This is a genomic window from Nocardioides terrigena (assembly GCF_003047265.1).
Lineage (GTDB): Bacteria > Actinomycetota > Actinomycetes > Propionibacteriales > Nocardioidaceae > Nocardioides > Nocardioides terrigena.
In genome coordinates this window covers 281,389-338,773 of record NZ_PZYY01000002.1, presented here as the reverse complement: position 1 = coordinate 338,773, position 57,385 = coordinate 281,389, and the positions used below count along the sequence as shown (strand labels likewise).

General features: G+C 70.4%; 53 protein-coding genes (2 of these 53 running past the window's edge). 30 read left to right on the top strand and 23 right to left on the bottom strand.

Translation table 11 applies throughout. The features are described from left to right. Positions 1-142, bottom strand: the beginning of a protein-coding gene (locus DAE25_RS05585; protein WP_107765224.1) for an SHOCT domain-containing protein. It extends 236 nt beyond the left edge of the window; 142 of the gene's 378 nt are visible here — the first part of the coding sequence; the start codon lies at positions 140-142; its stop codon lies beyond the left edge, outside the window. A 178-nt stretch (positions 143-320) separates the two neighbouring features. On the opposite strand from DAE25_RS05585, the gene DAE25_RS05580 reads away from it, so the two are divergent. The 4 genes from DAE25_RS05580 to DAE25_RS05565 all read left to right on the top strand — a co-directional run bounded on the left by DAE25_RS05580 (position 321) and on the right by DAE25_RS05565 (position 3,015). After that, a complete protein-coding gene (locus DAE25_RS05580) occupies positions 321-1,640 on the top strand; it encodes a hypothetical protein (RefSeq protein WP_107765223.1) in 1,320 nt (439 codons plus the stop codon). A 134-nt stretch (positions 1,641-1,774) separates the two neighbouring features. Next, entirely contained in the window at positions 1,775-2,203 is a 429-nt protein-coding gene (locus tag DAE25_RS05575; RefSeq protein ID WP_107765222.1) for a DUF7144 family membrane protein, read from the top strand. Between the two features lie 40 nt (positions 2,204-2,243). Next, on the top strand, positions 2,244-2,687 hold the full coding sequence (locus tag DAE25_RS05570; RefSeq protein ID WP_107765221.1) for a DUF6325 family protein: 444 nt from the start codon (positions 2,244-2,246) through the stop codon (positions 2,685-2,687). Between the two features lie 13 nt (positions 2,688-2,700). After that, entirely contained in the window at positions 2,701-3,015 is a 315-nt protein-coding gene (locus DAE25_RS05565) for an SHOCT domain-containing protein (protein WP_107765220.1), read from the top strand. A gap of 82 nt (positions 3,016-3,097) precedes the next feature. Here DAE25_RS05565 and DAE25_RS05560 read toward each other — a convergent pair whose 3' ends face one another. Beyond that, positions 3,098-3,610, bottom strand: a complete 513-nt coding sequence (locus DAE25_RS05560; protein WP_159083599.1) for a potassium channel family protein — start codon at positions 3,608-3,610, stop codon at positions 3,098-3,100. A gap of 80 nt (positions 3,611-3,690) precedes the next feature. On the opposite strand from DAE25_RS05560, the gene DAE25_RS05555 reads away from it, so the two are divergent. Further along, positions 3,691-4,839 (top strand): AI-2E family transporter, encoded by a 1,149-nt coding sequence (locus DAE25_RS05555; protein ID WP_107765218.1) that lies wholly within the window; start codon positions 3,691-3,693, stop codon positions 4,837-4,839. Here DAE25_RS05555 and DAE25_RS05550 read toward each other — a convergent pair. The 4 genes from DAE25_RS05550 to DAE25_RS05535 form a co-directional block, all read right to left on the bottom strand. Then, on the bottom strand, positions 4,833-6,836 hold the full coding sequence (locus DAE25_RS05550) for a phage holin family protein (protein WP_159083598.1): 2,004 nt from the start codon (positions 6,834-6,836) through the stop codon (positions 4,833-4,835). The genes DAE25_RS05555 and DAE25_RS05550 overlap by 7 nt on opposite strands. Before the next feature lie 36 nt (positions 6,837-6,872). After that, on the bottom strand, positions 6,873-7,136 hold the full coding sequence (locus DAE25_RS05545; RefSeq protein ID WP_107765216.1) for an amphi-Trp domain-containing protein: 264 nt from the start codon (positions 7,134-7,136) through the stop codon (positions 6,873-6,875). Between the two features lie 165 nt (positions 7,137-7,301). Next, positions 7,302-7,850, bottom strand: a complete 549-nt coding sequence (locus DAE25_RS05540) for a hypothetical protein (protein ID WP_107765215.1) — start codon at positions 7,848-7,850, stop codon at positions 7,302-7,304. A 221-nt stretch (positions 7,851-8,071) separates the two neighbouring features. Next, positions 8,072-8,542: a DUF6325 family protein gene (locus DAE25_RS05535; RefSeq protein WP_107765214.1), complete on the bottom strand. Its 471-nt coding sequence runs from the start codon at positions 8,540-8,542 to the stop codon at positions 8,072-8,074. A gap of 143 nt (positions 8,543-8,685) precedes the next feature. On the opposite strand from DAE25_RS05535, the gene DAE25_RS05530 reads away from it, so the two are divergent. The 3 genes from DAE25_RS05530 (at position 8,686) to DAE25_RS05520 (ending at position 12,611) form a co-directional block, all read left to right on the top strand. Next, positions 8,686-10,956: a helix-turn-helix transcriptional regulator gene (locus tag DAE25_RS05530; protein ID WP_159083597.1), complete on the top strand. Its 2,271-nt coding sequence runs from the start codon at positions 8,686-8,688 to the stop codon at positions 10,954-10,956. A gap of 97 nt (positions 10,957-11,053) precedes the next feature. Continuing rightward, entirely contained in the window at positions 11,054-12,088 is a 1,035-nt protein-coding gene (locus DAE25_RS05525) for a pentapeptide repeat-containing protein (protein WP_107765212.1), read from the top strand. 1 nt (position 12,089) lies between these two features. Further along, positions 12,090-12,611, top strand: a complete 522-nt coding sequence (locus tag DAE25_RS05520) for an RDD family protein (RefSeq protein WP_107765211.1) — start codon at positions 12,090-12,092, stop codon at positions 12,609-12,611. A 6-nt stretch (positions 12,612-12,617) separates the two neighbouring features. Here the strand turns inward: DAE25_RS05520 and DAE25_RS05515 are convergent, their stop codons facing one another. From DAE25_RS05515 to DAE25_RS05505, 3 genes are all read right to left on the bottom strand, one after another. After that, positions 12,618-13,238, bottom strand: a complete 621-nt coding sequence (locus DAE25_RS05515; protein WP_199907448.1) for an HdeD family acid-resistance protein — start codon at positions 13,236-13,238, stop codon at positions 12,618-12,620. Between the two features lie 70 nt (positions 13,239-13,308). After that, complete coding sequence (gene cls / locus DAE25_RS05510; RefSeq protein ID WP_234410871.1) at positions 13,309-14,790, bottom strand: cardiolipin synthase; 1,482 nt, start codon at positions 14,788-14,790, stop codon at positions 13,309-13,311. 6 nt (positions 14,791-14,796) lie between these two features. Continuing rightward, on the bottom strand, positions 14,797-14,997 hold the full coding sequence (locus DAE25_RS05505) for a hypothetical protein (protein WP_107765210.1): 201 nt from the start codon (positions 14,995-14,997) through the stop codon (positions 14,797-14,799). Positions 14,998-15,235: 238 nt separating this feature from the next. Here DAE25_RS05505 and DAE25_RS05500 point away from each other — a divergent pair, with 238 nt between their 5' ends. Then, positions 15,236-17,941, top strand: coding sequence for a helix-turn-helix transcriptional regulator (locus DAE25_RS05500; protein WP_159083596.1), 2,706 nt, complete (start codon positions 15,236-15,238; stop codon positions 17,939-17,941). Positions 17,942-17,960: 19 nt separating this feature from the next. Here the strand turns inward: DAE25_RS05500 and DAE25_RS05495 are convergent, their stop codons facing one another. From DAE25_RS05495 to DAE25_RS05485, 3 genes are read right to left on the bottom strand one after another with little or no spacing between them, the layout of a single operon-like run. After that, on the bottom strand, positions 17,961-18,878 hold the full coding sequence (locus tag DAE25_RS05495) for an HAD family hydrolase (RefSeq protein WP_107765208.1): 918 nt from the start codon (positions 18,876-18,878) through the stop codon (positions 17,961-17,963). Further along, positions 18,875-19,825 carry a formylglycine-generating enzyme family protein gene (locus DAE25_RS05490; protein WP_199907447.1) on the bottom strand — a complete coding sequence of 317 codons (951 nt, stop codon included), beginning with the start codon at positions 19,823-19,825 and terminating at the stop codon, positions 18,875-18,877. Before DAE25_RS05490 ends, DAE25_RS05495 begins: the two co-directional genes overlap by 4 nt. 27 nt (positions 19,826-19,852) lie before the next feature. Further along, positions 19,853-21,352, bottom strand: coding sequence for an arylsulfatase (locus DAE25_RS05485; protein WP_107765207.1), 1,500 nt, complete (start codon positions 21,350-21,352; stop codon positions 19,853-19,855). Positions 21,353-21,483: 131 nt separating this feature from the next. Here DAE25_RS05485 and aqpZ point away from each other — a divergent pair, with 131 nt between their 5' ends. The 3 genes from aqpZ (at position 21,484) to DAE25_RS05470 (ending at position 25,851) form a co-directional block, all read left to right on the top strand. Beyond that, the gene (gene aqpZ, locus DAE25_RS05480; protein WP_107765206.1) at positions 21,484-22,230 is read left to right on the top strand and encodes an aquaporin Z; all 747 of its coding nucleotides are present in this window, start codon (positions 21,484-21,486) and stop codon (positions 22,228-22,230) included. A 71-nt stretch (positions 22,231-22,301) separates the two neighbouring features. Continuing rightward, on the top strand, positions 22,302-23,702 hold the full coding sequence (locus DAE25_RS05475; RefSeq protein ID WP_199907446.1) for a cation:proton antiporter: 1,401 nt from the start codon (positions 22,302-22,304) through the stop codon (positions 23,700-23,702). Then, on the top strand, positions 23,602-25,851 hold the full coding sequence (locus DAE25_RS05470; protein WP_159083595.1) for an aminotransferase class III-fold pyridoxal phosphate-dependent enzyme: 2,250 nt from the start codon (positions 23,602-23,604) through the stop codon (positions 25,849-25,851). Before DAE25_RS05475 ends, DAE25_RS05470 begins: the two co-directional genes overlap by 101 nt. 8 nt (positions 25,852-25,859) lie before the next feature. Here the strand turns inward: DAE25_RS05470 and DAE25_RS05465 are convergent, their stop codons facing one another. Next, positions 25,860-26,330 (bottom strand): DUF6328 family protein, encoded by a 471-nt coding sequence (locus DAE25_RS05465; RefSeq protein WP_107765204.1) that lies wholly within the window; start codon positions 26,328-26,330, stop codon positions 25,860-25,862. Between the two features lie 140 nt (positions 26,331-26,470). Between DAE25_RS05465 and DAE25_RS05460 the strand changes: the two genes are divergently transcribed. From DAE25_RS05460 to DAE25_RS05450, 3 genes are read left to right on the top strand one after another with little or no spacing between them, the layout of a single operon-like run. Then, positions 26,471-26,971 carry an LURP-one-related/scramblase family protein gene (locus DAE25_RS05460; RefSeq protein ID WP_107765203.1) on the top strand — a complete coding sequence of 167 codons (501 nt, stop codon included), beginning with the start codon at positions 26,471-26,473 and terminating at the stop codon, positions 26,969-26,971. 29 nt (positions 26,972-27,000) lie between these two features. Then, complete coding sequence (locus tag DAE25_RS05455; protein ID WP_107765202.1) at positions 27,001-27,726, top strand: hypothetical protein; 726 nt, start codon at positions 27,001-27,003, stop codon at positions 27,724-27,726. Beyond that, positions 27,723-29,099, top strand: a complete 1,377-nt coding sequence (locus DAE25_RS05450; protein WP_107765201.1) for a glutamate decarboxylase — start codon at positions 27,723-27,725, stop codon at positions 29,097-29,099. Before DAE25_RS05455 ends, DAE25_RS05450 begins: the two co-directional genes overlap by 4 nt. Positions 29,100-29,133: 34 nt before the next feature. Here DAE25_RS05450 and DAE25_RS05445 read toward each other — a convergent pair whose 3' ends face one another. The 3 genes from DAE25_RS05445 to DAE25_RS05435 form a co-directional block, all read right to left on the bottom strand. Beyond that, positions 29,134-29,778 (bottom strand): hypothetical protein, encoded by a 645-nt coding sequence (locus tag DAE25_RS05445; protein ID WP_107765200.1) that lies wholly within the window; start codon positions 29,776-29,778, stop codon positions 29,134-29,136. Next, positions 29,768-30,589: a bestrophin-like domain gene (locus tag DAE25_RS05440; RefSeq protein ID WP_107765199.1), complete on the bottom strand. Its 822-nt coding sequence runs from the start codon at positions 30,587-30,589 to the stop codon at positions 29,768-29,770. Before DAE25_RS05440 ends, DAE25_RS05445 begins: the two co-directional genes overlap by 11 nt. 114 nt (positions 30,590-30,703) lie before the next feature. Beyond that, positions 30,704-32,212 carry a tetratricopeptide repeat protein gene (locus tag DAE25_RS05435; RefSeq protein WP_159083594.1) on the bottom strand — a complete coding sequence of 503 codons (1,509 nt, stop codon included), beginning with the start codon at positions 32,210-32,212 and terminating at the stop codon, positions 30,704-30,706. A gap of 328 nt (positions 32,213-32,540) precedes the next feature. On the opposite strand from DAE25_RS05435, the gene DAE25_RS05430 reads away from it, so the two are divergent. After that, positions 32,541-33,539, top strand: coding sequence for a DUF389 domain-containing protein (locus tag DAE25_RS05430; protein ID WP_107765446.1), 999 nt, complete (start codon positions 32,541-32,543; stop codon positions 33,537-33,539). Between the two features lie 96 nt (positions 33,540-33,635). Here DAE25_RS05430 and DAE25_RS05425 read toward each other — a convergent pair whose 3' ends face one another. Together DAE25_RS05425 and DAE25_RS05420 are read right to left on the bottom strand one after the other, a co-directional pair. Beyond that, positions 33,636-34,475 carry a CPBP family intramembrane glutamic endopeptidase gene (locus DAE25_RS05425; RefSeq protein WP_107765197.1) on the bottom strand — a complete coding sequence of 280 codons (840 nt, stop codon included), beginning with the start codon at positions 34,473-34,475 and terminating at the stop codon, positions 33,636-33,638. 30 nt (positions 34,476-34,505) lie between these two features. Then, positions 34,506-35,291: a CPBP family intramembrane glutamic endopeptidase gene (locus DAE25_RS05420; RefSeq protein WP_107765196.1), complete on the bottom strand. Its 786-nt coding sequence runs from the start codon at positions 35,289-35,291 to the stop codon at positions 34,506-34,508. Between the two features lie 204 nt (positions 35,292-35,495). On the opposite strand from DAE25_RS05420, the gene DAE25_RS05410 reads away from it, so the two are divergent. After that, positions 35,496-37,073 (top strand): tetratricopeptide repeat protein, encoded by a 1,578-nt coding sequence (locus DAE25_RS05410; protein WP_159083593.1) that lies wholly within the window; start codon positions 35,496-35,498, stop codon positions 37,071-37,073. A 12-nt stretch (positions 37,074-37,085) separates the two neighbouring features. On the opposite strand, the gene DAE25_RS05405 is transcribed toward DAE25_RS05410, so the two are convergent. Next, positions 37,086-37,943, bottom strand: a complete 858-nt coding sequence (locus tag DAE25_RS05405; RefSeq protein WP_107765194.1) for a CPBP family intramembrane glutamic endopeptidase — start codon at positions 37,941-37,943, stop codon at positions 37,086-37,088. 200 nt (positions 37,944-38,143) lie between these two features. Here DAE25_RS05405 and DAE25_RS05400 point away from each other — a divergent pair, with 200 nt between their 5' ends. The 3 genes from DAE25_RS05400 to DAE25_RS05390 are packed head-to-tail and all read left to right on the top strand — an operon-like array spanning position 38,144 to position 40,637. Continuing rightward, the gene (locus tag DAE25_RS05400; protein ID WP_107765193.1) at positions 38,144-38,770 is read left to right on the top strand and encodes a TetR/AcrR family transcriptional regulator; all 627 of its coding nucleotides are present in this window, start codon (positions 38,144-38,146) and stop codon (positions 38,768-38,770) included. Further along, positions 38,767-39,759: an NADP-dependent oxidoreductase gene (locus tag DAE25_RS05395; protein ID WP_107765192.1), complete on the top strand. Its 993-nt coding sequence runs from the start codon at positions 38,767-38,769 to the stop codon at positions 39,757-39,759. Before DAE25_RS05400 ends, DAE25_RS05395 begins: the two co-directional genes overlap by 4 nt. Then, a complete protein-coding gene (locus DAE25_RS05390) occupies positions 39,756-40,637 on the top strand; it encodes an alpha/beta fold hydrolase (protein ID WP_107765191.1) in 882 nt (293 codons plus the stop codon). The genes DAE25_RS05395 and DAE25_RS05390 overlap by 4 nt, the downstream gene beginning before the upstream one ends. Before the next feature lie 27 nt (positions 40,638-40,664). Here DAE25_RS05390 and DAE25_RS05385 read toward each other — a convergent pair whose 3' ends face one another. Beyond that, positions 40,665-41,396 carry a B3/B4 domain-containing protein gene (locus DAE25_RS05385; RefSeq protein WP_107765190.1) on the bottom strand — a complete coding sequence of 244 codons (732 nt, stop codon included), beginning with the start codon at positions 41,394-41,396 and terminating at the stop codon, positions 40,665-40,667. Between the two features lie 34 nt (positions 41,397-41,430). After that, the gene (locus tag DAE25_RS05380) at positions 41,431-43,095 is read right to left on the bottom strand and encodes an MFS transporter (RefSeq protein WP_107765189.1); all 1,665 of its coding nucleotides are present in this window, start codon (positions 43,093-43,095) and stop codon (positions 41,431-41,433) included. 206 nt (positions 43,096-43,301) lie between these two features. Here DAE25_RS05380 and DAE25_RS05375 point away from each other — a divergent pair, with 206 nt between their 5' ends. Together DAE25_RS05375 and DAE25_RS05370 are read left to right on the top strand one after the other, a co-directional pair. Beyond that, positions 43,302-44,780 (top strand): DUF2252 domain-containing protein, encoded by a 1,479-nt coding sequence (locus tag DAE25_RS05375; RefSeq protein ID WP_234410869.1) that lies wholly within the window; start codon positions 43,302-43,304, stop codon positions 44,778-44,780. A gap of 239 nt (positions 44,781-45,019) precedes the next feature. Further along, on the top strand, positions 45,020-46,279 hold the full coding sequence (locus DAE25_RS05370; protein WP_159083592.1) for a tyrosine-type recombinase/integrase: 1,260 nt from the start codon (positions 45,020-45,022) through the stop codon (positions 46,277-46,279). A 176-nt stretch (positions 46,280-46,455) separates the two neighbouring features. On the opposite strand, the gene DAE25_RS05365 is transcribed toward DAE25_RS05370, so the two are convergent. Then, a complete protein-coding gene (locus DAE25_RS05365; protein ID WP_107765187.1) occupies positions 46,456-47,583 on the bottom strand; it encodes an alcohol dehydrogenase catalytic domain-containing protein in 1,128 nt (375 codons plus the stop codon). A gap of 106 nt (positions 47,584-47,689) precedes the next feature. Beyond that, positions 47,690-48,286 (bottom strand): isochorismatase family cysteine hydrolase, encoded by a 597-nt coding sequence (locus DAE25_RS05360; RefSeq protein ID WP_107765186.1) that lies wholly within the window; start codon positions 48,284-48,286, stop codon positions 47,690-47,692. Between the two features lie 355 nt (positions 48,287-48,641). Between DAE25_RS05360 and DAE25_RS05355 the strand changes: the two genes are divergently transcribed. The 8 genes from DAE25_RS05355 to DAE25_RS05320 form a co-directional block, all read left to right on the top strand. Then, the gene (locus tag DAE25_RS05355) at positions 48,642-50,573 is read left to right on the top strand and encodes an FAD-dependent monooxygenase (RefSeq protein WP_234410868.1); all 1,932 of its coding nucleotides are present in this window, start codon (positions 48,642-48,644) and stop codon (positions 50,571-50,573) included. Between the two features lie 31 nt (positions 50,574-50,604). Beyond that, positions 50,605-51,546 carry an alpha/beta fold hydrolase gene (locus DAE25_RS05350; RefSeq protein WP_107765184.1) on the top strand — a complete coding sequence of 314 codons (942 nt, stop codon included), beginning with the start codon at positions 50,605-50,607 and terminating at the stop codon, positions 51,544-51,546. Further along, positions 51,543-52,484, top strand: a complete 942-nt coding sequence (locus tag DAE25_RS05345) for a 3-carboxyethylcatechol 2,3-dioxygenase (protein WP_107765183.1) — start codon at positions 51,543-51,545, stop codon at positions 52,482-52,484. Before DAE25_RS05350 ends, DAE25_RS05345 begins: the two co-directional genes overlap by 4 nt. A 132-nt stretch (positions 52,485-52,616) precedes the next feature. Beyond that, positions 52,617-53,990, top strand: a complete 1,374-nt coding sequence (locus tag DAE25_RS05340; RefSeq protein ID WP_107765182.1) for an MFS transporter — start codon at positions 52,617-52,619, stop codon at positions 53,988-53,990. 151 nt (positions 53,991-54,141) lie between these two features. Further along, positions 54,142-54,831 (top strand): GntR family transcriptional regulator, encoded by a 690-nt coding sequence (locus tag DAE25_RS05335; RefSeq protein ID WP_199907445.1) that lies wholly within the window; start codon positions 54,142-54,144, stop codon positions 54,829-54,831. A 103-nt stretch (positions 54,832-54,934) separates the two neighbouring features. Then, positions 54,935-55,669: an IclR family transcriptional regulator gene (locus DAE25_RS05330; RefSeq protein WP_234410867.1), complete on the top strand. Its 735-nt coding sequence runs from the start codon at positions 54,935-54,937 to the stop codon at positions 55,667-55,669. 62 nt (positions 55,670-55,731) lie between these two features. Then, positions 55,732-56,994: an MFS transporter gene (locus DAE25_RS05325; RefSeq protein WP_267895242.1), complete on the top strand. Its 1,263-nt coding sequence runs from the start codon at positions 55,732-55,734 to the stop codon at positions 56,992-56,994. After that, positions 56,991-57,385, top strand: partial view of a 2-keto-4-pentenoate hydratase gene (locus DAE25_RS05320; protein ID WP_107765179.1) — the 5' portion only. The gene runs 436 nt beyond the window's last position; only the first 395 of its 831 coding nucleotides appear in the window; the start codon lies at positions 56,991-56,993; its stop codon lies beyond the right edge, outside the window. Before DAE25_RS05325 ends, DAE25_RS05320 begins: the two co-directional genes overlap by 4 nt.

Genomic DNA, 57,385 nt, shown 5'->3' with positions numbered 1-57,385 from the left:
GGGCGATGATCCAGACGGCCTTGACGATCCCGGAGGCGTCGGGGTCCCTGAAGAGGTCTGTGATCATCGCGAACATCACCATCAGGTACGCGATGAAGGCGAAGCTGATGAGGATGAACCAGACAATGTCCCAGAACGACATCCCGGGCTCCTTCCGCTCGTGGCAGCACGCGGCGCCTCTTGCGCCGTGCGGCTGAGGCCATCGTCGGGGTCCCCGCACCACGTCGCCTCACCCCGAACGGGTGATGCAGCCCACCGACCTGTCGCGGGAACGTGGGACGACGCATCGAGACCCCGCGCCCGGAGGACGGAGCCCCACCATGAGCGACGCCGAGGAGATCGACCGGCTCCGAGCACGGGTGGCCGAGCTGGAGGCGGAGCGGGCCGCCGGGGCCGGGACCGCACCCGGGGTGCCGCCGGCCGACCGACGCTCCGCGTGGCGGTCCACGGCTGCCGGGGTGATGATCACGCTCGCCTGCGTGCTGGCACCGCTGTCCGTCGCGTCCGTCTGGGCCAGCACCGTCATCTCCGACACCGACCGGTACGTCGAGACGGTGGCCCCCATCGCCGACGACCCGGACGTCCAGGCGGCCATCGCCGACGAGGTGACCGTCGCGATCGTGGAGAACCTCGACATCGACGCACTGACCCTCGAGGCGCTGGGGGTGCTGGCGGAGCAGGACAACATGCCGCCCCGCGTCGCCGACGCGCTCCCGGCGCTGGCGGTGCCCCTCAGCCAGGGGATCGAGAGCTTCACGCACTCCCAGGCCGAGCGCCTCCTGGCCAGCCCGGCGTTCGAGACGGTGTGGGACGAGGTCAACCGGGTCGCTCACACCCAGGTCGTCACGCTGCTGGAGGGCAACGAGGGGGGCGCCGTGAGCGCCCAGGACGACACCATCACCCTCAACCTCGCTCCCATCATCGAGCAGGTCAAGGAGCGCCTGGTCGACCAGGGCTTCGAGCTCGCCGCCCGGATCCCGGAGATCGACCGGACCTTCGTCCTCGTCGAGTCCGAGGCCATCACCTCGGCGCAGCGCGGGTACGTCGTGCTCAACGCCCTCGGCGCCTGGCTCCCCTTCGTCGCGGTCGGTCTCTTCGTGGGAGGGGTGTACGCCGCGCGCAACCGACGCCGGGCGCTGCTGAGGGGGTCGCTCGGTGTCGTGGCGGCGATGGTGGTGCTCGGTGCGGGGCTGGCCCTGGCCCGCACCTTCTACGTCGAGACCACGCCCGCGGGCATCCTGACCGCGGAGAGCGCGGGCAACACCTTCGAGACCCTCGTGCGCTTCCTCCGCAGCAGCCTGCGCGCGGTCGCCGTGCTCTTCCTCCTGCTGGCGGTCGCGGCCTTCGTGACCGGTCCCTCCACGGGGGCGGTCCGGACGCGGGGGTCGGTCCAGCGGGGCCTCGGCTCACTGCGGGGCAGCGCGGAGGCGGCCGGCTGGCAGACGGGCCCGGTCGGGGACTGGATCTACGCCCACCGGGGCGCCCTGCGGATCGCCACATTCCTCGCGGGAGGACTCGCACTCATGTTCTGGAGCCAGCCGACCGTCTGGGTGGTGGTCGGCGTTGCGGCGATCGTCGTGCTCGTGCTGCTGGTGATCGAGCTCCTGGGTCGTCCACCGGCGACGGCGCCCGCCGGCTGAGCGGCCGGGCCCCACCCCGCCCGGGTCATCCGTTAAGGGTGAGGCGGCGGGCCGGTCCGCCCCTCTATACACGTAGTCAAGACAACCAACCGTGCCGTCGGTACTGACCGACGCCCGGACGGAAGGAGCGCACGATGTCATCCACCAACAGCCGATCCGGGGCCCTGCCGAGCGACCCGGGCTACAGCCCCGGCGCCGTCGGCATCACCGTGTTCGCCGGCGTGCTCATGGTCCTGAGCGGCAGCCTCCAGGCCATCCAGGGCATCGTCGCCCTGTTCAACGACACGTTCTACGTCGTCGGCGAGGAGTACACGTTCCAGTTCGACGTGACCTCCTGGGGATGGATCCACCTGATCATGGGCGTGGTCGTCGCGCTCGCCGGCGTCGGGCTCTTCCAGGGTGCCGTCTGGGCACGGACCGTCGCGGTCATCGTGGCGTCCCTCAGCATCATCGCCAACTTCATGTGGATGCCCTACTACCCGTTCTGGAGCCTGACGGTGATCGTCTTCGACGTCTTCGTCATCTGGGCGGCGACCATGCACGGCCGCGACATCACCGAGTAGGCATCCCGCCCCACCCATTCCCATCCGAGGAGCAACCACAGTGACGTCCACCACCACCGAGGTCCACGGCCCCGTCGACTTCGTGCTCATCGAGTTCCCGGCCGACCGGCTCACCGGCGAGGCCGGGCCTGCCTTGGTCGACCTCGTCGAGCGCGGGCTGATCCGCCTCTTCGACCTCACGGTCATCAGCAAGGCGGACGACGGGTCCGTCGTCGTCCTCGAGCTGACCGACCCGCTGGTCGGGGACGGCGGGTTCTCGTACTTCGCCGGCGCCCAGACAGGACTGATCGGCGACGACGACATCCGCGAGTCCGCGGAGGCCATGACCCCCGGGACCGTGGCCGCCCTGATCGTCTACGAGAACACCTGGGCCGTGCCGTTCGTCGGCGCGGTCCGCAACAGCGGTGGCGAGCTCATCGCCAGCGCGCGCATCCCGGCACCGGACGTGATGGCGGCCCTGGACGCGCTCGAGTCGGAAGACTGAGGAGAGGAAGACCATGCCCGGACTACTAAGAGGAGTGGCGCGCACGGCGGTCGTCGCCGGCACGGCCACCGCAGTCAGCGGTCGCGTCCAGCGTCGACAGGCCGAGAAGTACGCCGGCCGCGACGCCCAGATCTACGCCGACCGACAGGCGGCGTACGACCAGCAGACGTACGACCAACAACCGCCACCGCCCGCCGCAGCACCGCCGGCCGCTGCACCGCAGGTGGACATCGTCTCCCAGCTCAAGTCCCTGGCCGAGCTCCGGGACCAGGGCATCCTCACCGAGGACGAGTTCACCGCCCAGAAGGCGAAGATCCTCGGCCCATGACCGCCGCGGACCCGTGGACCGGGCGCAGGTCGGCACACGGGTCCGCGAACGGGGCGACGACCTCGTGAGGAGCGCGGGCCGCTCAGCCGTCGCCGTTCGAGCGCTCGGCCCGGTCGTGCTGCAGCGCCGCTCGCCGCTCGGTCATCGCCTCCTTCGCGAGGTTGACCACCGCGGCGATGAACACGATGTTGAAGACCATGTGCGCCGTGACCACACCGCGGGCGAGCTGCCCCTCCGCGTGCACGTCGCCGAACCCCACCGTGGCGGTGGTGGTCGTGGCGAAGTACAGCGCATCGAGCCGGGTGACGAGACCCACGAACTGCTCCGGGTCCCTGTCAGCGAGCAGGTAGTAGACGAACGAGAAGACGACCAGCACGACCTCGAGCACGAGCACGAGGTGCCAGCCGGACATCCCGCTCCGGGCGCCGCGAGCCTCGCCGGCGACGATCCACACGACGGTGACGAGCGCCGCGACGCTGAGCAGGATCCCCGTGAGCACCCCGACCGGGGCGCGGTCCGCGTCGACCGGGAACACGAAGTAGAGGACGAGCACGGCGACGGGCATCAGGACGACCTTCAACCACGGGTGCTTCACGGTCGCAGCCTAGGGCAGTCACGGGTCGCCGCGCAGCGACGACCAACAGTCGCCCCCCGTCCCACGAACCGGGAGATGACATGAACCAGCAACTGCCCCGTATCGCCCTGGTGCTGCTGGTGGCGGCGAGCCTCACCATCACGCTCGGCGGTGCCCGGGCCATCTCCGACATCATCGGTCCCACCGTGCTGGCCCTCGTGCTCACCATCACGGTGCACCCGGTGCGACGTCGGCTCGTCCGGCGGGGGTTGCCCGAGTGGCTGGTCTCGCTGGTCACCGTCATCTCGGTCTACCTGCTGCTCCTCGGCGTGACCGTCGCGGTCATGTACTCGATCGGGCGCCTCGCAGCCCTCATCCCGCAGTACACCGAGGACCTCGACCAGTACGTCGCCGACGTGGGCGCCTGGCTGGAGGACCTCGGGCTGGGTGCCGACCAGATCCAGGCGATGGCCGACGCGTTCGACGCCGGCAGCCTCGTGGGTGTGGCCACCGACATCTTCGGGGCGGCGCTGGGGCTCGTCTCCAACCTCTTCTTCATCGTGACCGTCGCCCTCTTCATGGCCTTCGACACCGGGTCGCTCGGGCGCGGCCTCGAGCGGCTGCGAGAGCTGAAGCCGGACCTGGTCGCCGCGCTCGACAGCTTCGCCACGGGCACCCGGACCTACATGGGCGTCTCCGCCGTCTTCGGGTTCATCGTGGCGGTGATCGACGGGGTGGTGCTCTACCTCATGGGGGTGCCCGGAGCGTTCGTCTGGGCGGTGCTGGCCTTCGTCACCAACTTCATCCCCAACATCGGATTCGTCATCGGCGTGATCCCCCCGGCAGCGATCGCGCTGCTCGAGGGCGGACCGAGCCTGATGCTGGCCGTCATCGCGGTCTACTGCGTGATCAACTTCGTCATCCAGTCGATCATCCAGCCCCGGTACGTCGGCGACGCCGTCGGCCTCACCCCGACCATCACCATGCTCTCCCTGGTCTTCTGGGCCTGGCTCCTCGGAGCGCTGGGAGCCCTCCTGGCGGTGCCGCTCAGCCTGCTCGTGCGTGCCCTGCTGATCGAGGCGGACCCCGGCGCACGGTGGGCACTGCCCCTCGTCTCCGGCCGGCCGCCCGCCGACCCACCGCCCCCCGAGGACACGGGAGACGCCGGGGAGGCCGGGAAGGCCGAGGACACCGGGGACACCGTGGACACGATGGCCAGGCCCGCAGACCCCGCACCGCAGGGTCACTGAGCGCTCTCGGCCGTGCGGTGGCCCGAGGCCTCCAGCATGCCCACCAGCACCCGGTGGAGCTGGTCCGCGCCCTCGATGGACACCGGCAGCCCGGCCATCAGGTCCGCCGGTGCGAGCAGCACCCCTTGGTCCTGCCAGCCCCCGAGCCCGCCGTGCGATCCCACCAACCCCTCGAACGCGGCGACGTCGTGGGTGACCGGGTCCAGGACGCTGTTGACGTAGAGGTCGGGTGCCTCCGCCAGCAGCACGGCGCGGGCCAGCACCCGGGCCGCGTGGTCGCCGTAGGGGGCCAGCGGGTCGACCCCGAACACCTCCCCGGTCGCCAGGTTGTGCCGGCCCTCCTCGCCGACCGCCCACGGTGTGCCCGTGACGTCCAGGCCGGCGACGAACCCGACGCCCGGGTGCCGGGCGAGGCCAGGGACGAGCGACGGCCAGGCGAGGTCCAGCTCCTCCAGCGTCCGGCGTCGGGGCTCGCGCAGGTAGACGAGCCCGAGGTTGCCGGAGCCCAGCACGACCACGGGTTCCTCGCCCGTCTCCCCCGTCGTCGGCGTCCGCTGTGCCTTGCCCAGCTCGGCGCCGGCCCGGGTGGCGATCGTGCCGGACAGGCCGGCGGTACCGATGTCACCCACCATCGAGTCCACCCGACCGAGTCCCTCGACGGCCTCGTCCACGGACTGCACGTGCTCGTCCATCAGGCCGGCACACACGTCCGCCAGGGTCTCGCCGTAGCGGTCCGCGAACACCGCGCCCTGGGACTGGCCGTGGTCGGAGAGCACGACGATGCGGTAGCGGCGCGGCGCCACGGCGGCCAGGCGGGCGAGGTCGCGCAGGGTCCTGTCGAGGCCGTCCAGCGCCGCCAGCGACTCGGGTCGGAACAGCCCGGCGTGGTGGGCGATCTCGTCGTAGTCGACGTAGTCGACGTAGATGCTGCGCGTGCCACGACGCATCTCCTCGGCGACGAGGGCGGTGTTGAGGTCGCGCAGCAGGGCGTTGGTGATGGCCCGGAGCACGGCGAAGTCCCAGCCCCGGTGCACGCGCGGGTCGAGGTCGCGCTTGACCTGGCGTCGGGACTGCCAGCGCTCCTTGACGACCTCGGCGAGGGTGCGGGGAAAGCTGCGCACGAAGCCGCTCGGCGAGGTGAGGAACCACCCGAAGGCCCGCCGTGTCTGCGTGGTGCCGCGCTTGAGCTCCACCCGGCTCATCGTCATCAGGCAGCGGGGGGCGTCCCCGCTGAAGAGGTTGGAGATCGACACCCCGCCGTCGTACAGCAGGCCCCGCCCGGTGCTGGCCCGCTGCTCGATCACCCGGGCATCCGCCGGCTTGTTGGCGACCAGCACCCGGCCGAGCTCGCGGTCGTACCAGCGGAAGGCCGGGACGCGGTCGACGGTGCCGTGCAGGATGCCGAGCTGGCTGGCCGGGGTGGTGCAGGGCAGCTGGGCGGTCCAGGGCCGGGCCTCGTACTCCCCCGACGCCAGCCACCGTCGGATGTGCGGGACCGCCCCGGACTGCACCGCCCACTGGAGCACCGGGAACGGCACCCCGTCGAGCTGGACGAAGAGCACCCCGTCCACGTCGGGGTCGAGCACCTCCTCCGACCGGCGGGTGGCCCGCCGGGTCAACGACGTCACGAGGCCGTCGTCGGTCCCGGCCGTGGTCGCCCAGGAGATGAGGGTCCCGACGAACGCGCTGACCCAGGTGGCGACCAGCGCCGTCCACGGCGAGGACTCGATGCCCGGGACCGTCCGGATCGCGACGTACATGATGAGGGCCTGCCCGGCCAGCACGATCACGAGCACCGCGAGCCAACCGACCCGGGCGGAGACCTCCACCAGGACAGGACGCAGGCCGAGGCCGACGACCCCGGCGACGGCCGCGACGGCGGCGTACGCCCACCAGCTCGTGGCCGACAGCCCCGGGACGAGGGCGCCCGTGACGATCAGTGCCGCGGTGGAGGAGGCCCAGGCGGCGAGCAGCCGGGCCACGTCGCCGGACCGCACCCCACGACGGGGGGCACTCCTCGCGGGCACGGGGTCTCAGCCGTCCGCAGGCAGGATGCCCGGGGCCGACCTCGTGAGCGACCAGGTGAAGTCCAGCTCCACCTGGACCCTGCCGTTCTCGACCTCGACCTCGAACTCCGCCGTCACCTCGTCGGGGATCCGCAGGGTGACCGCACCACCGCCCCCGACGGGGAGGGTGACCTCGCCCCCGTGGGTGAACCCCTTCGAGAGGGCCAGCAGCCAGACGGCCGCCTCACCCCTCGAGAGCGACTTGGTCCGCTCGAAGCTCACATCGGCCATCGCCTGGGTCCTCTCCTCCGACCGCCGGCCGGCTCGAGGCGGCGGCCCCGGACGGCCACCACCGCCCTTGCGCCCAGTCTGCGGGGCGGGCGCGACGAGCGCCTCACCTGTACCGGATGAGGTGCCGGGACCCCGGTCGTCCCCGTCCCGGCGCGGTCGCGGCCGTCAGTGGAGCAGGGACTTGGCCACCATGATGACCACCCCGAGGAGCCCCGCGCCCACACCCTCGATCAGGGCGGGTCGTCGCGGGGTGTGCGCCTGGCGGGCGCCGAGGTAACCCACGACCGTGAGCTCCACGACCGAGAACGAGAGGGCGACGTACGCCGCGGTGGTGGACTCGAGTCCCGCCGCGTGGGCGAGCACGTAGACCACGATGGCCGGGACCCCGCCCTTGATCACACTGGCCTTGTGGAGGGCCGCGGACGCCAGTCGGTGGACCAGGCCGCGCGTGTCGCCGTCGAAGCGGACGGACAGGGCGTGGACGTAGAGGTCCGCCATCCAGTAGATGACGACGACGCCGAACGCGATGCCCGCGACCCGCGTGGGGCCGTCGTCGTGGAGGCTGGCCGAGGCCAGGGAGGTGGCGCAGATGATCGCGCCGTACATCAGGCCCGGGGGGTCGGCAGCGGCCAGCCACTGGACCAGCGGCGCGGCGCGGGAGGGCCTCGTGGCCGGTCCCGACCCGGGCGGTCCTGCTGCCTGGCGGTCGGTCACGGACCCGTCGACCCTTCGCGCTCCGGTCGCCGGGTGCCATCGAGGTCACGGCCGGTGACGCCGTGGTCCGGCAGCCCGGGCTGCAGCCTCCCTGCTCGCCGTCGATCGAGGGAGTCGACCACCACGGCGGCCGCACCCACCTCGACCGCCATCCGCATCACGGGCGCACCGAGGACACCTCGGCCCCCTGCCCGTCCCGCACGCAGTGCCATCGGCGCCCCTCACGTCTCCCTCGGCGACAACACGGCGGTCAGCTCGGCCTCGATGGAGGCGAGCAGCGCCGACAGGGGGATGTTACCGCTGGCGACCATCTGTCCCCCGGCCCGCCGGGCGGCCGTCAGGAGCGGGAGCACCCACGCGTTCTCCCAGACGATGACGCCGGCCACGGAGCCCGGCCTCATCGAGGCGGCGAGCAGGTCCACGTCGGCAGTGGAGAAGATCTCGGACGAGCGGTCCTGCAACCGCCTCATCTGTGCGGTCGTGATGACGTCGCCGGCCTCGTGGCCCTCGACGCCACCGTCCTCGTCCTTGACCAGGACCAGCAGGTCGAGGACGCGGATGAGCCCGACGTCGTGCAACCGCGTCAGCTCCGCGACCATCTCGTCGACGAACGCCTGGCCGTCGGGGGGGAACTCCACGACCACGTAGTCCACGGGTCCCAGCTCGTCGACGAAGGGTGACTGATCGGTCACGAGCGGCCTCCGTCCTGGCTGACTCGAATCATCGATCTCACCCGATCAGGGGGCCATCCCCCTGATCGGGTGAGAGCCGCGACAAGGCATTCTCGGCGGGAGTCGCCTGTGCCACACTCCGAAATCGGAGAACGGGGATGCGCGTGAGTGCGAGCCAGGGTGACGGGGGCGTGCTCCCGCGCGCCCTCTCCGCGCTGCACGGGGGTGGCGCCACCCCCGGCAACGGGTTCGTCGTCCGGGACCGGCTGGTGTCCGTCCTCCTCGCCCCCCACTTCGAGACCACCATCCTGGTCAGCGGTCCGGCCGGTGCCGGCAAGACGACCCTGGTGGGGCAGTGGCTCCAGAGGGACGCGCGGGCGTGTGCCCGGATCCGGGTCTCCTCCGCCCTGTCGGCGCCTGCGCCCCTCGCTGCCGCCCTCATCGAGGCGCTGGGGCACCTGGGACCGATGACCCTGGGCGCGCGGTCGGTCGTGACGGCCTCCGAGCCGGTCTTCTCCTCGATGCTGCTGCCGCTGCTCACTGAGCTGGCCGCGACCCGTCCGGAGCCCTACCTCCTCGTCGTCGACGACATCCACCTGCTGGGCGACCCCACCTGCCACCTGGTGCTCCAGGCGGTCGCCGACGGAGTCCCGACCGGCTCGGCTGTCGTGCTGCTCTCCCAGGACCGCTTCCCCCCATGGCTCACCACCACGCGCACCGAGGGACGGCTCCTCGCGATCGACTCCGACGCCCTCGCGTTCGACGTGGACGAGGCGGCCGCCCTCTACGCCGGGATGGACTGTCGCCTGACCGACGCCGAGGTGGCCAGGTCGGTCGAGCACACGCAGGGGTGGGCGGTGGCGATGTACCTCGGCGCCCTCGAGCGCCGTCGCCGGTCCCCGACGCGCGGCGGCGACGTCGTACCGCTGCCCGCCGCCCACGACCACGACGCTGCCGCCTACGTCCGGTCCCAGGTCCTCGACGGGCTCGACGACGACGTCCAGGAGTTCCTGGTCCGCACCTCCATCCTCGACGAGCTCGACCCCGGGCTGTGCGACGCGGTCCTGGGACGCACCGACTCCGCGGTGGTCCTGGGCTGGCTGCACGAGCGGCTCCAGCTCGACGTGGAGGTGGACCACGCGCGGCGCGCGCTGCGCCTCCACGAGCTCCTCAGGAGCGTGTTGACGGAGGAGCTCGAGCTGTACGAGCCCTTCTTCGTGGAGACGCTGCACCTCCGGGCCGCCAAGTGGCTGGTCCGGCACGGCGAGCTCGATGCGGGGATCCGGCACGCACAGGCGTCCGGCTACCTCCCCTACGTCGGGTCGCTGATCTGGCCCGAGGTGCCCGCGTGCGTCGGCACGGGACGCCCGGACCGGCTGCGGACCTGGCTGGCAGCCATGTCCGACGACGACATCTCGCGGGACCGCTGGCTGACGCTGGCAGCGGCGTGGTCCTGCCTGCAGTCCGGCGACGACCTCCGTATGGAGAAGTGGTTGCTCACCGCCGCGGACCACGCTGGTCGTGGTTGGCGGGACGGCTCCGCCCCGGACGAGTACGCCGCCTCGCTGGCGGTGATCGAGGCGGTCGTCGGTCGCCACGGGCTCGACGACGTCCTGGCCCTCTGCGCGATGGCCGCGGACGGGCTCCCGGCGTCCTCCCCGTTCCAGGCCGCGGTCTGCCTCCTCCGCGGCATCACGCTGGCCTTCGAGGGGTCGCTGGATGGTGGCATCACGTGCGTCTACGAGGCCGTCCGCCTCGGCCATGCCCTGGACGTGCCCGTCGTGGTGGCAGACGGCTCGGCCTGGCTCGGCCTGATGAGCCTCCTGCAGGGAGACCACTCCAAGGGACTGGCGCTCGTCGACCAGGCCGCCGACGCGATGACGGAGTTCGGCCTGGAGCGCCTGGCCACCTCCGCCCACACGCTGACCGCGCTCGCCCTGGCGCAGGCCGTCAGGCGCGACTCCACGGCCGCCGCCCAGACGCTCGCGAGAGCCCGCCTCCTGACACCCATGATCGCCGGCATCGCGCCGTGGTTCGCCGTGCTGGGACGACTCGTCCTGGCTCGCACCGCGGTGATGCTCGGCCAGGGATCCGTCGCCCGGCAGCTGCTCCGGGAGGCACACGAGCACACGACCGCCGACCTCGAGGACCGACCCGTGCTGGCCGACCTCCGCGACCAGGTCGAGGTGCAGCTGCGGATGCTGTCCGTCGACGGCGTCTCCGCCGCCGCGCTCACCTCGGCAGAGCTGCGGGTCCTCCAGTTCCTGCCGAGCCACCTGAGCTTTCCGCAGATCAGTGAGCGCATGTTCCTGTCGTCCAACACCGTGAAGACCCACGCCCTGGCGATCTACCGCAAGCTGGGCGTCTCGACCCGCGGTGACGCCGTGGCCCGCGCCCGGTCCCTCGGGCTGCTCGACCAGCTCCCCCTCGACTGACCGGCCCTCCTTGCGGCCGCGGCGGTCACCCGTTGAGGGTGATCCAGCGCAGTGGCGGACCGGTGTGCAATGCAGGGAGAGGAGGTGTGCGCCGCCGATGACCACATCGATCCAGCAGGGCCTGCTCGTCCCCGTCGATCTCGCCCTGGGCGTCGCCGCGCCGGTCTGGCGTCTGGGCGTCGGTACGACGCGGGTCGCGGCCCGCGCGGCTGCACCCTGGCTCCGGCTCTCCCTACGTCCTCCCGGCGTCCCGGCGCACCTGCAGCCGGGCCACTGGCTCACCGAGCTCGCACTGGCCGGTGCGGACCGGCGCGAGGAGCTGGGGGGCCGGGCCGCCCGGCGCCTCGACGTCGTCGTCCCGGCCACCGCCGGCGTCGTGCTGGACCGGATCGACCTCACCGAGGTCGTGGTCGAGCGCGTGGACCTCGAGACCGTGGTCACCACCGTCCTGGACCGCCTCGACCTCACCGCCGTCGTCCTCGAGCGCGTCGACCTCCAGGCCGTGGTCACCACCGTCCTGGACCGCCTCGACCTCACCGCCGTCGTCCTCCAGCGCGTCGACCTCGAAGCCGTCGTCACCACCGTCCTGGACCGCCTCGACCTCACCGCCGTCGTCCTCCAGCGCGTCGACCTCGAAGCCGTCGTCACCACCGTCCTCGACCGCCTCGACCTCACCGCCGTCGTCCTCCAGCGCGTCGACCTCGAAGCCGTCGTCACCACCGTCCTCGACCGCCTCGACCTCACCGAGATCGTCCTCCAGCGGGTGGACCTGCAAGCCGTCGTCACCACCGTCCTCGACCGCCTCGACCTCACCGAGATCGTCCTCCAGCGGGTGGATCTGCAGGCCGTCGTCGCGACGGTGCTCTCCCAGACGGACCTCGTCGCCATCGCCGAAGAGGTGATCGACGCAGTCGACCTCCCGGAGATCATCCGCGAGTCCACCGGCTCGATGGCTTCCGACACCGTCCGGGGCGCCCGGATGCAGGGTATCTCGGCCGACGAGGCCGTGGGACGGGCCGTGGACCGGTTGCTGCTGCGCCACACCCGCCGTGGCGCTCCGGTGCCGGACCTCCCGCCCGTCACCGTGTCCGAGGGTGCGCCCCGGAGCCACGCGCCCGAGCGGACGCCCTGAGGTGGCGACGCCCGACAGCGGCGTCTCGCCCCTCCCCCGGGAGGCACGTCCCTACCAGGGCCGGCGAGCCGGAGTCATCACCCGGACGGTCGCCGCGGGCATCGACGGCGTCGTCGTCTGCATCGTGCTGTCGGCGGGATACCTCGGCTTCGCCGGGCTGAAGTTCCTCTTCGACCCGCGGGGCTTCACCTTCCCGGACGCTGGATTCGTCTTCAGCATCGTCGCCGGGTTCGCGGTCCTCGTGGTCTACCTGACCGTCGCCTGGTGGCTCAGCGGTCGCAGCTACGGCTGCCTGGTCATGGGGCTGCGGGTCGTCAACCACCGGGGCGAACCGCTGCACCTCGCGGGGGCCTTCGTCCGGGCACTCTTCTGCGCTGCCCTGCCGATCGGCCTGCTCTGGGTCGCGGTCAGCCGGGAGAACCGGTCCGTCCAGGACACGGTGCTCCGCACGTCCGTCATCTACGACTGGCAGCCGCGAGGCCACGGGAACGGGAACGGGAACGGGACGTCACTCCCGGGGTGAGCGACCTCAGGCGGTGGCGTGCGTGGCGGGATCGTCCGCCGGTCCCCCGAACCGACCGGTCCGCCTCGCCTCGCGCCCGAAGACCATGATCGCGATCCCCTCGGTGATCACCTGTACGCCGAGGAGGATCCCGAGGAGCGTGTACGTGGCCTCCACGAAGTTGAAGAGCACGATGAGGCCCAGGGCGAGCGACACGACGCCGCCGAGGAGGAGGGGCAGGCGTTGCTCGGGATAGCTGACGGCGGCCGCGAGACGCGCGATGCCGATCGCGGTGAAGAGCGCGCCGGCCACGAGGGTCACGGTCACCGCGGCCGCGGTGGTGTGCCGCAGGAAGACGATGCCGAGCACCGTCATCAGGCCACCTCCGAGGAAGCCGCTCCAGAAGCCGTCCTTGCCGATCTGGAAGAGGGACAGCGCGAGCACGAACACCCCGGTCGCGAACAGCAACCAGCCCACGAACAGCAGCGACAACGTCGTCGCGGTGGCCGTGTGGCCCAGGATCACGAGCCCGACGAGCACCTGCAGACCGCCCAGGACGAGGTCGAGCCCCGTCCTGCCCTTGACCATCTCCGCCATCACGCCCTCCTCCATCGTGTCGCGACGGAGCACGCCGTCGCGCAGGACCACTCTCCCCAGCGTCGTGGCGCGCCCGGCCGTCGGCCTCGCCTGATGCGGGTGAATCGACGTCCCGCATGGGTCACTGCAGGGCCGAGGTCAGCCGCATCACGTTGTCGAGGTACCTCGAGCCGCGCGACCTGTCGGCCCACTCGGCCCCGGTGAGCTCCCGCGACAGCGAGCGGTAGGTGTCCTCGACCGCGCGCATCCCCTCGACGATCCCGGGGCCGGTGAGCATCAGCGAGACCTCGTAGTTGAGTGCGAAGGACCGCAGGTCCATGTTGCTCGACCCGATCACCGCCACGTCGTCGTCGACGGAGAAGTGCTTGGAGTGCAGGACGTACGGCGCGGGGTACAGCCAGATGCGCACCCTCGCCTCGAGCAGCGCCTGGTAGTAGGAGCGCTGGGCGTGGTGGACCATGAACTGGTCCGCCTGCTCGTTGACGAACAGCTCGACGTCGACGCCGCGCTGCGCCGCGGTGGTGATCGCGTAGAGCAGCGACTCGTCGGGGATGAAGTAGGGACTGGTGATCGACAGGCGCCGCTGCGCTCCGTAGATCAACGTGGTGAACATCCGTAGGTTGTTCTCCGTCGCGAAGCCCGGACCGCTGGGGACCACCTGCGCCACGAGCTCGCCGGTCCCCGGCAGGGCCATGGCGCCCGGCGTCGAGTCCATGGTGTCCTCGAGCACGTCGCCGGTCTCGCTGTACCAGTCGGTGAGGAAGACGGCGTTGAGCTCGGCGACCACGGGGCCCTCGACCCTCACGACCAGCTCGACCCACTGGCGACCGGCCTTGCGGTGCGCCGGTTTGTTGTAGGAGGGCTCGATGAGGTTCTGGGAGCCCGCGAAGCCGACGACCCCGTCCACGACGAGGATCTTGCGGTGGTTGCGCAGGTCGGGGCGGCGCACCCGGCCGCGCAGCGGGTCCAGCGGCATCATCCGGTGCCACTCGATGCCCGTCCCCTCGAGCCGCGTGAGCATCTCCTTGTAGACCGGGATCCCCCGCGACCCGAGGTGGTCGAAGAGGAAGCGCACGCTCACGCCGCGGTCTGCGGCCCGGACGAGGGCCTCGAAGAACGGTGCGGTGACCTCGTCCCACGCGCTGATGTAGAACTGCACGTGGACGAAGCGCTCCGCGGTGTCGACCAGCTCGGCCATCGCGGCGATGCTCCCGACGTAGTCGGGGAAGAGCTGCGCACTGTTGCCCGGGACGGCGGGCAGCGCCCCCAGCCGTCGGTTGAGCACCGCGACAGAGGCGACGTACGCCGGCTCCGGTCGGTGCTCGCCCAGCTCGGCGATCGCGCTGGTCCGCTCGTGGATGATCGCGTTGACCCGCTGCTGCTTCTCCTGGCGGGTCCGCTCGACCCGGTTGCTGCCGAACAGCAGGAACGCCAGCAGCCCGAACAACGGCACGGCGATCACCAGGATCAGCCACGCCATCCCGGTGGAGGGACGGCGATTGCCCGGGATGATGCCCAGCGCCGCGACGACGACGCCGATCTCCAGGGCGAGCAGGCCGATTCCGAGCAGGGTCGCCAGGGAGGGTAGCCAGGCAGGCAGCACGGGCGCCTACTCCGGGATCGTCAGGACGTCGACGATGGTGATGCCCATGGAGGCGAGGAAGTTGATGACGCCCTGGAGCTCCTCCTGGTCGACCACGGTCCCGGTGAGCGTCGTCTGGGCGGTCGTCACCGTCGGCACCAGCTGCGGGAAGGCACTGAGGAGCTCCTCGCTCACGACGTCCTGGACGCGGATCATCACCTTGGTCACCGACCACTCCTGCCTCGCACCCCGGGACGCCTGTATGTCCCTCGACAGTAGGTCGCAACCGTCCGGATCCCTTCACCGGAATCGGGGGAGCCAGCCTCCGGCGCGGCGCGCCACCGCGGACAGGAGGAGCCACGAGACCCCTCCAACCCCTACATTGGGGTGAACAGGGCTCGTGGCCGTCGACTCGGGGAGGGTGACGGACACAGACTCACGGGCCTGTCGTCGTGAGGGAGAGCACGTGGCGACATCCAAGGCACGAGACCGCCAGGCCACCGCTGCGCCCCGAAAGGCGCCGAAGCGAGCTGCCTCGACCCGCGGTGCTCCGACCCGGCGGGAGCCCCCGGTCCCCGGCGCTCCCTGGCTGCCCCAACCCTACGCGCCCCGCCACGAGCTGTGGGCCCACCTCGACGCCGCCACCGAGAGCGCCGTGACCGTGCTGGTCGCGCCGGCCGGCGCGGGGAAGACGCTGGGCGTCGCAGGGTGGCTCGCCACGACCACCCCCCTCGCCGACCCGATCTGGTACGCCGCCTCGGCCACCAGCACGGTCGCCCAGGTGGAGGAGGTCCTCTCGAGGGCCGCGGGCACCCCGGACAGCCCGCCGCGACTGCTGGTCGTCGACGACGCGCACCTCCTCTCCGCGGCCTGCGTGCGCCTGGTCGCGGAGCGGCTCGACGCCGACCCGGAGCAGCTCCGCATCCTGCTCATGACCCGGTGGGACCTGGCGATCCCCCGTCTCGTGCCCGAGCTCCTGGGCCACATGACCGTGCTGCGCGGCGACGTGCTCCGGCTCAGCCGGGAGGAGTCCGCGTGGTTGGCCCTCCAGCACGCCGGCGCGACGCGCGGCGACGTGCTCGAGGCGATCGTCGAGCGGGCAGGCGGCTGGTGTGCCGCGCTGGTCCTGGCCGCCCGGGCCAGCGCCGCGATGCAGCCCGGTGACGACGTGGCCGCGATGTTCCGCACCTCGGGCGGGACGGTCGCCGACCTGGTGGCCGGTGAGGTCTTCGTGGGGCTGCGTCCCCAGGAGCGGCACCTGCTGCTGTGCGTCTCGGGCGAGACCGACCTCACCGAGGAGACCGCCCGGCACCTGACCCGTGACCCCCGGGCCGGCGAGGCCCTGTCGTCGCTGGAGTCCACCGGGCTGCTCGTGAGCAAGGTGTCCGCCGTGGCCGGCGTACCGGGCGGCGAGGAGCGCTACCGCATCCACCCGCTGCTGAGCGAGGTCGTCCGCCGGCGCCTGGTCGCCGGCGGCGTCGATGTGCAGCGCGCCACCGCGACGGTCCTCCGGGCCACGTGGTCGGACCTGGCCGGCGGCCACACCGCCGACGCCATGCGCCGGCTCCTCGTGCTGGGCCGCTACGACGACGCCGGTGCGGTGCTGGCCGAGCACGGCGCCCGGCTGGTCATGGCCGGCGAGGACGAGTGCGTCGACGCCTTCCTCCGGGCGGCCGGACCGGCGATTGACGAGCACCCCGCCTCGTGGGGGCTCATCGCCCGGTCGCGGTGGGCGGCAGGCGATGCGGACGCCGGACGGCACTGGGCCGATCGGTTGCTCCGCCACGAGAAGACCCACCCGGGGACGGTCTCGGCGCTCGAGTACCACAGCATCCTGCTGCACCGCTCGCGCAGCAGTGGTGCGCACCAGAAGCGGCTGGTGGACGCTGCCCTGGTCGAGGTGGAGCGTGCTGTGGACGCCGTGGTCCCAGACCCCCATCTCCCCCTCGTGCTGCTCGAGGTCGGCGTCGCCGAGAACTGGCTGGGCCTGCTCCCCGCGGCGGAGGAGCACCTCACCCGTGCCGTGCTGCTGTGCCGCGCCGAGGGCTTGGGCGTCGCCGCGGCCAAGGCCCTCTCGCACCTGGCCCTCACCCAGTTCATGCTGGGTCGCGAGCAGGCGTGCCACGCCCTCGCCGAGGAGTCGCTCGCGCTCGCCGAGCAGCACCCACGCACACCGGCGAGCGCGCGGGCCCGGGCCGAGCTCGCCCGGATGCTGGTCTGGTTCGAGACCTTCCCGCTGCCGCCGACCCCCGAGCCGGACCCGGCCACGCCCGGTGACCCTGCCGGCGCCGCCCCGTGGCAGCTCCCGACGCTGCCGCAGCAGCTCGACGACCTCACGGCCGAGTTCTGGCGCCAGGTCATGCAGGCCCGGCTCGCCCTGCTCGGCGGGTCGGTCCCCGACTCCCTGCGTGCCCTCGAGGCCCTGTCCCCCCTGCAGAGACTGCCCCAGCACCTCCGGATCTGTGCCCTGGTCGAGCAGGCCGGCCTCGCCGTGATCACCGGCAACCGCAGCGCCCTGCGCACCCTTGCCGACGCCCTCGGCGAGGCCGGCGCCGAGGGCGAACGCCTCTGGGTCCTCGGCGCGGCCGAGGACGTCGACGGAGACCTCCGCAAGGCCGCCACCCTCTACCAGCGGGCCGCCGCCGGATCCCGGCGCGGTCAACCACCCACCCGCGCCCTCGCCCTCACCTGCGCCGCGCAGCTCTGCGACTACCTCGGCGAGACCGAGACCGCCCACGACCTGGTCGTCCAGGCGGTCGACGCGACCGCGAGCCGACGGCTCGGCAGCCCGTTCCTCGGCTGGAGCCGCCACGGGACACGGATCGGGCATGTGCTCGCCGGGGCGAAGGCCCTCGACGACTCCGGCTGGGGCGTCGAGCTCCGCGAGGCGTGCGCCGAGCTCCCCGGCCTGTCCGCGATGTTCGCCCCCGTCGTCGCCACCGAGCACGAGCTCGCCACCGTCTCCGAGACGCACCGCGCGCCCAGCCTCAGCCCCCGCGAGCTCGAGGTCCTCCGCGAGCTCGCCCGAGGGTCGACCTACAGCGACGCAGCGGCCAACCTCTTCGTCAGCGAGAACACCGTGAAGACCCACGTCTCCAGCCTCTACACCAAGCTCTCCGTCGGCCGCCGCAGCGAGGCACTCGCGGTCGCCCGCAAGCTGCACCTCATCTGAAGACGACATCTGAGGCGCCTCACCCCCACGGACCGAACACGACCTCCCAGTCACGGGCCATGCTGGCGACCGCCCAGCCGGCGCGGGCGGCGACGTCGGTGATCGGCTCGGGTTCGGCGAAGGTCTCCGCCGAGCTGACGTAGGCGAACTCCCGCTCGGCGTCGTCGTGGTCGACCAGCAGAGCGAGCGTGGGTCCCTCGCCGGCCGCCGCCCACTCGAGCATCTCCCGGTCACCGCCCGAGTTGCCGGCCGCCATCACGGGTCGCCGGCCGAGGTGCGACTGGATGTGGGACACCTTGGCCGCACCCTCGTTGGCCACGCCGTCGAGGGCGGTCGTGCGCCGGAGCACCGGGCCGCCGTCCTCGACGCCGTAGGCGTAGGACACCAGCGAGCCGACCACGGCCTCGGGCGGGACGCCGTACAGGTCCTCGCTGACGGCACGGACGAACTCGGTGCCCCCGCCCGTGACGATGCAGACGGTGAAGTCGAGGTGCCGGAGGGCGTCGACGAGCTCGAGCATCGGCTGGTACGTCGTGGCACGGACGGGCCTGCCCAGGGTCGGGTGCTCCGCACGCGCCAGGTAGTCCCGTGCCTGTGCCGTGAACTCCTCGGGCGTGGCCCCGTCGAAGAGGCCCAGCAGGGCGAAGGCGACCCGCTCGAGGCCCAGCTCCCCCATCGCCGCTCGGTCGCCCGCCAGCACGGCGGCGAGCTCGGGCACGGCTGCCAGGGCGGGGTCGTCGGCGCGGCTGCGGAGGGCGTCGACGAAGAAGTCGAGCTGGACGTAACCGGGGCGCTCGCACCACAGCGTGCCGTCGTTGTCGAAGCAGGCCACCCGGTCGCGCGGGGGGATCTGCGGCGCCGCCCGGAGGAACCCGATCACGGCGTCCCGGGTGGGCCCGGGGCGCCACGAGGGCAGCATGAAGGCATCGTCGATCATCGGCTCCCCTCACCGGCCGCCCCCGGCGACCGGTTGACGCACCGGAAGCCCACGTGGCTCATGCCGGTGTCGACCATCTGCGGGCGTCGGGCCGCCGGCCGGTAGCGCAGGCAGTAGGTGTCGGCGCACAGGTGCGACCCGCCCTTGATGACCTTGCGGCCGACCCTGAACTGGGGCTGCCGGGGGTCGTAGCTGGTCTCCTGCTCCCCCCCGCGCGGGTCGGCCGGCGCGCAGCACGCGCTGCCCGCGTCGTCCGGGTGACGGGTGGTCCACCAGTCGTCGGTCCACTCCCAGACGTTGCCGGCCATGTCGAAGAGCCCGAACCCGTTGGCGGGGAACGAGCCGACGGGTGACGTCCGCGTCCACCCGCTCTCCTTCGTGCTGCGCCACGGGAAGTCCGGGCCGTCCCAGGTGTTGGCCATGATCCGGCCCTCGGGCCTTGGCTCGGCGCCCCAGGTGAAGTCGGCACCCTCGAGGCCGCCCCGGGCGGCGTACTCCCACTCGGCCTCGGTGGGCAGGCTCGCGCCCGCCCAGGCGGCGTACGCCGCGGCGTCGTCGTGCGCCACGTGCACCACGGGGTGGTCCGGCCGTCGCTTGACCGAGCTCCCGGGCCCCTCGGGCGCGGTCCAGCACGCGCCCGGCGTCCAGGTCCACCACTGGGAGAGGTGGCGCAGGTCGACCGGCCCGCTGGTCGGGGTGAACACCATCGACCCGGGCTGCAGGTTCTCCGGTGGAGCCCCGGGGAAGTCCGCGGGGTCGAGCGGCCGCTCGGCGACCGTCACGTGCCCGGTCGCGCGGACGAACCGGGCGAACTGCTCGTTGGTCACCGGGACCGGGTCGATGGCGAAGCCGCTGACCCGCACCCGGTGCACCGGGGCCTCCTCGGGGTAGAACGAGTCCGAGCCCATCGCGAACGTTCCGCCCGGCAGGGCGACTCGGTCGCGCACGTGGTTTGTCGTGGTCCTCACGGGTTGTCAGCTGCTCCCGACGCCGGCCTTGAGCTTGGCCATGACCTGCTCGATGTTGAAGCTGGCCGGTTCCTGGCGGGCCGGGAACTCCACCAGTGTCTGCAGCATCCTGGCGACGTAGGCCTGGGCCGGGACGAACAGCCAGATGTGGTCGAGCACCCAGTCGAAATAGGTGTTGGAGGTGATGTCGGCGCGCTCGTAGGGATCGGTCTTCAGGTTGAAGAGCTTGGGGAACCGGAGCTCGGTGAAGGGTTCCTGCCAGATCTGCAGGGTGCCGGTGGCGCGCTGCTCCAGGAACACGAACTTCCAGTTGTCGTAGCGCAGCGCCGTCAGGTCGCCGTCGTCGGAGACGTAGAAGAAGTGCTTGCGGGGGCTCTCGTCGACGGCCCCGGTGAGGTAGTCGAGCTGGTTGTGTCCGTCGAGGTGCACCCGGTACGTCGTGCCATCGAGGTCGGCTCCCACCTTGAGCCGGTCGGCGACGTCGGTGTCGCCGGCGGCCGCCAGCAGGGTGACGAACCAGTCGTTGTGGCTGACGATCCCGTTGAGCACCTGGCCCTCGGGGATCCGCCCTGGCCAGCGGACCATCGCCGGCACCCGGTAGGCGCCCTCCCAGTTGGAGTTCTTCTCGCTGCGGAACGGCGTCATCCCGGCGTCCGGCCAGGAGTTCATGTGCGGTCCGTTGTCGGTGGAGTAGATGACGATCGTGTCGTCCGCCAGGCCCTGCTCGTCGAGCCAGTCCAGCACCGAGCCGACCAGGTCGTCGTGGTCGCACATCGTGTCGTGGTACTCCGACTGCCAACGGCCGGCGCGGCCCTTGCTGCCGTCCTTGACGTGCGTCCGGAAGTGCATGTGGGTCGTGTTGAGCCACACGAAGAACGGCTCGTCCGCGTCCTTGGCATCGCCCATGAACCTCAGGGCCTCGGGAACGACCTCGTCGTCGATCGTCTTCATCCGCTCCTTGGTGAGCGGCCCGGTGTCCTCGATGCGCTGCGTGCCGTCCTCGTTGGCCCACGAGTGGATGACGCCCCGCGGCCCGAAGTTCTTGCGGAAGTCCGGGAAGTCCTCCTCGGTCGGGTAGTCGTCGAGCTCCGGCTCCTCCTCGGCGTTGAGGTGGTAGAGGTTGCCGAAGAACTCGTCGAAGCCGTGTGCGGTCGGCAGGAACTCGTCCAGGTCGCCGAAGTGGTTCTTGCCGAACTGTCCGGTGCGGTAGCCCCGCGCCTTGAGGGCGGTGGCGATCGTGGGGTCCTCGGCCCGGAGGCCGATGTCGGCGCCGGGCATGCCGACCTTGGTCAGGCCGGTGCGGTAGGGGTTCTGACCGGTGATGAAGGCCGCGCGACCGGCGGTGCAGCTCTGCTCGCCGTAGTAGTCGGTGAACCGGGCCCCCTCCGCGGCGATGCGGTCGATGTTCGGCGTGCGATAGCCCATCAGGCCGTCGCTGTAGCAGCTGAGGTTGCTGATGCCGATGTCATCGCCCCAGATGACGAGGATGTGGGGGACCTTGGCCATGGCAGCCTCCTGGGCGCTCACCGAGTGGCCGGCGTACGCCGGACCATCGCCACGCTAGGTCGGTCCCGGAACGACGACCCTCACCTGAAGAGGGTGACACGCAGTTGACGGACGGTCCTCACACTCACGTCATGACGACGGAGCACACCTGGGCCCAACGACTGTCCGCCGAGTTCCTCGGAACCTTCGTCCTGGTGCTGGGGGGTTGTGGTGCCGCCGTCCTCTCGTCGGGCATCGCCGACGTCGGCATCGGGTTCCTCGGCGTCTCGCTCGCCTTCGGGCTCGCCGTCCTCACCATGGCCTACGCGGTCGGACACGTGAGCGGCGGTCACTTCAACCCCGCGGTGACGGTCGGCCTCGCGACGGCGAGGCGCTTCCCCTGGTCGGACGTCCTCGCGTATGTCATCGTCCAGGTGGTGGCGGCGGTGGCCGCAGCCACCGTCCTGTTCGTCATCGCCAACGGCGCCGAGGGCTTCGACGCCCAGGCGTCCGGGTTCGCCAGCAACGGGTTCGGCGACCGGTCTCCCGGCGGCTACTCCCTCGTGGCCGTCCTGGTCGCCGAGGTCGTGCTGACCGCGATCTTCCTCTACGTCATCCTCGGTGCCACCGACACGCGAGCACCCAAGGGGTTCGCCCCGCTGACCATCGGTCTCGCCCTGGTCCTGATCCACCTCGTCAGCATCCCGGTCAGCAACACCTCGGTGAATCCCGCCCGGTCGACCGGTCCGGCCCTCTTCGCCGGCAGCGACGCCATGGTCCAGCTGTGGGTCTTCTGGGCCGCTCCGCTCGTCGGCGGCCTGGTCGCCGGGGCGACGTACGCCCTGCTCTTCGGCAAGGACGCCCAGGCGGTCCCCCTGACGGACGCCACCGAGGCCTGAGTGCTCGCCGTCGACGTCCGCGTGCCGCCCGGCGCGGTGGCCGAGGTCCTCGCCCCCGCTCCCCCGACCCCGTGATCCCCGAAGACCTCAGCCTGGACGCCGCGGCCACGCTGGCGCTGTGCCTGGCGGTGGGGGTCCTGGCCGTCGTGGTGTCCGACGTCGCCGCGAGGTGGATCGCACTCCCGGCCGTGGTGCTCGAGATCCTCGGCGGCATCCTGATCGGTCCCGCGGTCCTCGGTCTCGCCACGGACAACGAGATCGTCGCGGCGTTCTCCGAGCTGGGGCTCACCGTCCTCATGTTCATCGCCGGCTACGAGATCCAGGTGTCCCGGCTGGCCGGTCGGCCGCTACGCTCCGCCGGCGCGGCGTGGCTCGCCTCGCTCGTGCTGGGCATCGGGCTCGGCATCCTCGTCGTCAGCCTCGGCGCCCCGGAGGACGGTGTCTCGACGGGCGTGCTGATCGGGCTGGTCTTCACCACCACGGCGCTCGGCACGCTCCTGCCCATCCTCCGCGACAACGGGGACCTGGACTCGAGGTTCGGGACCTTCGTGTTCGCCGCCGGCGCGGTGGGCGAGTTCGGGCCCATCCTCGCCATCGCCCTCCTGCTGTCGAGCGAGAGCCTCGGCCACACGCTCGGGGTGCTGCTGCTCTTCGCGGTGGCCGCGACCGTCGTGCTCCTCGCGGCCCTGCGTCCCCGGTCGGCGCGGGTCGTCCGGTTGCTGTCGCACACCCTCGAGACCAGCGGCCAGCTGGGGGTCCGGATCGCGATGCTGCTCGTGCTGACACTGGCGTGGGTCGCCGGGCACCTCGGTCTCGACGTCCTGCTCGGCGCGTTCGTCGCGGGACTCATCGCCCGGGTGTTCCTGAGCGGCGGCGACGACGCGGCCCACCGCGGCACCGTCGAGCGGCTCGAGGGCGTCGGGTTCGGGTTCCTGATCCCGATCTTCTTCGTGGTCAGCGGGATCCGCTTCGACCTCGACGCGTTGCTCGCCGAGCCGTCGGCGCTCCTCCTGGTGCCGCTGTCCCTCCTCCTCTTCCTGGTGGTCCGGGGAGGTCCGACGTACGTCGCGCCTGGGGGACTCGCTGCCCGGTCGGGACCGTCTCGGGGCCAGCATCTACAGCTCGGCCGCACTGCCCCTGGTCGTGGTCATCACCACCATCGGCATGAGCGAGGGCGAGCTCACCGCGGCCACGGCCGCGGCCTTCGTCGGGGCCGGGATGCTCTCGGTGCTGGTCTTCCCCCTCGCCGCCGACCGGATCCGTGGGACGTCGCGCTCGGGCGTCGTCGCGACCGGAGATCCCGGCGACGCGCTCTAGACGAGTCGACTCGGCCTGCCCCCGATGGGTCGGTCGAGGAGCATGATGTCCCGCGTGAGCGCGACGCCCGACGACCCGCTGTCCGTGCCGGCCCCCGACCTCGACCCCGACGCCCTGCTGGCGTCGGTCGAGTCGCTCTGGGGCCTGTCCGGTGACCTGACGCCCCTGCACGGGGAGCGGGACAGCAACTTCCGCCTCGAGTCCGGATCCGTGCGCCACCTGCTCAAGGTGCACAACCCGGCCGATCCCGAGGAGGTCGTCGACCTGCAGTGCTCGGCGCTCCACCACCTGCGATCGGTGGCGCCGGAGCTGCCCGTGCCCGCCCCCGTCCCGACCCGCGACGGGCGGCAGTGGGTGCGGCTGAGCGGGCGCGACGGTCGTCCCTCGTTCGCCTGGGTGCTGACCTGGCTGGAGGGCCGGCACCCCGAGGGCGACGAGCTCGACGAGGCCCACCTCCGCGAGTGGGGACGCACGAGCGCCCGGCTCGGGCAGGGACTGCGCGGCTTCGCCCATTCCGCCGCGACCCATCCCCAGACCTGGGACATCAAGCGCCTGCCCCAGCTGCGGCCCTGGCTCCCTGCGGTCGCTGCCGAGCGTCGTACGGCGATCGAGGCGGTGCTCGACCGCTTCGACGAGCACGTCACGCCGGTGTTGCCCCGGCTGCGCGCCCAGGTGGTGCACAACGACCTGGCGCCGACCAACGTGCTGCTCGACGAGCGGCTCGGCCTCACGGGGATCACCGACTTCGGCGACATGACCCACACCGCGCTCGTCTGTGACCTGGCGGTCGCGACGGCCGACGTGCTCAGTGGCCGGGAGGGTGCCCTCGACCTGGCGCACGAGGTGGTCGCGGGCTACCACTCCGTCACCCCGCTCGAGCCGGCGGAGCTCGCCCTCGTCCCCGACCTGATGGCGGGGCGGTATGCCGCCGCCGTCCTCATCACCGCCTGGCGCACCCGTGAGCACGGTTGGGCGCCGCCGGTCGACGTGACAGCCCACGTCCAGATCGAGGCGATGCTCTCCGCGGGGCTCGACCGCCTGTCGGCCCGCTTCGCCACACCGGTTCCTCGTCCCCGGTCGACCGCGTCGCTGGCCGACGCCCGCACCCGGGCGTTCGGGGGCCAGCAGCTCTCCTACGACCGGCCGCTGCACCTCGTCAGCGGCACCGGCGTGGAGCTCCGGGCCGCCGACGGTCGGACGTACGTCGACGCCTACAACAACGTCCCCGTGCTCGGGCACTCGCACCCGGCCGTGACGCGGGCCGTGAGCGCCCAGCTGGCGACCCTCAACACCAACAGCCGCTACCTCCAGGACGCTCCGGTGGAGCTCGCGGAGCAGCTGCTCGCGACGCTGCCGGACCGATTCGACCGGGTCCTGCTGGTCAACTCCGGGAGCGAGGCCAACGACCTGGCCTGGCGGATCGCCCGCCACGCGACCGGGGCCTCCGGCGGCATCGCCACCGAGTGGGCCTACCACGGCGTCACCCAGGCCACCTTCGCCTTCTCCCCCGAGAGCTGGCGCGGCGCCGACCCGCCTGCGCACATGCGGCTGGTGCCACCGCCGCCGGCGGACACCTCGTCGGTGCTCGACGCCGCGCGCAGCCTGGAGGCGTCCGGCCATGGTCTCGCCGCGATGCTCGTCGACGGCGTCTTCACCAGCGACGGCGTCCTCGGACCCGCGCACGGGTGGACGCGCGCGGCCGCAGACGCCGTCCACGCGGCGGGCGGGCTGTACGTCGCCGACGAGGTGCAGGCGGGCCACGGCCGCACCGGACGGATGTGGAGCTTCGTCGCCGGTGACGTCCCGGCCGACCTCGTCACGGTGGGCAAGCCGATGGGCAACGGCTACCCGGTCGCCGCGGTCGTCGGTCCGGCACACCTCGTTGACCCCTTCGTGCGCGACACTGACTACTTCAGCACCTTCGGCGGGAGCACAGCCGCCTGCGCTGCCGCCCTGGCCGTGCTGCGCACCCTCGACGAGGAGGGCCTCGTCGAGCACGCGGCGACCGTGGGAGCGCACCTGCTCGACGCCCTGGGCGGGCTCGCGTCGGGGCGGCCCGACCTGGCCGTCGTACGCGGTTGGGGCCTGGCCCTCGCCGTCGACGTCGTCGACCCGGCGACCGGGCGCCCGGACGCAGGCCGTGCCGCCCGGATCGTCGAGGGGATGCGGGAGCGGGGCGTGCTCGTCGGACGCACCGGCCGTGACCGGGCCAGCCTCAAGATCCGCCCACCGCTGGTCTTCACCCGGGAGCACGCCGACCTGCTCGTCGCCGCTCTCGCCGCGAGCGGCGACGAGCTCGCGTGACTGCCTAGCTAGCCGTGATGCGCGCGCAGGGGTACGACGACCCACAGCGCGACGTACCCGAGGAGAGCCACGACCGACGCCACGATGCCGCCACTTCTCCCCACCGTGAGGTCGAACGTCAGGAAGACGACCCCGCACGTGGTGACAGCCACCAGCACGAGACCGGCCCGGGCCACCTGGTTGGCCGTCCCGACCAGCCACGGGCGACGGCCCTTCCTGAAGAGGATGCGGTGGTAGGCGATCGGCGAGAGGATGGCCGCGGTGGCGGTGACGGCCGCCGAGAGCATCACCAGGTATGCCGTTCGCTGAACGGCATCCAGCGTGTCGAACTTGTCGCTGAACGGGACCGTCAACAAGAACCCGGTCAGCACCTGGACGCCGGTCTGCGTGGAGCGCAGCTCCTGGACGAGCTCGGTCCAGTTGCGGTTGATCGTTTCCTCGGGAACGGGGTCCGGGGGTCCGGGGTCCGGCATCGGCATGGCACGAACGTACCGGGGCTGATGCCTGCCCGGGACCGTTGCCGGGGGTCATCCGAGCGCGTTACGCTCCACGAGCGGACACCGCTGGATCGCCAGCCGGGCCGCCGGGCACGTCGACCAGGCACATCAAAGGGGCCACGATGGGGTTGCGCCGAAAGGGTCTTGACGGCCCCACGTTCCAGATGCGCGAGAAGCTCCTCGCCATCGGGGACGACTTCTGGATCGAGGACGACGACGGCAACAGGGTCTTCAAGGTCAACGGCAAGGCTGCCCGGATGCGCGACACGTTCATCCTCGAGGACGCGAGCGGCAACGAGCTGTCGAAGATCCAGGAGAAGAAGCTCAGCGTCCGCGACAAGATGACGATCGAGCGCGGCGACACCAGGGCCACGGTGCACAAGCGCCTCCTGGGCATCCGTGACCACTACGTCATCGAGGTCGACGGTGGTGACGACCTCAAGGCCCACGGCAACATCGTCGACCACGAGTACGAGATCGAGCGAGACGGCGACACCGTGGCTGAAGTGTCGAAGAAGTGGTTCCGGGTCCGCGACTCCTACGGCGTCCAGCTGGCCGAGGGCCAGGACGTCGCGCTCATCCTGGCGATCACCGTGTGCGTCGACGCGATGTCGCGCGGCTGAGACCTGACCAGAGGCGCGGGCGCGATCTCGTGAACCACCCGTCGACGGGTGCACCGGGCCAGGCGCTGATGCGCCGGTCGGGACGGCTCAACCTCGTCGCCGCTGGTGCGTTCGTCCTCGGCGGCAGCCTGTTCGCCCTGGGCGCGGCCTTCGCCCAGCTCGACGTGGGCACGCTGGCGACGGTCAACATCTCCTACCTGGTCGGTGGCGGCTTCTTCAGCCTGGGCGGGTACGCCTCCATCCTGCTGGTCGTCAACGCCGGCCGCGACGATCGCAGTCGCGCCTCGGTGGTGCCGATGCGTTGGTGGGGCTACCGGCCACACCAGCGCGACTGGCTCAGTGCCGTCGTGCTGTTCGTCGGCACGCTGCTGTTCGCGGTCAGCCTGGTGGCGGCCTTCGCCCAGGGCCTCACCCCCCGTCAGTCCAACGGATGGATCTGGTTGCCCGACATCCTCGGCTGCGTCTGCTTCCTCGCGTCCGGCCACCTCGCGATGCTCCAGATGGGCGGAGGTCACGTCGAGGTGCACGTCCACGAGCTCGGCTGGTGGGTGGTCCTCATCAACCAGATCGGTTCGGTCCTGTTCTTCCTCGCCGGCCTGGCCGCCTTCACGCGTCCGACGACCTCCACCGCCCTCGACGCCGGACTCGTCAACTGGGGGACCTTCGCCGGTGCCGCCTGCTTTGCGGTGGGCGGCGCCCTCCAGGCCTTCGACACACCAACCTCGACAAGAACGGTGGTGCAGCACTCGCCATGAGCAGACAGAACCAGTCAGAGGCCGAAGCACTCTTCGGCAACCGGTTCCTGACCGAAAGGGCCCCCGCGACATCCTTCCCTCAGAGCGGGATGCGCCCGACCGACGCCATGCGGCTGGTTGCCGAGGACCTCGACCTCGAGGGTGACCCCCAACGCAACCTGGCCACCTTCGTGACCACCTGGATGGAACCAGAGGCGCAGCGGATCATCGCCGAGAACCTGCACCGCAACTTCATCGACCACGCCGAGTACCCGATCTCGGCCGAGATCGAGCAACGGTGCGTCCGGATGCTGGCCGACCTCTTCCACGCACCCGGCGCCACGACGGGCTGCCGCACCCAGGGGTCGTCCGAGGCGATCATGCTCGGCGCACTGTCGCTGAAGTGGAAGTGGAAGGAGCGCCAACAGGCGGCAGGACGACCGACGGATCGCCCCAACCTGGTGTTCGGCGGGGACGTCCACGTGGTGTGGGAGAAGTTCTGCCGCTACTTCGACGTCGAGCCACGGATCGTGCCCCTCGAGGAGAACAAGTACACGATCGGCCCCGAGGACGTGGAGCCACACCTCGACGAGAACACCATCGGCGTCGCCGCCGTGCTGGGCACCACCTTCACCGGGCACATGGACGACATCGTCGGCATCAACCAGCTGCTGCTCGACATCAGGACCCGGCGCGACCTGGACATCCCGCTCCACGTGGACGCCGCCAGCGGTGGGTTCGTGTGGCCGTTCCTCTACCCCGACTCGCCGTGGGACTTCCGCCTCGAGCAGGTCCGCTCGATCAACGTCTCCGGACACAAGTACGGGCTGGTCTACCCCGGGATCGGCTGGCTGGTCTTCCGCGAGGAGTCCGACCTCGCCCAGGACCTGGTCTTCTACGAGAACTACCTCGGGAAGGTCGACGCCACGTTCACCCTGAACTTCTCCACGGGCGCCTCGATGGTGCTGGCGCAGTACTACAACTTCGTCCGCCTGGGACGTGACGGCTACACCTACGTGATGGAGCAGATGCAGCAGAACGCCCATGCGCTCGCCGCCAACCTGCGCGAGAGCGGCCGGTTCGAGGTGATCGGCACCGACGCGGAACAGCTGCCGCTGGTGGCCTTCCGGCTCTCGGGAGAGCACACCACGTACGACGAGTCCGACATCGCCTGGCAGCTCTCCGCGGAGCGCGGCTGGATGGTGCCGGCCTACACGCTCCCGCCCAACGCCGAACGCGTGAAGATCATGCGCGCCCTGGTGAAGGAGACCATGAGCCGCGAGCAGGTCGAGCGCCTCACCCGCGACATCGCGGACGCCTGCACGACGCTCGACCAGAAGGGCGGCGCCCACCAGAGTGAGCGCGAGCAGACCAAGAAGGGCACCGGGTACTGACAGGGGCGACGAACCGGGAGCACGTGGTGACGGGTCAGACCGCGACGCTCACCGGGAACGTCGCCAGCCAGGCCAGCGCACCGAGCAGCACGGCAGTGCCGGCGATCGTCGTGACCCAACGCAGTCGATGGTTGCTGAGCCGTGTGCTCATCCCCGCGAAGAAGAGCACGATGGCGTACAGGACCACGGTCAGGACGTAGTTGCTCGAGCGCTGGATGTTGGTCCGCACCTCCCCGGCCGATGCCTCGGCCGCCGCGTCGAGCTCTGCTGCCTGGTTCCTGGCTGAGACCTGGTACTCCTCCATCGCAAAGGGGCTGGACGGAGCGTCGGCGTTGGTCAGCGGTCGCTGGGCGATCCAGGCTTCGTACGCCGGCCGGAACTCGTCGCGGAAGCGGTCGACGTAGAAGTCCGCGACCTCCGTCTCCCCCCGGAGGTCCGCATCGGCCCACGCGATGAACGTGGCCACGTCGACCTGGGTCTGCGTCCTGGCCGTCCCGTCGGCCCGCGCCGCGTCGATCCTGATGGCGTTCGTCCGGCCGGCCGCGACCGCCTGTTCCCCGTTCCACCGGGTGGCCTGATAGCTGCTCCACGACGTGCCCAGCGCCGCGACGACCAGCAGCACCGTGACGAGCAGCTCCTGCCAGTCGCGCTCGCGCTCCGGCCGCGGGTCAGCGGGCATTGCCATGGTCGTCGCACGGAGCGGTCACGTCGAGGCCGACGGCCTCGGCCTGGATGTCGATGAGGCGGAGGGTCCGCTCCATCGCACTCGGTTGCAGCCTGCCCACGCCGTCACCGTGGGGGTGGTTGAAGAACACCAGGAGCTGCAGCAGCAGCGAGATCACCACCGTGGCGCTGCCCATGAGCATGCCCTGGGCCACTCGCCGCTCTCCCGGATCTGCGAAGAACAGCAGGTAGGCGAATATCACAGCGGAGATGGCGAAGAGCGCCAGCCACAAAGGGACAGGGATGATGCCCTCCGCGCCGTGGATCCGGGCGATGCGCGCCTGTTCGCGGTCGGACGTCTGGCCCATCCACCGGTCGTAGGCGGACTGCTCGACGGCCGACTCCGGGTCGACGGTCGAGATCGTCAGGAACATCTCGGCACCCCACGGGTTGATCCGGTCCCCGAGCTCCCCGGACGCGAGCGCGTCCCACTCCGGGCCGGCCACGTTTCGCGCGTAGCAGACCAGCTCCCCGGTGAGCTCCGCGCCGACGTCGGGCAGGAACTGTGCCGTCTGGACCTGTTGCACCACGATCGTGGCTTCGGTCTCGGCGCCCGAGCGCGACTCGTCGTACGACGTGAACCCCAGGAAGATGATGAAGCCGAGCAGGATGGAGAACCCGGTGGCCAGGACACCGAAGACGCCCGAGGCTCGATCACCGTCCGCGAAGTAGCTGCCCTCCGGTGCCCGTCGACGCACGACCAGCATGGACGCCACCGTGAACGTGGTGGCGACGATGGTGACGACGAGCCCGAAGACGATGTTCACACTGCGGCACCTGCCTGGCTCCTCGATACTCGGGTGGCGAGTCCGACCCAGCCTCGATCGGACCGTACGCAGCGGGGTCGGGACGTCGCATCACCCGCTTCGGATGAGACCTGCTCAGCCGGGTCGGTCCGCGATGAAGGGCTCGAAGTGCGCGAGCAACGTCTGCAGCTGAGCAGGGCTCAGGCGGGCGCTGCTGGTGAAGTAGCCGGCCGGGTCGTCGAGGAAGGACGGCTGGATCTCCAACACCTGGGACATCTCGGCCCGCGCCTGCTCGAGGTAGCCCAGGCCCGCCAGGGCGAGGGACCGGTACAAGGGTCCCCACAGCTGGCCGGGCGCGTGGATCATGCAGGCCTCGGCCAGCGCGCCCGCGTCGTCGCCGGCCACCAGGCAGGCGATGGCAGGAACGGCATGGGCGTAGCCCGGGTGGAGTGGATTGAGCCGGAAGCCCCGGCGCATGACCTGCAGGCCCCCCTCCCAGTCACCCGCCAGGGCCATGACGTTCCCGGCGGACATCAGCACCGTCGGATGGAAGGGGGCCAGCCGGACGGCCTGTGCCGAGTGGCTGTGGGCCATGTCCCACTGCTGGCTCTGCCAGGCCGCGCCGCCGAGGACCAGGTAGGCGTGGGCGCAGTGCGGGTCGTCGGCCAGGGCCTCGTGCGCCAGGGCCTCGGCGCACCGCAGGTGCGACTCTGGGGAGTGGGGCGCATCGCCCTGGTTCATCTGGGCGTTGTGGACGGCCCCTCTCATCGCCAGCAGGTCGGCGTGACGACCGCCCTCGAGCGCACGGTCGAGAGCGTCCGCGGCCGCTGCGACGGACTCGCTCGTCCCCTTCATCACGTAGTCGGTGTAGGCGAGCCTCGCGGCATAGACGGTGGCGTCGGGGTGCTGGCGGCGGCGCAGGTCACTCCTGAAGATCACTCCCGTGGAGTCGCCGATCTGCCCGGCGATCGCGGCAGACCACCGGTCCTCGAGCCACATGGCGTCGAAGGCGCCCCGCGGAGTGCTCTCCGACGCGTGGTGGACGACGTCTCCCGAGAAGGCATCGGTCAACGTGGCCTCGAGCAGCACCGACGCATCGGCGATCGACACCGTCCCCTGCAGGACGAACCGGGCGCCGAGGGCGAGCGACGCTGCGCCGACCTCCCCGTGAGCCACGGAGGCAGGTCCGACCACCTGAAGGCCCGGGAAGTCAGCCAGACGTCCGGCGATCGCGTCGCACATGGTGGCGCTGATCAACAACGACTCCGCACCATCGGCGTCGAACTGCAGCACGGCCACCACGGCCTCGTCATCGGACGACAGCCCGAAGCGGTCCGGCAGGAACCGTGCGATGGCCGGTCGGTAGCTGCCGACCGGCAGCGAGATCCGGACGGTGTCGCCGGAACCCTCGGCCTTGTAGTAGCGCGCCAGGGCGGTACGGAGGCGCTTGGCCTGGACCCGGACCGAGGAGTCCAGGCGACCGTCGAACTCGGATCGTCCGAGTGCGTGGCGGGCTACTGCGTGCTCGGTGAGCCGGTCGCCACGTCCCGCGACCTGCTCCGAGACGATGTAGGCGAGGAACTCCCGTGAGCGTGGCGCCGCCCCGAAGACGTGGCTGTTGATGATCGCGGTGAGAGCCGCCACCACCTCGACCGGCCTGATGTCTCCGGGGTCAGGCGATGGGCCGGCGGACGACATCCTCAGCCGGACCGTCGCGCGAGCTCGGCCAAGGTGGGACCAGCGATGCCGTCGCTGCCCATGCGCGTCACTCCCGTCAGCTCGACCCCTGCGGCGGCACCGGTGGCGGGTGCCAGTCGCCACGCGAGTCCGTGTCCGGAGCTGTGAGAAGACCACGCGGCCGCCATCTCTGTCCAGAGACTGTCCAGAGTCGGCGGGGCGCTGCGACAACCGCGACCACGACGACTCGTCGCGCCGCCGTGCGGGGACAGCGCTGGTGGTCGAGACTCCCACCATGAACGGCACAGTGCGAGACGCCCTGCTCCCGGAGAACCAGCGACGCACCCTGGAGGAGCTGACGGGCGACCTGGACCTGAACCACGGCGACGTCCACGCCAAGCGGACGGCGTTCTGGACGATGCTGACGCTCTCGGCAGTCATCGCCTCGGCGGGAGTCCTCGCGGACTCGACGGCCACGGTCATCGGCGCGATGATCATCGCCCCGCTGTCGACCCCGATCATGGGAATCGCCCTGTCCCTCGTGAAGAGGGAGGCCAACGGTGGCTTCCGCTTCGCCCTGCTCGGGGGCACGACCGTCATCGCCGTGGGCGTGCTCTTCGCCCTGGTCCTTCCCGGCACCTACGACCTGGTCGGCAACAGCCAGATCGCTGGACGGACCTCGCCCGGCGTGCTGGACCTGGTGGCAGCGGTCGCCACCGGGCTCGCGGGCGCGGTGGCCCTGGCCCGCCGCGACGTCGCGGCAGTGCTCCCGGGCGTCGCCATCTCCATCTCACTCGTGCCCCCGCTCGCCGTCGTCGGCATCTGCGCGGGGCAGGGCAGCTTCCTGCTCGCCGTGGGTGCGCTGCTGCTCTTCCTCTCCAACCTGTTGGCGCTCGTGCTGTCCGGGACGTTGGTCTTCGCCATGCTCGGGTACGGCCCTGACGGCGCGACGGCAGCTCGACCCACTCGCCGGGCCAGGATCACCGTCGGAGCGCTCCTCCTGCTCATCGCCCTCCCGCTGGTCGGCAACACCGTTGCCTCGTACGCCCTCACCCTGTGGGAGGCCAGGGTCCAGTCCGCGGCCGGCGACTGGGTCGAGGACACCCCCGGCGCCACGATCACCAGCGTCGACAACGTCTCCACGACCTTCTACATCCACGTGCGGTCGCCGGCCGACCTTCCGCCGGTCGAGGAGCTCATGACGGACATCGAGGGAGTGGTGCCCGACGGCTTCCGCGTGGTGGTCGTGTCCTCTCGCGGAGAGGAGCTCGCGAGCCGCACCGTCGGGGAGTGACGAGGACGAACGCCTTCCGCACCCGTGACGTCAGCCTCCAGCGCGTGTCCCACCATGGTCCGGCTCGACGGACGGCAGCGGTCCGACTCCCTTGGGTCAGGCCGAGAGCTCGGCGTGCGGCGTCCGGACGACGCCGGCGGGCGTTACCCGATGACCGCGGGCCTTTCGGAAGACCTGGATCGCGACCACACCGGCGAGCACCCAGGTCACGACCTGCAGCGGCAGAGCCACCGTGGTGGACCAGGAAGCTGCGTAGTCGGCGCTGAGGAACGTGGTGATGTCGAACAACCCGTGCATCACCATGGCGACGACGATCGCGCCGGACGCGACTCGGAAGTAGTACAGCGCGATGCCGCTCAGGCCCGCCAGCAGGACCTGGACAAGGCCCACCGCACCGGTGCCGAGAAAGACGTTGGGGAGGTGGAACAGCCCGAACGCCGTGGCGGTCCACAGCGCGGCGGCTCCTTCGGACATCCGCCCGTTGCGCATGCAGCGCAGGAAGACGCCACGGAACAGCAGCTCCTCGGACAACCCGACCAGGACCCCGAGGCAGAGGACGGCGACGAGCAGGCTGGTGTCGATGTCGCCGTAGGCGATACCGGCCGCCCGGACGACGATGAGGAGGGTGAACACGCCGAGCAGGGTCCACGCCAGTCGCGACATGGGCAGCCGCTCCGGGTCACGCCAGACGATGTCCCATCGAGCCCACGCGACGAAGGCCAGCAACAGCACCGACCCGATGGCGAGGGAGAGCACGGGCCCGCGCCACGCATTCCGAGCGGTGTCGAAGAACTCGTCGTACTCGATCCCCGCCTGCCGCTGGATCGACGACAGGACGATGGTGTAGACAACCGCGACGGTGACGCCGACGGGGACGGTGGGCTGCACACGGAAGCGGGTCCCGGCGCCGGTGCTCGGTGCAGGGGTGACGGCCAAGTCGCACTCTCCTCGAGGATCTCGTCCGGCTCAGACCGCGGGTTGGGCGTCCGGAGTGCTCTCTCGTTGGTCGGTGCCACGGCGCAGGACCTTGACGACGCCGACGATGGCCAGGACGAAGGCGAACCACTGGAAGAAGCTGAGGACGAGGAGCGGCGACTCGGCGTCCTGGGCGGCGTCGGAGAAGGCGAACGTCGTGAAGTCGATCCACGCGTGGAGCACCATGCAGACGATCAGCGAGCCGGCCACGCGCCGGGTGATGTAGAAGACCGACCCGGCCACGAAGGCGAAGACGATCTGCTGCAGCGTCGAGCCGAGGGACTGCCCGAAGAAGAGGTTGAGGGCATGGACCAGCCCGAACAGCAGGCAGCTGAAGAACCAGGCCATCGGCTCCCGGAGACCGCCGCGCAGGCCGACGAGGCCGGTGCCGCGGGTCAGCATCTCCTCGCCGAAGCCGACGAGCAGGGTCCCGACGCCCAACCAGAACAGGTAGGAGGCTGCGCGGTCGGCCGGCCCGAGACCACCGACCAGTGAGCCGAGACCGGGCAGGAACATCAGCACCGGAACGAGCCAGAGCCAGCGTGGTGCGGTCAGCTCCTCGTGGATCGCCGGGCCCCACCACCCGAGGTAGCTGGTGGCGGCGGCCAGGAACACGGACGCGAGCGCGACGGGCAGCACGATGCCCTGGACGATATTCGAGGTCGAGTCGCCGACCGAGTCGTAGTCGAGCCCGACCACCACCCAGGTGATCGCGACGATCACCATGTAGCCGATCGCGAGGCCGACGGTGATGAGCGGGCGGGGTTCGACGCGCATCAATGATCCCTTCACCGTGCACGAGTCCGGAGGTGACACCAGCACGCTAGGGGCGTCCGCGGGGTCGGGACAGGGCTCCGAAGGGCTGTAACGGTTACCGCGTGTGGCACCGGCGTGGTCTAGTCCGGCTCGGAACAAACCGGCTCAGGGCCACTGTTCACCTCTCACCGTCGCGTCAGTCGCATCGACGAGAGGCAGCTGCATATGTCGGGTCCTCGGTCGCTGAGCGTCGACCAGCCGCTGGAGCGCGACTGCGCCGTGGCGCCCGAGGACGTCGTCGAGGCCCTCTCCGCGGTGCTCTCCAGCGAGGCCTTCAGCGCGGCACCACGGTCGCAGGCCTTCCTCGCCTACGTCGTCACCGAGCACGTCGCCGGGCGTGAGGAGCGCCTGGTGGAGCACGCGGTCGCCCGCCACGCCCTGGGCCGGGCCGAGTACGACCCCCGGCTGGACTCCGCGGTCCGCGTCCGGGCGGGGCGTGTCCGCGCCGCGCTCCAGCGGTACTACGACGCCGAGGGCGCCGGAGCCACTGTCCGGTTCTCCCTGCCTCCCGGTCGCTACGCGCCGAAGATCGTCCGGCGCGATCCAGGGAGGACCGCGCCACCCGCCCACGACGACGTGGTGGTCGAGGTGGTGCGCGTCGGCTCGACGGGATCCGCGGGACGCATCAGCACGACGGTGTGCGCCGCGATCGCCGATCGCCTGGCCCGCTTCCCGGGGTTGGCTGTCGTCGGGCCCTCGACAGCGGCCACGACCGGAGCCGCGGGGACATCGCGCCCACCCGGCGCTCGCCTGCTGCTCGAGATCACGGTGACGGCCGGTGAGGAGGACGCCCGGCTCGAGGCCTCGCTGGTCGAGGCCTCCTCCGGAGAGATCTCCTGGCGGACCGCGGAGCGCCTCGCGATCGCGGACCTCGACGACTCGGGGCTCGACGCCAGGTGGGCGGCTGCTGTCGCCGGCCAGGTCGGCGACTCCACCGGAGTCATCCTCCGACGCGCCCTGGGCAGGGGAGAGCGCACCGGTTCCGTCGTGCACGCCGCACGGCTGGCCTACGCCAACCACCTCATGCAGGGCACGGACAAGTCCGTGCGCTCGGCCGCGTACGCACTCGACCGGGCACTGGCACCCGGGGCTGGTGCGGAGCTGCTCGCGATGAGAGGCGCCATCCACATTGCGGAGGTGGACCAAGGGATGGCCCCGACCGGGCACGAGCGAGCGCTCCGCAGCGCCGAGAGGCTGGCGCGCGCGGCGCTGGCGATCGACCCGGCCAGCGCACCGGCGTACGTCGTGCTCGGCGGCACTGCCTGCCAGCGCCGGCAGTGGGACCTGGCCCACCGACACGCGACGCGGGCCGCCGACCTGGCACCGTGGAACCCGACGGTGCTGATGTCCGCCGGCACCGTCATGGCGGTCGCCGGCGACTGGCAGGGCGGGGTGGAGACGTTGCGCGAGGGGTTCCGGCTGAACCCGCTGCACCCGGGCCTCGCCCACTCGGTGTCCGCCCTGGCCTGCTTGATCAGGGGTGACGACGCCGGCGCGCTCGCCGAGGCCAGCCTCGTCCACGTCCCGGGGCAGCTGTGCGGGCCCCTCTACCGAGCCCTCGCCCTGGCCGCCCTCGGCTACCGGGACCAGGCGTGGACCGAGATGGCCCACGTCCTGGAGATCGATCCGGGGTTCCTCGACGACCCGACGGCCTACTTCGCCGGTCGGGCACGCTTCGCGCCCTGCGAACTCGAGACGCTGCTCGCGCACCTCACCCCGTTCCGGGCAGGATCTCCCGGCTGACCGCCCATGCGTTCAGGCCGACGCCTTCACCTCGCGCGGCTCTCCGACCTTGCCCCGGACGCACAGCAGCAGCACGATCCCGATGACGATCATGGCGATGGTGAACAGGCCCACCGCGTCCGCCAAGGCGCTCGACCCGTCGGATCCCGGCATCTTGTCGATCCCACCCGAGGCCAGGAAGCCGGTCGGATCGGTGAGGCCGTGCAGGAGCATCGCCCAGATGATGAAGCCGGTGGCCCGCATCGTCAGGTACATCAGCGCACCGAAGGCGAAGGTGTAGACCATGGTGCTCCCCACCGTCGTGACGGCCTGGCCGGTGAAGATGTTGATGCTGTGCGACAGGCCGAACAACAAGGAGGACAGGGCCGCGACACCGATCTCCCGGTGGCCCGCAGCGCGCAGCATCTTGACCGCAACGCCCCGATAGAGCAGCTCCTCGACGTAGCCGACCATGAGGCCGCTGGCCATGACGAGGAGCACGACGGAAAGCGCAGGACCGCCCCAGTCGATGTCGAGGACCCGCAACGTGATCGGGATGGCCACGAGGACCGGTGCGATCCACATCCAGCCCGACCGGTAGATCGGCTGCCGGTCGAAGATCTCGGCGTTCCAGCCCATGTAGCTGGTGAGCGCGGTCAGGATGACTGCGCCGAAGACGAGCCCGACGGTGAGCTGGAAGAACACCGCCCCGAGGCTGCTGAGCAGGTCGTCGTCGCCGTAGCCGGGGTCGAGAAGACCAGCCACCCGGCCCGAGGCGATGTACAGCAGCAGGTAGACGACGACCAGGAGCAGCAGGCGCCAGAACCCGCCCTTCTCCAGGAACCCTCGCAGCCCGCCCTCCGCGTGGGTCTGGGTCACGTCAGCAGTCATCGTCTTCTCCTCGGAACGGCGCTACGAAGATCGAGATCACCGTAGGCCGGGTCGACGGGACGCTTCGAGCCGTTCCCGGCCGACGACGGTCGCGTAACGGTTACGACCGAGCGTGGGGCGCCAGTCCTTGGTTGCATTACGTTCGTAATAGTACGATCATAATGTTGAGCCCGTGACGAGCGCCCGAAGGAGACCCGCGCATGGCCCGCTACGGCCCCGAGCACAAGCACGAGACGCGACGCCGGATGATCGACACCGCGAGCCGACGGTTCAAGACCGACGGCTTCGACGGGTCCGGCATCGCGACCCTGGTGTCCGACGCCGGTCTGACCAACGGCGCGTTCTACGGACACTTCGCTTCCAAGGACGAGCTGATCGCCGAGGTCATGGCCGAGCAGCTGGCGCGCCAGGCCGAGCAGGTGGAGGCGCTCCCCGCCGGCACGGAGTCGCTGGCGGCCTTCATCGCCGACTACCTCTCCCCCGCCCACCGGGACGACCGGGCGGGCGGTTGCCCGTCCGCGGCCCTGCTGGACGAGGTCGGCAGGGGCGACCTCGCCACACGCGACGCCTACACCCAGGGAGCGCGCCGACTCGTCGATGCAGTCGCGCGACACCTGGCCGCCGACGACAGGCTGCCCTCCGACGAGGCGCGCTCGCGCGCGATCGGCGTGCTGGCCCTGCTCGTGGGTGCCATGCAGAGCGCCCGCGCCATCACCGACCGCGAGCTGTCCGACCACGTCCTGGCCACGGCGTACACCCACGCCATGGCCATCGCCACCTCCCCCGCCCACCTCCACCCCGCACCGACCGGTCAGGAAACCCGATGAAGGCCTTTGTCGTCACGACGTACGGACCCGACGGACTGCGGGAGGCGGACGTCGCCAGGCCGACGCTCGGTCCCGGGGACGTGCGGGTCGAGGTGCGGGCGGCCAGCATCAACCCGTTGGACAAGATGGTGCGCAACGGGGAGTTCAAGCAGCTCATCGGCCACCGCCTCCCCCTCGTGCTGGGCCACGACCTCGCCGGGGTCGTCTCCGAAGTGGGCACTGGCGTGACGGAGTTCGCCGTCGGCGACGAGGTGTACGCCCGCCCCCGCGACCTGCGGATCGGGGCGTTCGCAGAGGAGATCGCGGTCGACGCCGCGGACGTCGCGCTCAAGCCGGCGTCGCTGTCCTTCGAGGAGGCCGCTGCGGTTCCCCTCGTCGCGCTGGCCGCCTGGCAGGCCCTGGTCGACCTCGCGGGCGTCACTCCCGGCCAGAGGGTCCTGGTCCACGCCGGAGCCGGCGGCCTCGGCTCGACGGTCATCCAGGTCGCCAAGCACCTCGGGGCGCACGTCGCCACCACCGCACACACTCGTGACCTCGACACGGTCCGCTCCCTCGGCGCGGACGAGGCCATCGACTACACCAGCCAGGACTTCACCGAGATCCTGTCCGGCTACGACGTGGTGCTCGACTCCCTCGGAGCCGCGAGCCTGGACAGGTCGTTGACCGTCCTCAAGCCCGGCGGGTTGGCGATCAGCGTGGTCGGGCCGCCCGACCCCGAGTTCGCCCGACAGCTCGGCAAGCCCCTGCTCCGGCCGGTCATGGCGGTGCTGAGCCGCAAGGTCCGCCGCAGGGCGAAGACGCTCGGGGTCCGCTACTCCTTCTTCTTCATGCGGGCCGACGGCGCGCGGCTCGCCTCGTTGGCCACGCTGTACGACGACGGCACGCTGCGCCCCGTCATCGACCGCACCTTCGGCTTCGACCAGACGCTCGAGGCGATGGCGTACGTCGAGCAGGGCAAGGCCCACGGCAAGATCGTGGTGACCCGATGACCCGAGGAGGTTCCGGGAGCCCCGCCCACGAACCCGTCATCACGTCGTACGCCGAGGCACCGAACCGCTCCGTCCGCGTCGGCGGGACGACGTACGCCTATCGCGAGCTGGGGCCCCGCGGCGGCATCCCCGTCGTCTTCTTCGTGCACCTCGCCGCCACCCTCGACAACTGGGACCCGCGCATCGTCGACCCGATCGCCCGGGGCCGGCACGTCATCGCGTTCGACCAGCGCGGCGTCGGAGCCTCGACCGGGAAGGTCGCGCCCACCATCGAGGAGGCCGCCGACCACGCCTACGAGCTCATCACCGCGCTCGGCCACGAGAAGATCGACGTCTTCTCCTTCTCGATGGGCGGCATGATCGCCCAGGACCTGGTCGTCAAGCATCCCGACCTCGTGCGCCGGCTGGTGCTGACCGGCACGGGGCCGCGCGGCGGCAAGGACATGGACAAGGTCGTCCGCACGACCTACTGGGACATCCTCCGGGCGACCCTGACGCGGTCGGACCCGAAGGAGTTCCTCTTCTTCCCGCGCGATGACGCCGGGAGGTCGGCCGCCAAGGCCTTCGTCGCACGACTGCAGGAGCGCACCGTCGACCGTGACCGGCCGATCAGCGTCTCGGCGCTGAGGACGCAGCTGAAGGCGATCCAGGAGTTCGGGCGATCCGCTCCGTCCGACCTGTCGACCCTCACCCAGCCGACCCTGATCGCCAACGGTGACCACGACCGCATGGTGCCCTCCGCCCTCTCCGGGGACCTGCACCGTCGCATCAGGGGCAGCGAGCTGATCATCTATCCGGGCTCCGGTCACGGTGGGATCTTCCAGTTCCACGACAGGTTCGCCCCGGTGGTCGTCGACTTCCTCGGCGCCTCGGCATGAGGTCGACGCGCAGGGACGAGGTCGCGGTCAGGTCGGGGGTCTGACGAGCCGGGTGGCCACCCGGACCTCGGTGCCGAGCCGGCGGAGGTGGTCGACGAGCTCCTCGCCTGCTGCAATGAGCTCGTCGTCGCTCATCGGCTCGAGTGCATCGAGGATGAAGAGTGCGCTGGTGGTGTCCACGGTGAGCTGGGTGCGCCGGCCCTGGCGCCAGTTCCAGCGGCGGCACGTGGCTCCGGTGTCGTCACGCCACACGACCTCACCCGGGTCGGGGTGCTCGACGACGGGCCGGCCGTCGGCGACCGTGTCGAAGTGCTCGGCGCCGGTGGCTCGGACGAGCCGTGGTGCGCCGACGTACGCCGTCATGTCCTCCCCGCCGAGCGGGACCTGGTGGATGACGCTGATGGCGTTGTAGACGTCGGTCAGCGGATTGACCCGCGGAAGACCGGAGGCTGCGCGGCGCACGAGTGCCTCGAGGCTGTTGCGGGTGCGTTGCGGCTTGGCGCCGAACGCCCGGTAGGCGTCGCGCCAGGCAGCCACGTGCGGCAGCTCCTCGGCGGAGGTGTCGGCCAGCAGCTGCTGCGCAGTCGCCTCGGCGCGTGTGAGCAGCGCCTCCCCCGCCCCATCGCGCGCGCCGGTCGTGCTGTCGGTCGAGGGCGTGAGTCCGTCGACGGCGACGAGGAGGGCCCGGTAGTCGGGTCGGAGCGCTGCGACGGCCTCGTCGATGCTGGCGTCGGCGAGGAAGGACTCGAGGTCAGTCATGGCTCGCCCCGGAGGTCGCACGGGCGAGGCAGAGTCAGGCACGACGCTTCCCCGCAGCCCTGTCGGGCTCCGGTTCCTTCGTGGGCACCACGTGCGGCAGATCCTTGGTGAAGGCCAGGGAGAGCAGGGCCAGGAGGGCGGCAGCGAGCAGGCCGGTCTTGAGCGCCTGCAGCTGTGCGGACTCGTAGTCGTCGACGAGCGCCTCAGCGGTCGGCTCGTCCAGCCCCGCGTCCTGGGCAGCCGTCCTGACCTGGTCGGCGGACACGAAGTCGACTCCGGACCCGGCAGCCACACCCACCTGTTCGGAGACGGCGCTGCTGATCCGCTCGTCGGACGAGATGTTGTCCACGAACTCCGAGGTGAGGCCCGACAGCACGACCGCCCCGAGCAGGGCCACGCCCAGCGACGAGCCCAGCTGCTGGCCGGTGAACTGCAGACCACCTGCCTCGCCGCGGCCCGATGCGTCGACCGAGGACTGCACGACATTGCCCAGCTGGGAGGCGATCAACCCCATGCCCACACCGAGCAGCGCCATCGACCAGGCGAAGCTCGAGCTGTCCAGCTCCGGCTCGATCGTGGCCATCAGCAGGACGGCTGCGGCCATGCTCGTGGCGAGACCGGCCCGCACGATGGACCGGATCGGGAAGCGACCGGACAGCCGCGACCCTGCTGCAGAGGCCAGGAACATCGCGATCGAGACCGGGAGCATCTTGAGACCGGTCTCCAGGGCGTCGAGCCCGATCACCAGCTGGAGGTAGAGCGGAATCGTGAAGAAGACGCCCATCAGGATCAGGTTCTGGCTGAACAGACCGATCAGGCCGGAGCGCAGCGGGGCGATCTTCAACAGCGCCAGGTGCAGCAGCGGGTCGCGTCCCCTGCTCTCGCGGCGACCCTGCCACGCCAAGAACGCCCACAGCAGGACTGCCCCGAACCCGATGACGAAGACCGTCAGCGAGAAGCCGAAGGGCGTCACCGGCGACTCTTCCTTTGGCTTGACCCAGCCCCAGGTGCTCGACTGGAGCACTCCGAGGACGACCAGGCCCAGGCCGGCCGCGGACAGGACGGTGCCCACGATGTCGAGCTTCGGAGCCGGGCCGGTCCGCACAGCGTCCGCGACCTTCGGCGTCATGACGAGGATCAGGGCCACCAGCAGGACCTCGCCGGCGAAGATGACCCGCCACGAGTACTCGGTGGTCGCCCAGCCGCCCAGGATCGGCCCCACGGCGATCCCTGCCCCGGCGACCCCGCCGATCACGGCGTACGCCACCTTGCGCGACGCGCCCTCGAAGTTGCCCGCGATCAGCGCCACCATCGCCGGCAGCACCAGCGCAGCACCGAGCCCTTCCAGGACCGACCAGCCCAGCGTCAGGATGACCACCGACGGCGCCACCGCCGTGAGCGCAGAACCGCAGGCGTAGATGATCAGGCCGATGACGAACGCCTTCCGGCGGCCGATGATGTCGCCGATCTTGCCGCCGGTGAGCATGAACATCGCCATCACCAGGCAGTAGAGCGTGATCACCGCCTGGATCGTGGTCACGGTGGTGTCGAAGTCGGCCACCAGCGCGCTGATGGAGACATTCATCGCCGACTGGTCCAGCACCATGACGAACTGTGCGATGGCCAGCGCCACGAGCGGCAACCAGTTCGTCTTCGGCGTCTCGCCCGTCTCGTTCACCTGGGATGCACCAGCAGTCATGGCTGCACTCCTCCTCGGCATAGGGGTTTGCCCGAGCACCGCCACGTGCGTCATCACGTCGGCGACCCAGTGCACCGTTGCACGGTCGGGCTCACCGTCGCTTCACCCGCACCGGGTGGTCAGGCGAACTACCCACTCCGGGTGAGGCGCCGGACATCGGGGAGCCACCAGAGTCGACACCAACGCTCGGGGCAGGGACACCGTCCGTGACCGTGGTGAGCCGGTACGCCGCCCTCGCCGCCCTCGCCGTCCGACAAGAGGAGGAGAGCCGCATGCCGACCGCGAAGAAGGTCACGCACCTGAGCCCGGAGGAGCGGGTCGCACGGGGGAAGGCTGCGCGCAATGACGCACCGCGGACCAGCCACGCCGGCTGGGTTCCCGCGGAGAGTCGTCCGGACCCGATATCGCTGCTGGAGGAGCAGGGTGCCAGCCGTGTCCCCGAGCTCGTCCCCCTCCGTTACGGCCGGATGATGGTCTCGCCGTTCACCTTCTACCGGGGCGCGGCGCTCATCATGGCGGCCGACCTGGCGACGACCCCCCACTCGGGACTGCGGGCCCAGATCTGCGGTGACGCCCACCTGTCGAACTTCGGTGTGTTCGCGTCGCCGGAGCGGAAGACCATGTTCGACATCAACGACTTCGACGAGACCCTTCCGGGGCCGTGGGAGTGGGACGTCAAGCGGCTCGCAGCGAGCTTCGAGATCGCCGGCCGCGACCGCGGCTTCAGCTCCTCCGACCGGAGGGCAGCCGTTGCAGCCGGTGTCGCGGAGTACCGGCTCCAGATGACCCGTGCGGCCGGGATGCGCCACCTGGACGTCTGGTACACCCACATCGATGCCGACCAGCTGCTCGGCCAGCTGAAGTCGAGCGGGACGAAGAAGCAGCTGACCAAGGCGAAGGCCAACCTGGCCAAGGCGCGAACCCGGGACAGCATGCAGGCCTTCTCGAAGCTCACCCATGAGGTCGACGGGAAACGCCGGATCATCGCCGACCCGCCACTGATCGTCCCGATCGAGGACGTGGCGGCGTCCTCCACCGAGCCGGTGGCCTTCGAGGACGAGTTCCGTGACTTGATCCGGTCGTACCGCCGGACGCTCGAGACCGACCGACGCGTGCTGCTCGAGGGCTTCGAGTATGTCCACGCCGCAAGGAAGGTCGTCGGCGTCGGAAGCGTCGGCACCCGCGCCTGGATCCTGCTGCTGCAGGGGCGCGACAGCCAGGACCCGTTGTTCCTCCAGGCGAAGGAGGCACAGGAGTCGGTCCTCGCACGCTTCGTCGGCACCAGCAAGTACGCCAACCACGGACAGCGGGTCGTGGCCGGCCAACGCCTGATGCAGGCCGCCAGCGACATCTTCCTCGGCTGGCAACGCGTCACTGGGTTGGACGGGCAGGTCCGCGACTTCTACGTGCGCCAGCTGCGTGACTGGAAGGGCTCGGCCGACATCGACGCCATGCCCGCCTCCGTGATGCTCACCTACGCCCGGATCTGCGGAGCGACCCTCGCCCGCGCCCACGCCCGCTCCGGCGACCGGATCGCCATCGCGTCCTACCTCGGCAAGAGCGAGGTGTTCGACTCGGCGATAGCCGACTTCGCCAGCGCGTACGCCGACCAGAACGAGCGCGACTACCAGGCCATGGTCGACGCCGTGAGCTCCGGCAGGCTCGAAGCACAGACCGGACTGTAGGGCGGCCACACGCATGCGAGAGGCCCTCAAAGTCAGACTGTGAGGGCCTCTCGGATTTGTAGCGGGGGCAGGATTTGAAACTGCTACGCAGGCTCAACCCAGAAATTCTGCCTTGAGCCCTCATTGGGCGTCTGACCTGCGGAAACGATGAATGCGAGCGGGACAGTAGGGGCCACGAGAAGCCATCTGCGACCAGGAGTTATGGCACGTAGATGGCACGAACGTGGCATCCTTGGCTCATGGCGAGCAGCAGACGTCGACCGTTCGGCAGCCTTCGCAAGCTCCCGTCGGGCCGCCTCCAAGCCAGGTACGTGTGCCCGGACTGCCACGGCCACCACGCCGCACACATCACCTTCACGACGGCCACCGACGCGGACGCGTGGCTCGCGGGGATCCGCACCGACATCGCGCGCGAGAAGTACCTCTGCCCTGTCGAGCGCAAGGCCAAGGAGGCAGCCGAGGCGGCTGCCCGACAGACTTTCGCCGCGTATGCCGAGTGGTGGTTGGGTAACCGCCGCCGGCCCGACGGCACGCCCCTTCGTCACCGCACCCGTCTGCTGTACCGCAGCATGCTCGACCGAGAACTGTTGCCCGCCTTCGGAGCTACCCGCCTCGACCAGATCACGCGCGCTCAGATCAAGGCATGGCACGGCGGTCTTCCCTCGCACCGACGAACGGGCAACGCCCATTGCTACGCCCTGTTGCGCACCATCCTCGGCAGTGCGGTCGACGACGACCTACTGACGGTCAATCCGGCCACGATCAAGGGCGCGGGTCAGACCAAACGCCAGCGGACCATCGAGCCGGCGACCGTCCCGCAACTCGAAGCCATCGCGTCCGGCATGCCGGAGCCTTACCGCATGGCCGTACTAGTGGCGGGATGGTGCGCCTTGCGATTCGGAGAAGTAGCCGAGCTGCGCCGCCGCGATGTGTCGGCCGACGGCTCGACCTTGAAAGTCCAGCGGGCCATGACGTATCGAGACGGCCGCGTCGTCGTCGGAGCACCCAAGTCCGACGCCGGTCGACGTGATGTCACGGTCCCTCCTCATCTTCACGAGTCCTTGCTTCGACACCTGTCGCTCCATGCACGTCCGGGGCACGACGGGCTCCTCTTTCCCAGCGTGCGTCCTCCTGCGGGCACGTGTAGGTGCGGGTACGTCGGGTGTACAGGAGGCCACTTGCCGGGCACCACGATGTTCCGTTGGTTCGGTGCCGCTCGTGAGGTGGCCAACCGTCGCGATCTCCGCTTCCACGACCTCCGACACACCGGCCTCACCTTGGCCGCACATGCCGGAGCCACGCTGCCGGACCTGATGAAGAGAGCAGGCCACTCAAGTGTTGATGCGGCACAGGTCTACATGCACGCCGCTCGCGGTCGGGACGCCGAGATTGCTGCTCGCATGTCCGAGCTTCTCGGAGGGCAACGCGTCGTTGCAGCGGTGCACGAGCAGGCCGACACCGGTTCTACGCCTCGTGACATCCCACCGCAGCGGAACTAGTCAGCTGCCAGTTTCGCTAGTCGACACTCGTTCGATCTCGACGGACCAGGAGCCGGCTGGTGTGCCACACCTGCCGGTGTGGGGCCGCACCACTCAAATGACGGAGATGCACCGCAGCCGCGCGGCAAGGCCCCTGACCTCGCCTACGTGGTCAGGGGCCTTGGGCTTCCGGCTACTCAGCCCAAGAGGGACTGGTCCGGGGTGATGATGAAGTTGGAGAAGCCGCCATGGCGGGCGGGGAGGCCGTCGTCGAGGGCCTCGTTGATCTTGTCGAGCGGGAACACGTGGTGTTCGAGGACGGACAGGTCGAGGGCACCGGAGCCGGCGAGGTCGGACATCTCCTGGGCCTCGCCGTTGGTGAACCAGAGGCTGCCGATGACGGAGTTCTGGCTGCACATCATGTGGAACAGGTCGAGCTCGGGGTGTTCCATCATGCCGCCGATGTCGACGAGAACGCCACCGCGGGCGAGGGTGGAGAGGGCCTCGAGGAGGGTCTCCTTGGGGGAACCCGGACCGAGGGTGGAGATGACGGCATCGACGCCTTCGCCGCCGTTGTGGTCGAGGACGAAGTCCTTGAGGGACCCGTCGCCGACGGCGTGGACCTCGATACGGTCCGGCGCGAGCGCCTTCACGTCCTGGAGGAGCTCGGCGTTGCGGCCGGTGCCGAAGATCTTCGTGGCACCCATGGCGAGGGCATTGAGGACGCCGCCGATGCCGAGGGTTCCGGACGCGCCGTCGATGAGGACGGTCTTGCCGGGCCCGATCTGGGCCTTCTTCAAGGCGGAGTAGGCGGTACCGAGGTAGCCGAAGCGGGCGCCCTGCTCGAAGGAGACGGTGTCGGGGAGCTTGATGCAGTTCTCCTGCGGGGCGGTCATGTACTCGCCGAGGCCGCCGTACGGGTAGGCGTCGAACAGCTGCTGGCCGTCCTTGCCGAAGGAGAAGTAACCCATGAACGTGTACTTGGCGCAGTTCGGGGCCTCTCCGCGCTTGCAGGCGCGGCAGCCGCCACAGCTGATACCGGGGTTGATGTAGACGCGGTCGCCCACCTTGACATTGGTGACGAGGTCGCCGACCCGGGAGACGACGCCGGCGGTGTCGAGGCCGAAGATAGCGGGCAGCTGCGGCAGCGGGAGGTAGGGGAACCACTCGGCGTAGATGGCGAGGACGTTCTTGAGGTTGGGGACGATGTTGCAGGCGGTGACTTGCACGACGACATCGGTGGGGCGCGGCTCGGGGGCGGGGACCCGCTCGAGCTTCATCGGGTCGCCGATCTTGTGCAGGCGGGCGGCGAGCATCTCGGACATGTGTGTCTCCTGTTCAGGCTGAGCGAGTGTCTTGAGGGCGTGGTGCAGCGACCGGACGACCAGTCCGGCTGCGACGTGGTGTGTGGAAGCGGCCCGGGGACGGGCCTCAGGCGAGGGCGGCGATGACCTCGTCGGCGGAGGCGACCTCGCCGAGGAGGCCGAAGCTGGCGATGGTGGCGTCGTGGGTGGCCTGGTCGGCGGCGGCGCAGGCGTCCTCGACGACGATGACGCGGTAGCCGAGGTCACCGGCGGACCGGCCAGTTGACTCCACCGAGATGTTCGTGGCGACGCCGAGGATGACGACGGTGTCGATACCGGCGCTGCGCAGTCGCTCGTCGAGGTCGGAGGACGCGAAGGCGGAAACCTTCGGGTTGGCGAGGTTCCAGTCGTCAGCTTCGGGCTTGAGCTCGTCGATGATCTCGGTGGCGGGCGTGTCGTTGAGCAGGCTGCCCTGCTGGGCGACCACGCCGAGGAGCGGGATGTTGGTGACGAGGTCCGAGTGGCCCTCGGCGAAGGCGACGCGGGTGTAGACGACCTGGGTGCCGGCACCGCGGGCGGCGTCGAGGACGCGCTTGGCGACGTTGATGACGTCGCGGCGCTCGACTTCGGCACGGAAGAACGGCGCGAACGCGCCGTCCGCTCCGACGACGTCGTTCTCCCAGTGACATGCGAGGAAGGCGGTGGTGGCCTTGTTGAGCTCCATTGGCTTCTCCTGAGCGTGGATCGGTCCCGAGCGATGGTGACCTACTAGCGTTCTAGTTGGACGATGACACATGTGTGACCGCCACCACAACCCCCGAGGCAGATCTTGCTCAAGTCGGTTCCGTCCAGGGCGGCTCTGCGCGGGGCTTTGGGCGCGCAGCCCGGGGAGATCAGGCCGCTGCGGCGAATGCCAGCTTGCCTGGTGAGAGACGAATTCGAGGCCGAGGGTTGACTTTCCGAGAAGCCAACTAGCATGCTAGTTGGAGTGACGCCGATCACCTCGGCGTTCGAGATGCCCGATCTACCGGTCTCTCCCACGAACCCAGCGCGAGGCGCTGCCGACTCTCGAGGTCCTCATGAGCACACCTGTTTCCGACAGCGAGACGCCCGTCCGAGCCGACGGCTACCCGGCCCCGATGTTCGAGCCGTTCCACGCCGACGAGGACGGTTTTGACACCGACGTCGTCGTCGTCGGCCTCGGCCCTGCCGGCGGTGTGGCTGCAACCGCGCTGGCCACCTACGGGGTGCGGGTGCACGCCGCGACAGTGTTCCCGTGGGTCGCCAACGGTCCGCGTGCGCACATCACGAACCAGCGCGCCGTGGAGGTGCTGCGTGACCTCGGTCTCGAGGACACCGCGCGCCAGCAGGCCACCCCGTGGGACCAGATGGGCGACACGCTGTTCACGACCAGCCTGGCCGGCGAGGAGATCGTCCGGTTGCAGACCTGGGGTACAGGCGACCTGCGCTACGGCGACTACCTCAAGGGCAGCCCGTGCACGATGCTCGACCTACCCCAGCCGCAGATGGAGCCCATCCTCCTGAACGCGGCCGCCTCGCGCGGCGCAGTGCTCAGCCTCAACACCGAGTACCTCGACCACGCGCAGGACGAGCACGGCGTCACCGTCACGTTCCGCGACGGACGTACCGGCGACGTGTTCACCCAGCGTGCCCGCTACCTCCTCGGGTTCGACGGCGCCCGCTCCCGCATCGTGGAGCAGTTGGGCCTGCCGCTGGAGGGCGAGCTCGCGCGGGCCGGCACCGCCTACATCCGTTTCAAGGCGAACCTGACCCAGTACGTCGAGCACCGCCCGAGCATCCTGTACTGGATCTTCAACTCGCACGCCGGGTTCGGCGAGATCGGCATGGGCCTGCTGCGCGCCATCCGGCCGTGGGAGGAGTGGATCGCCGGCTGGGGCTTCGACATGGCCGCCGGCGAGCCGGACCTGTCGGACGAGAAGGTCATCAACCAGATCCGCACCCTGGTCGGCGACCCGAACCTCGAACCAGAGATCCTCACCAAATCCCTGTGGTACGTGAACCAGCAGCACGCCACCCGCTACTCCGAAGGTCGGGTGTTCTGCGGCGGTGACGCCGTGCACCGGCACCCGCCGTCGAGCGGCCTCGGCTCGAACACATCCATGCAGGACGCGTTCAACCTGGCCTGGAAGATCGCATTCGCGGTCAAGGGATACGCCGGCCCCGGTCTGCTCGATTCGTACTCGGACGAGCGGGTACCGATCGGGAAGCAGATCGTGGCCCGTGCCAACCAGTCCCGGAAGGACTACGCCGGCCTGAGGGAGTGGTTCGACCACGACGACGCCGACCCGGTCACCGCCGGTCTGTCCAAGCTCAAGGCCCCCACGCCCGAAGGCGTCGCGCTGCGCGAACGGCTCTACGAGGCGCTGGAGCTGAAGAACACCGAGTTCAACGCCCACGGCGTCGAGCTCAACCAGCGCTACACCTCGGCCGCCGTCCAGCCCGACCCCACCCTCGGTGAGGAGGAGTGGTCCCGCCACCCGGAGCTGTACCTGCAGGCCACCACCCGACCGGGCGCCAAGCTCCCGCACGCTTGGCTTGTCGGCACCGACGGCCGCCGCACCTCCACCCTGGATGTCACCGGCAAGGGTCAGATGACCCTCCTCACCGGACTCGCCGGCGCCGCTTGGGCCGACGCTGCCGACAAGCTCGAGCTGCCCTTCCTCAAGACCGTCATCATCGGACGACCCGGCGCCGCCGACCCCTACGGGCAATGGCAGCAGATCCGCGAGATTCCCGAAGCCGGAGCTCTCCTGGTCCGCCCCGACGGGTACATCGCTTGGCGACACAACGCCGAGGTCTGGGACATCGACGAGGCCGCCACCCTGCTCGAGGACGCCCTGTGCGCCGTCCTCGACCGCCCCAACCGCCACGACGGCACCGCCGGTGCCGGCGACCGTCAGCAGTACTCGACCCGTCCGGTCGACATCACTGTCCCCGCGCACACCCCGGCCACCGGCTCGGGTTCCTGACCAGCAGACCGCCAGAAACTAGGAGCACCGCATGTCTTCCCAGCAGTCCGGCCACCAGTCCGGTCGTCCCTACACGAGCGTCTGGAATGACCTGAACCAGGTCGAGTTCTCCCAGGGCTTCCTGCAGGCCGGCCCGTACCGCACCCGCTACCTGCATGCCGGCGACGAGTCCAAGCCCGTCCTGCTGTTCCTGCACGGCATCACCGGTCACGCCGAGGCGTACGTCCGCAACCTCGCCGCACACGCCGAGCACTTCTCGGTGTGGGCAATCGACTTCATCGGCCACGGCTACTCCACCAAGCCCGACCACGCGCTGGAGATCAAGCACTACGTGGACCAGGTCACCCACGTCTTGGACACCCTCGGCGCGGAGAAGGCCCACTTCTCCGGTGAGTCCCTCGGCGGGTGGGTGACCGCCCGTTACGCCGCCGACCACCCCGACCGCGTGGACCGCATCGTGCTCAACACGATGGGCGGCACGATGGCCAACCCGCAGGTCATGGAGCGGCTCTACACGCTCTCCATGGAGGCGGCGAAGGACCCGTCGTGGGAGCGCGTCAAGGCCCGCCTGGAGTGGCTGATGGCCGACCCGACCATGGTCACCGACGACCTCATCCGCACCCGCCAAGCCATCTTCGAACAGCCCGACTGGCTCAAGGCGTGCGAGATGAACATGGCCCTGCAGGACCTCGAGACCCGCAAGCGAAACATGATCTCGGATGACGACCTGCGCTCCATCCAGGCCGAGGCGATGGTCGTGTGGACCACCAAGGACCCCTCCGGTCCCGTCGGCGAGGGCCGTCGCATCGCCTCCCTCATCCCGAACGGCTACCTCGAGGTCATCGAAGAGGCCGGCCACTGGCCGCAGTACGAGAAGCCGGACATGTTCAACCGCATCCACATCGACCACCTCCTCGGCCACGTCAACGCCGCCGACCACCCCTCCAACAGGAGCGAGGAGGCCGCGTCGTGACCCTCGCCCTGCTGGCCATGAGCCACAGCCCGCTGCTGGAGTTCGCTGACCTCGACGCCGACGTGACCGCTGAGCTCGACCAGACGTTCGCTGCGGCCAAGGACTTCGTCCACGACTACGACCCCGACATCGTCGTCAACCTCGCCCCGGACCACTACAACGGCTTCTTCTACAACCTGATGCCCCCGTACTGCGTCGGCTACGCCGCCACCAGCATCGGCGACTACGGCAGCCAGGCCGGCCGACTCGACGTGCCCGAGGACAAGGCCCGCAGCCTTGCCGAGGCCGTCATCGCGGCCGGGATCGACCTGTCCGTCTCGCTGGAGATGGAGGTCGACCACGGCACCGTCCAGCCGATGGAGATCGTGTACGGCGACATCACCGCCAAGCCGTTCATCCCGATCTTCATCAACTCGGTCGCCCCGCCCTTCACCCCGGTGAAGCGGGTCCGCGAGCTCGGCGAGGCCATGGGCCGGCACCTGGCCACGTGGGACGAGAAGGTGCTGCTCATCTCGTCGGGCGGCCTGTCCCACGACCCGCCGGTGCCGCGGCTGGCGACCGCGACCCCGCCGCAGCGAGCCATGCTGATGGGCGAGAACCAGCCGCTGCCGCCCGACGCCCGCGAGGCCCGACAGCAGCGCGTCATCGACGCCGCCCGCGACTTCGCCGCCGGGACCGCCGACATCCAGGACCTCGCGCCGGAGTGGGACCGCGAGCTGCTCCGCATCCTCGCCTCCGGCGACCTCACCCCGGTCGACGCATTCGACCCCGACGAGATGACCCGCATCGCCGGCAACTCCTCCCATGAAGTCCGCACCTGGATAGCCGGCTACGCCGCCATGGCCGCCGCCGGCGCCTACACCGTCCAGCACAGCTACTACCGACCCATCCGCGAGCTCATCGCCGGCTTCGCCATGACCACCGTCACCCACGACTGAGCCACCGACGCCTCAGCTCACACCCACCAACCACCACGGAGAGCACTCCGCTGCACGCACGACCGGTCCAACGACCACCACCACACCCAACCCGGACGACGCATTGTCGTGCCGCCCATCCAAGGAACCCACATGACCAGCACCAGCACTGCTGCGCCCACGCGGCCAACCTCCCCGGCCAAGGTGGCCTCCGCCTCCTTCATCGGCACCACGGTCGAGTACTACGACTTCTTCATCTACGGCACCGCCGCCGCCCTCGTCTTCCCCGAGGTCTTCTTCCCCAACTCCACCCCGCTGGTCGGCACCCTGCTGTCGTTCGCCACCTTCGGTGTCGGGTTCCTCGCCCGCCCGGTCGGCGGCGTCGTGTTCGGCCACTTCGGCGACCGCGTGGGCCGCAAGAAGATGCTGGTCATCTCGCTCGTCACCATGGGTGCCGCCACCGTGCTGATGGGCCTGATGCCCACCTACGCGACCATCGGCATCCTCGCCCCCATCCTGCTGACGGTCCTGCGCCTGGTGCAGGGCTTCGCCGTCGGCGGTGAGTGGGGCGGCGCCACCCTGATGGCCGTCGAGCACGCCCCTGAGGGCAAGCGCGGCTTCTACGGCGCGTTCCCGCAGATGGGCGCCCCGGCCGGTGTCGGCCTGGCCACCATCGCGTTCTACTTCGCCTCCCAGCTCGCCCCGGATGCGTTCCTGGCGTGGGGTTGGCGTCTGCCGTTCCTGTTCTCCGCCGTCCTGGTCGTGGTCGGCCTCTTCATCCGCCTCACCATCGCCGAGAGCCCGGAGTTCGAGAAGGTCCGCGAGAACAGCGCCCGTGTGAAGCTGCCCGTCGCCGAGGCGATCCGCCGTCACCCGAAGGAGATCCTCCTCGTCGCCGGCACCTACCTCTCTCAGGGCGTCTTCGCCTACATCACGATGAGCTACCTCGTCGGGTACGGCACCAACGTGGTCGGCATCGAGCGCCCGTCGGTGCTGCTGGGGGTGTTCCTCGCCTCCGTGGTCGCGGTCGTCCTCTACGCGGTGTTCGGTGCGCTGGGCGACAAGTGGGGTCGCAAGACCACCTACCTGCTCGGTGCCGTCCTCATGCTGCTCTCCATCGTGCCGGCGTTCGCGCTCATCAACACCGGCTCTGCACTGAACTTCAGCATCGCCATCATCATGGTGTTCGGCATCGCCATGGCTCCGGCCGGAGGCGTGACCGGGTCGCTGTTCAGCATGGTGTTCACCCCCGAGGTCCGCTACTCGGGAGCGTCAGTCGGGTACACGCTCTCGCAGATCCTCGGCTCCGCGTTCGCGCCCCTGATCGCCACCGCCTTGTACGCCAAGTACGGCTCCAGCGTTCCCGTCGTGGTGTACCTGCTGGTCGTGGCAGCCATCTCGGTGGTCTCGGTGCTGCTGCTGCCCGGAAAGCTCGGCAAGCCCGAGAACGCCGGCGTCGTCACCCACGACAGCGTCGCCACCCAGGCGACCCCCGCAGGCACGCCGGCAGGCGCCCGGCGCACTTGACCACTGGCCATCAGCCCCGAGACCCGCGACCCGGCCAGCACTGGCCGGGTCGCGGAACCACCCAGCAGGCGGGCGGTTGACTGGTCAGGTCCGCAAGAGTGTCGCGACCTACGCCTAGAGTGAGAGTCGTCGAGAGAACGAAGGAGTCAACGTGATCGAGCAGCCCGTGCGCCGCACAGGTCAGCGTTTGGGAACCGTCGTCCTCGACGAGCTCAAGGAGCGTCTCCTCAGCGGCCAGTACCCGGCCGGGTCCCGCATCTCCATCGAGGAGGTCAAGGCCGAGTTCGGGGTGAGCAAGCAGCCCGTCATGGACGCCATGCGCCGCCTCGAGGCCATCGGCATCGTGCAGATCGTCCCGCAGAGCGGCTGCCGGGTGGCGCGCTACACGTCCCAGGAGATCCTCGACTTCTTCAACCTATTCGGCAGGTTCGAGGGCGAGATCGCTGCTGCCGCCGCTCTTCGACGCACCGATGCGCAGCTCGACGAGCTCGACGCCACCTGGCAGCGCATCGCCGACCTCGAGCACAGCACAGACACCACCGCCCGCTCCCGCGGCTACCGCTTCCTCAATCGCGAGTTCCACCTCGTCATCCACCACATGGCCCACAGCCGGGTGATGGCAGAGCTCAGCGAACGCATGTGGGACATGAGCGACTTCTTCATCAACACCATCGGCGGAGCCCAGCACCTCTCCGACGCCGTCACCCACCGCAACCACGACCACGACGTCATCCGCAGCGCCATCCGCTCGCGCAACAGCGAGGTTGCCCGCGTGGCCATGCAGTCGCACATCGTCGAGACCGTCGCGCTGTTCCGCGACGACCTCGACGAGCCCGCCTAGACCGAGCCCGACCATGCCCGAGCCCCGCTCCGAGCCGAGCCCGGCCGCACCCGTCGTCCCCACATCGGCTCCCCAGCCCGAGCCTCCGACTGTGCCTCCATCGGTGCTGGGTAAGACCATGCAGGTCCTGCTCGCCTTCACCGTCGAGGAGACCCAGCTCGGGTTCACCGAGCTCCGCAGTCGCACCGGCCTGTCCAAGGCGACCCTGCACCGTCTCCTCGGCGACCTCGTGGGGGCCCGCCTGCTGGAGAAGACCCCGGACGGCTACCGGCTGTCCAGACTGGTGTTCGAGCTGGGCATGCGGGCCTCGGTCGAACGGACCCTGCTCGAGGTCGCCACACCGTTCCTCGAGGACCTCTACGAACGCACCCATGAGACGGTCCACCTGGGCGTCCGTGAAGGGCACGAGGTCGTCTACGTCGCCAAGATGGGGGGCCACCGCCAAGCCGACGCGCCCTCCCGCCTGGGGGGCCGGATGCCGATGCACGCCACCGCCATCGGCAAGGCACTCCTGGCCTGGTCACCAGCGGCGGTCCAGGAAGAAGTCCTCGCTGGTCGGCTGCGCCGCTGCTCACCGCGCACCGTCGTGAACCGGACGGTGCTGCGCCGCCAGCTGGACGAGATCGTCGAACGTGGCGTCGCGTTCGAGTACGAGGAGTCTGCCGTCGGCATCACCTGCGTGGCCGCACCCGTCCTCGGTGTCGACGACGAGCCGTTGGCCGGTATCAGCGTCACCGGACCGGTCGGGCGCTTCCAGCCCGCCCGCCACGCCAGCGCCGTTCACGCCGCAGCGGCCGGCGTCGCAGCGACGCTGGCTCGTCGAGCTCGACTGGGCTGAGGGTTCGGTTCAGCGGAACCGAAGGATTGCCTCGACCGCGGTCCCTGACCGCACACTCGCCCGTGTCCACCCACCGAAGGCTCGCCGTACTCCCGGTCGTTGCGGTCCTTGGCTTGGCCCTCGCCCTCCGTTCGCCCATCAGCAGTCTTGCCGTCGTGCTGCCCGAAGCCCAACGCAACCTGTCCCTCTCGGCACCGGTGACGAGCTTGCTCACCGCACTGCCCGTGCTGTGCTTCGCGGTAGTGGGGCTCTGGCTGGGACCACGGCTGGGCAGGTTCGGTCTGCACCGCGCCGCCGTCGTCGTGCTGGCCGTCATGACCGTCGGCGTTCTGGCCCGCTCCCTTGCACCGTCTGGAGCCATGCTGCTCGTCAGCACCCTGGTGGTCCTGGCTGCCATCGCAGCGGGAAACGTCCTGGTCCCCGCAGTTGCCAAGGCGCACTTCCCGGACCGGATTGCGCTGGTGAGCTCGATCTTCGGTGCCGCCATCATCGGCGGTTCCACCCTCGGCGCCCTCCAAGGCGGCTGGACCGAGTCGGTATGGGGCTGGCGCGCAGCGCTCGCCGGCGTCGCGGTCCTGCTCGGCGTGACGATCGTGGTGTGGCTTCCGCTCGTCGCTCACGACCGGAAGGTCGCCCCACCGGGCAGCGACCTCACTGTGCGACAGATCGCGCGTGTCGGAGCCGTGTGGCCGCTCGTGACGTGCTTCGGCCTGGTCTCGGCGCAGGCCTACGCGCAGCTGGGCTGGTATCCCGCAATCCTTCGCGACGCCGGCCTGACCTCTGCCGAGGCCGCCGGCGCGTTCGCTGTCCTCACCGGGGTCGGCATCCCCACCATGCTGTCGCTGGCAGCGCTCACCCGTCTCCTGGGTGACCGGGGCGCGATCGCCCTGTTCGCCACCACCACCGGCGTGGGATGGCTCGGGCTGCTGTGGTCACCGACCACGGCGACGTGGCTGTGGTCGGCCCTCATCGGCTTCGGGGCCGGAAGCTTCGCCTGGACGATGTCGATGCTCGCACGGCGCACCGAGAGCCCTGCCAGCACTGCGGCGCTGTCCAGCTTCGTCCAAGGAATCGGGTTCGTGTTCGCCGCGGTCGGGCCGTTCGGCGTCGGCCTCCTCCACGACGCCACCGGCACGTGGACCGCCCCACTATGGCTGCTCGTGGCCACCGGGTTCGGTCTCGGAGTAGCGGGCATCCTTGCCGCAAGCCCATGGTCACTCGAACAGCACCTCGGCCAGCCCGCAGGAGAGTGCCAAGGCAGTTCCGAAGGGCGGAACCCGAGCGTTGAGTCTGACGACTCAGTCCGACCACCATGTGTGACATGAGCACGCCTACCCCCGCCACTCGGGCCGCATCCGCATCCGCAGTCACGGTCGACGAAGCCGCGCAGCGCCTCGCGGTCGCAGCCGAGCACCGTCAGCCGTGTCCGCCCGTCCGGGACCTGATCGGCTCCGACGACCTCCAGGCCGCCTACGCCGTCCAGCGCCGCAACGCCGAGGCACGCGTCGCCGCCGGTGCGGAGGTGGTGGGCCGCAAGATCGGTCTCACCTCGCCAGCCGTGCAGGCGCAGCTCGGTGTCGACCAACCGGACTTCGGCATCCTGTTCGCCGACATGGCCCACGCCGACGGCGCCGCCGTTCCGCCCGACGCAGTCATGCAGCCGCGAGTCGAGGCCGAGGTCGCATTCGTGCTCAAGGCCGAACTCGCCGACGGCCT

Excerpts from the sequence above, each read along its gene's own strand:
- DAE25_RS05580 (WP_107765223.1), top strand. The coding sequence starts at position 321 with ATGAGCGACGCCGAGGAGATCGACCGGCTCCGAGCACGGGTGGCCGAG.
- DAE25_RS05575 (WP_107765222.1), top strand. The coding sequence starts at position 1,775 with ATGTCATCCACCAACAGCCGATCCGGGGCCCTGCCGAGCGACCCGGGC.
- DAE25_RS05565 (WP_107765220.1), top strand. The coding sequence starts at position 2,701 with ATGCCCGGACTACTAAGAGGAGTGGCGCGCACGGCGGTCGTCGCCGGC.
- DAE25_RS05555 (WP_107765218.1), top strand. The coding sequence starts at position 3,691 with ATGAACCAGCAACTGCCCCGTATCGCCCTGGTGCTGCTGGTGGCGGCG.
- DAE25_RS05545 (WP_107765216.1), bottom strand. The coding sequence starts at position 7,136 with ATGGCCGATGTGAGCTTCGAGCGGACCAAGTCGCTCTCGAGGGGTGAG.
- DAE25_RS05525 (WP_107765212.1), top strand. The coding sequence starts at position 11,054 with ATGACCACATCGATCCAGCAGGGCCTGCTCGTCCCCGTCGATCTCGCC.
- DAE25_RS05495 (WP_107765208.1), bottom strand. The coding sequence starts at position 18,878 with ATGATCGACGATGCCTTCATGCTGCCCTCGTGGCGCCCCGGGCCCACC.
- DAE25_RS05485 (WP_107765207.1), bottom strand. The coding sequence starts at position 21,352 with ATGGCCAAGGTCCCCCACATCCTCGTCATCTGGGGCGATGACATCGGC.
- aqpZ (WP_107765206.1), top strand. The coding sequence starts at position 21,484 with ATGACGACGGAGCACACCTGGGCCCAACGACTGTCCGCCGAGTTCCTC.
- DAE25_RS05465 (WP_107765204.1), bottom strand. The coding sequence starts at position 26,330 with ATGCCGATGCCGGACCCCGGACCCCCGGACCCCGTTCCCGAGGAAACG.
- DAE25_RS05460 (WP_107765203.1), top strand. The coding sequence starts at position 26,471 with ATGGGGTTGCGCCGAAAGGGTCTTGACGGCCCCACGTTCCAGATGCGC.
- DAE25_RS05450 (WP_107765201.1), top strand. The coding sequence starts at position 27,723 with ATGAGCAGACAGAACCAGTCAGAGGCCGAAGCACTCTTCGGCAACCGG.
- DAE25_RS05445 (WP_107765200.1), bottom strand. The coding sequence starts at position 29,778 with ATGCCCGCTGACCCGCGGCCGGAGCGCGAGCGCGACTGGCAGGAGCTG.
- DAE25_RS05430 (WP_107765446.1), top strand. The coding sequence starts at position 32,541 with ATGAACGGCACAGTGCGAGACGCCCTGCTCCCGGAGAACCAGCGACGC.
- DAE25_RS05420 (WP_107765196.1), bottom strand. The coding sequence starts at position 35,291 with ATGCGCGTCGAACCCCGCCCGCTCATCACCGTCGGCCTCGCGATCGGC.
- DAE25_RS05410 (WP_159083593.1), top strand. The coding sequence starts at position 35,496 with ATGTCGGGTCCTCGGTCGCTGAGCGTCGACCAGCCGCTGGAGCGCGAC.
- DAE25_RS05405 (WP_107765194.1), bottom strand. The coding sequence starts at position 37,943 with ATGACTGCTGACGTGACCCAGACCCACGCGGAGGGCGGGCTGCGAGGG.
- DAE25_RS05400 (WP_107765193.1), top strand. The coding sequence starts at position 38,144 with ATGGCCCGCTACGGCCCCGAGCACAAGCACGAGACGCGACGCCGGATG.
- DAE25_RS05395 (WP_107765192.1), top strand. The coding sequence starts at position 38,767 with ATGAAGGCCTTTGTCGTCACGACGTACGGACCCGACGGACTGCGGGAG.
- DAE25_RS05390 (WP_107765191.1), top strand. The coding sequence starts at position 39,756 with ATGACCCGAGGAGGTTCCGGGAGCCCCGCCCACGAACCCGTCATCACG.
- DAE25_RS05385 (WP_107765190.1), bottom strand. The coding sequence starts at position 41,396 with ATGACTGACCTCGAGTCCTTCCTCGCCGACGCCAGCATCGACGAGGCC.
- DAE25_RS05380 (WP_107765189.1), bottom strand. The coding sequence starts at position 43,095 with ATGACTGCTGGTGCATCCCAGGTGAACGAGACGGGCGAGACGCCGAAG.
- DAE25_RS05370 (WP_159083592.1), top strand. The coding sequence starts at position 45,020 with ATGGCGAGCAGCAGACGTCGACCGTTCGGCAGCCTTCGCAAGCTCCCG.
- DAE25_RS05365 (WP_107765187.1), bottom strand. The coding sequence starts at position 47,583 with ATGTCCGAGATGCTCGCCGCCCGCCTGCACAAGATCGGCGACCCGATG.
- DAE25_RS05360 (WP_107765186.1), bottom strand. The coding sequence starts at position 48,286 with ATGGAGCTCAACAAGGCCACCACCGCCTTCCTCGCATGTCACTGGGAG.
- DAE25_RS05355 (WP_234410868.1), top strand. The coding sequence starts at position 48,642 with ATGAGCACACCTGTTTCCGACAGCGAGACGCCCGTCCGAGCCGACGGC.
- DAE25_RS05350 (WP_107765184.1), top strand. The coding sequence starts at position 50,605 with ATGTCTTCCCAGCAGTCCGGCCACCAGTCCGGTCGTCCCTACACGAGC.
- DAE25_RS05340 (WP_107765182.1), top strand. The coding sequence starts at position 52,617 with ATGACCAGCACCAGCACTGCTGCGCCCACGCGGCCAACCTCCCCGGCC.